The 53,801-nt window shown below is 68.3% G+C and carries 65 protein-coding genes, 1 other RNA gene and 1 pseudogene (2 of these 67 only partly in view); 28 read left to right on the top strand and 39 right to left on the bottom strand.

What is annotated here, in order from left to right:
• On the top strand, positions 1-13 hold the final stretch of the coding sequence (locus AC0685_RS19355) for a DNA gyrase/topoisomerase IV subunit A (protein WP_478226785.1). It extends 2,474 nt beyond the left edge of the window; 13 of the gene's 2,487 nt are visible here — the last part of the coding sequence; its start codon lies beyond the left edge, outside the window; the stop codon is at positions 11-13.
• Between the two features lie 267 nt (positions 14-280).
• Here the strand turns inward: AC0685_RS19355 and AC0685_RS19350 are convergent, their stop codons facing one another.
• From AC0685_RS19350 to AC0685_RS19330, 5 genes are read right to left on the bottom strand one after another with little or no spacing between them, the layout of a single operon-like run.
• Positions 281-1,495, bottom strand: a complete 1,215-nt coding sequence (locus tag AC0685_RS19350) for an acyl-CoA dehydrogenase family protein (protein ID WP_478226784.1) — start codon at positions 1,493-1,495, stop codon at positions 281-283.
• Positions 1,492-2,361, bottom strand: a complete 870-nt coding sequence (locus AC0685_RS19345; protein ID WP_478226783.1) for an SDR family oxidoreductase — start codon at positions 2,359-2,361, stop codon at positions 1,492-1,494. The genes AC0685_RS19350 and AC0685_RS19345 overlap by 4 nt, the downstream gene beginning before the upstream one ends.
• 11 nt (positions 2,362-2,372) lie before the next feature.
• A complete protein-coding gene (locus tag AC0685_RS19340; protein WP_478226782.1) occupies positions 2,373-3,218 on the bottom strand; it encodes a MaoC/PaaZ C-terminal domain-containing protein in 846 nt (281 codons plus the stop codon).
• A complete protein-coding gene (locus AC0685_RS19335; RefSeq protein WP_478226781.1) occupies positions 3,215-3,646 on the bottom strand; it encodes a type II toxin-antitoxin system Rv0910 family toxin in 432 nt (143 codons plus the stop codon). Before AC0685_RS19335 ends, AC0685_RS19340 begins: the two co-directional genes overlap by 4 nt.
• A gap of 19 nt (positions 3,647-3,665) precedes the next feature.
• A complete protein-coding gene (locus AC0685_RS19330) occupies positions 3,666-4,859 on the bottom strand; it encodes a lipid-transfer protein (RefSeq protein WP_478226780.1) in 1,194 nt (397 codons plus the stop codon).
• A gap of 524 nt (positions 4,860-5,383) precedes the next feature.
• On the opposite strand from AC0685_RS19330, the gene AC0685_RS19325 reads away from it, so the two are divergent.
• Entirely contained in the window at positions 5,384-5,569 is a 186-nt protein-coding gene (locus AC0685_RS19325) for a hypothetical protein (protein ID WP_478226779.1), read from the top strand.
• A gap of 354 nt (positions 5,570-5,923) precedes the next feature.
• On the top strand, positions 5,924-6,631 hold the full coding sequence (locus tag AC0685_RS19320; protein ID WP_478226778.1) for an RraA family protein: 708 nt from the start codon (positions 5,924-5,926) through the stop codon (positions 6,629-6,631).
• A 176-nt stretch (positions 6,632-6,807) separates the two neighbouring features.
• On the opposite strand, the gene AC0685_RS19315 is transcribed toward AC0685_RS19320, so the two are convergent.
• Positions 6,808-7,623 (bottom strand): ThuA domain-containing protein, encoded by an 816-nt coding sequence (locus AC0685_RS19315; RefSeq protein WP_478226777.1) that lies wholly within the window; start codon positions 7,621-7,623, stop codon positions 6,808-6,810.
• Positions 7,624-7,748: 125 nt separating this feature from the next.
• On the opposite strand from AC0685_RS19315, the gene AC0685_RS19310 reads away from it, so the two are divergent.
• Entirely contained in the window at positions 7,749-8,633 is an 885-nt protein-coding gene (locus AC0685_RS19310) for a LysR family transcriptional regulator (protein WP_478226776.1), read from the top strand.
• Between the two features lie 278 nt (positions 8,634-8,911).
• On the opposite strand, the gene AC0685_RS19305 is transcribed toward AC0685_RS19310, so the two are convergent.
• Positions 8,912-9,706, bottom strand: a complete 795-nt coding sequence (locus AC0685_RS19305; protein ID WP_478226775.1) for a DsbA family protein — start codon at positions 9,704-9,706, stop codon at positions 8,912-8,914.
• A gap of 2 nt (positions 9,707-9,708) precedes the next feature.
• Positions 9,709-10,197: a MauE/DoxX family redox-associated membrane protein gene (locus tag AC0685_RS19300; protein ID WP_478226909.1), complete on the bottom strand. Its 489-nt coding sequence runs from the start codon at positions 10,195-10,197 to the stop codon at positions 9,709-9,711.
• Between the two features lie 91 nt (positions 10,198-10,288).
• On the opposite strand from AC0685_RS19300, the gene AC0685_RS19295 reads away from it, so the two are divergent.
• Together AC0685_RS19295 and hrpB are read left to right on the top strand one after the other, a co-directional pair.
• A complete protein-coding gene (locus AC0685_RS19295) occupies positions 10,289-11,116 on the top strand; it encodes a glutamate ABC transporter substrate-binding protein (protein ID WP_478226774.1) in 828 nt (275 codons plus the stop codon).
• Entirely contained in the window at positions 11,113-13,506 is a 2,394-nt protein-coding gene (hrpB, locus tag AC0685_RS19290; RefSeq protein WP_478226773.1) for an ATP-dependent helicase HrpB, read from the top strand. Before AC0685_RS19295 ends, hrpB begins: the two co-directional genes overlap by 4 nt.
• Here the strand turns inward: hrpB and AC0685_RS19285 are convergent.
• Positions 13,491-14,279 carry an ion transporter gene (locus AC0685_RS19285; protein WP_478226772.1) on the bottom strand — a complete coding sequence of 263 codons (789 nt, stop codon included), beginning with the start codon at positions 14,277-14,279 and terminating at the stop codon, positions 13,491-13,493. The genes hrpB and AC0685_RS19285 overlap by 16 nt on opposite strands.
• A 135-nt stretch (positions 14,280-14,414) precedes the next feature.
• Between AC0685_RS19285 and AC0685_RS19280 the strand changes: the two genes are divergently transcribed.
• From AC0685_RS19280 to AC0685_RS19270, 3 genes are read left to right on the top strand one after another with little or no spacing between them, the layout of a single operon-like run.
• Complete coding sequence (locus tag AC0685_RS19280) at positions 14,415-15,332, top strand: ABC transporter ATP-binding protein (RefSeq protein ID WP_478226771.1); 918 nt, start codon at positions 14,415-14,417, stop codon at positions 15,330-15,332.
• The gene (locus tag AC0685_RS19275; RefSeq protein ID WP_478226770.1) at positions 15,329-16,363 is read left to right on the top strand and encodes an alpha/beta hydrolase family protein; all 1,035 of its coding nucleotides are present in this window, start codon (positions 15,329-15,331) and stop codon (positions 16,361-16,363) included. The genes AC0685_RS19280 and AC0685_RS19275 overlap by 4 nt, the downstream gene beginning before the upstream one ends.
• Positions 16,360-17,106, top strand: coding sequence for an ABC transporter permease (locus AC0685_RS19270; protein ID WP_478226769.1), 747 nt, complete (start codon positions 16,360-16,362; stop codon positions 17,104-17,106). The genes AC0685_RS19275 and AC0685_RS19270 overlap by 4 nt, the downstream gene beginning before the upstream one ends.
• A gap of 380 nt (positions 17,107-17,486) precedes the next feature.
• On the opposite strand, the gene AC0685_RS19265 is transcribed toward AC0685_RS19270, so the two are convergent.
• Complete coding sequence (locus AC0685_RS19265; RefSeq protein ID WP_478226768.1) at positions 17,487-18,032, bottom strand: TetR/AcrR family transcriptional regulator; 546 nt, start codon at positions 18,030-18,032, stop codon at positions 17,487-17,489.
• Between the two features lie 43 nt (positions 18,033-18,075).
• Between AC0685_RS19265 and AC0685_RS19260 the strand changes: the two genes are divergently transcribed.
• Positions 18,076-19,197: an FAD-dependent monooxygenase gene (locus tag AC0685_RS19260; protein ID WP_478226767.1), complete on the top strand. Its 1,122-nt coding sequence runs from the start codon at positions 18,076-18,078 to the stop codon at positions 19,195-19,197.
• Here the strand turns inward: AC0685_RS19260 and AC0685_RS19255 are convergent.
• Together AC0685_RS19255 and AC0685_RS19250 are read right to left on the bottom strand one after the other, a co-directional pair.
• The gene (locus AC0685_RS19255) at positions 19,142-19,816 is read right to left on the bottom strand and encodes a response regulator transcription factor (RefSeq protein WP_478226766.1); all 675 of its coding nucleotides are present in this window, start codon (positions 19,814-19,816) and stop codon (positions 19,142-19,144) included. The genes AC0685_RS19260 and AC0685_RS19255 overlap by 56 nt on opposite strands.
• Positions 19,791-21,395, bottom strand: a complete 1,605-nt coding sequence (locus AC0685_RS19250; RefSeq protein WP_478226908.1) for a sensor histidine kinase — start codon at positions 21,393-21,395, stop codon at positions 19,791-19,793. Before AC0685_RS19250 ends, AC0685_RS19255 begins: the two co-directional genes overlap by 26 nt.
• 115 nt (positions 21,396-21,510) lie before the next feature.
• Between AC0685_RS19250 and AC0685_RS19245 the strand changes: the two genes are divergently transcribed.
• From AC0685_RS19245 to AC0685_RS19235, 3 genes are read left to right on the top strand one after another with little or no spacing between them, the layout of a single operon-like run.
• Positions 21,511-21,720 carry a hypothetical protein gene (locus AC0685_RS19245; protein WP_007034335.1) on the top strand — a complete coding sequence of 70 codons (210 nt, stop codon included), beginning with the start codon at positions 21,511-21,513 and terminating at the stop codon, positions 21,718-21,720.
• Complete coding sequence (locus AC0685_RS19240) at positions 21,717-22,466, top strand: hypothetical protein (RefSeq protein ID WP_478226765.1); 750 nt, start codon at positions 21,717-21,719, stop codon at positions 22,464-22,466. Before AC0685_RS19245 ends, AC0685_RS19240 begins: the two co-directional genes overlap by 4 nt.
• A 6-nt stretch (positions 22,467-22,472) precedes the next feature.
• Positions 22,473-23,240, top strand: a complete 768-nt coding sequence (locus tag AC0685_RS19235) for a hypothetical protein (protein WP_478226764.1) — start codon at positions 22,473-22,475, stop codon at positions 23,238-23,240.
• On the opposite strand, the gene hutI is transcribed toward AC0685_RS19235, so the two are convergent.
• Genes hutI through hutH form a run of 5 tightly spaced genes read right to left on the bottom strand, consistent with a single transcriptional unit; the run spans position 23,203 to position 30,010 of the window.
• Positions 23,203-24,345, bottom strand: a complete 1,143-nt coding sequence (gene hutI, locus AC0685_RS19230; RefSeq protein ID WP_478226763.1) for an imidazolonepropionase — start codon at positions 24,343-24,345, stop codon at positions 23,203-23,205. The two genes, AC0685_RS19235 and hutI, sit on opposite strands and share 38 nt — an antisense overlap.
• On the bottom strand, positions 24,333-25,637 hold the full coding sequence (locus tag AC0685_RS19225; RefSeq protein WP_478226762.1) for a formimidoylglutamate deiminase: 1,305 nt from the start codon (positions 25,635-25,637) through the stop codon (positions 24,333-24,335). The genes hutI and AC0685_RS19225 overlap by 13 nt, the downstream gene beginning before the upstream one ends.
• Positions 25,634-26,830 carry an allantoate amidohydrolase gene (locus tag AC0685_RS19220; protein WP_478226761.1) on the bottom strand — a complete coding sequence of 399 codons (1,197 nt, stop codon included), beginning with the start codon at positions 26,828-26,830 and terminating at the stop codon, positions 25,634-25,636. Before AC0685_RS19220 ends, AC0685_RS19225 begins: the two co-directional genes overlap by 4 nt.
• Positions 26,827-28,479 carry a urocanate hydratase gene (hutU, locus tag AC0685_RS19215; RefSeq protein WP_478226760.1) on the bottom strand — a complete coding sequence of 551 codons (1,653 nt, stop codon included), beginning with the start codon at positions 28,477-28,479 and terminating at the stop codon, positions 26,827-26,829. Before hutU ends, AC0685_RS19220 begins: the two co-directional genes overlap by 4 nt.
• A 4-nt stretch (positions 28,480-28,483) precedes the next feature.
• A complete protein-coding gene (gene hutH / locus AC0685_RS19210; protein WP_478226759.1) occupies positions 28,484-30,010 on the bottom strand; it encodes a histidine ammonia-lyase in 1,527 nt (508 codons plus the stop codon).
• A gap of 339 nt (positions 30,011-30,349) precedes the next feature.
• Here hutH and AC0685_RS19205 point away from each other — a divergent pair, with 339 nt between their 5' ends.
• Positions 30,350-31,135 (top strand): IclR family transcriptional regulator, encoded by a 786-nt coding sequence (locus tag AC0685_RS19205; RefSeq protein ID WP_478226758.1) that lies wholly within the window; start codon positions 30,350-30,352, stop codon positions 31,133-31,135.
• Here AC0685_RS19205 and AC0685_RS19200 read toward each other — a convergent pair.
• The 3 genes from AC0685_RS19200 to ssrA all read right to left on the bottom strand — a co-directional run bounded on the left by AC0685_RS19200 (position 31,123) and on the right by ssrA (position 32,740).
• Positions 31,123-31,338: a hypothetical protein gene (locus AC0685_RS19200; protein WP_125680489.1), complete on the bottom strand. Its 216-nt coding sequence runs from the start codon at positions 31,336-31,338 to the stop codon at positions 31,123-31,125. The two genes, AC0685_RS19205 and AC0685_RS19200, sit on opposite strands and share 13 nt — an antisense overlap.
• Positions 31,339-31,473: 135 nt before the next feature.
• Positions 31,474-32,211: an alpha/beta fold hydrolase gene (locus tag AC0685_RS19195; RefSeq protein WP_478226757.1), complete on the bottom strand. Its 738-nt coding sequence runs from the start codon at positions 32,209-32,211 to the stop codon at positions 31,474-31,476.
• A gap of 156 nt (positions 32,212-32,367) precedes the next feature.
• Positions 32,368-32,740: a transfer-messenger RNA gene (ssrA, locus tag AC0685_RS19190) on the bottom strand.
• A 155-nt stretch (positions 32,741-32,895) separates the two neighbouring features.
• Between ssrA and AC0685_RS19185 the strand changes: the two genes are divergently transcribed.
• From AC0685_RS19185 to AC0685_RS19155, 7 genes and pseudogenes are all read left to right on the top strand, one after another.
• The gene (locus AC0685_RS19185; protein ID WP_478226756.1) at positions 32,896-33,573 is read left to right on the top strand and encodes a sensor domain-containing protein; all 678 of its coding nucleotides are present in this window, start codon (positions 32,896-32,898) and stop codon (positions 33,571-33,573) included.
• On the top strand, positions 33,570-34,709 hold the full coding sequence (locus AC0685_RS19180; RefSeq protein ID WP_478226755.1) for a sensor histidine kinase: 1,140 nt from the start codon (positions 33,570-33,572) through the stop codon (positions 34,707-34,709). The genes AC0685_RS19185 and AC0685_RS19180 overlap by 4 nt, the downstream gene beginning before the upstream one ends.
• Before the next feature lie 52 nt (positions 34,710-34,761).
• Positions 34,762-35,403, top strand: a complete 642-nt coding sequence (locus AC0685_RS19175; RefSeq protein WP_219145731.1) for a response regulator transcription factor — start codon at positions 34,762-34,764, stop codon at positions 35,401-35,403.
• An 81-nt stretch (positions 35,404-35,484) separates the two neighbouring features.
• Positions 35,485-35,718: a hypothetical protein gene (locus AC0685_RS19170; RefSeq protein WP_340684285.1), complete on the top strand. Its 234-nt coding sequence runs from the start codon at positions 35,485-35,487 to the stop codon at positions 35,716-35,718.
• 93 nt (positions 35,719-35,811) lie between these two features.
• Positions 35,812-36,000, top strand: a pseudogene (locus AC0685_RS19165) (acyltransferase family protein); the annotation flags it as partial.
• A 175-nt stretch (positions 36,001-36,175) separates the two neighbouring features.
• Positions 36,176-36,586, top strand: coding sequence for a hypothetical protein (locus AC0685_RS19160; RefSeq protein ID WP_478226754.1), 411 nt, complete (start codon positions 36,176-36,178; stop codon positions 36,584-36,586).
• 78 nt (positions 36,587-36,664) lie between these two features.
• Positions 36,665-37,336, top strand: a complete 672-nt coding sequence (locus AC0685_RS19155) for a hypothetical protein (protein WP_478226753.1) — start codon at positions 36,665-36,667, stop codon at positions 37,334-37,336.
• 3 nt (positions 37,337-37,339) lie between these two features.
• On the opposite strand, the gene AC0685_RS19150 is transcribed toward AC0685_RS19155, so the two are convergent.
• Positions 37,340-37,903 (bottom strand): HD domain-containing protein, encoded by a 564-nt coding sequence (locus AC0685_RS19150; RefSeq protein ID WP_478226752.1) that lies wholly within the window; start codon positions 37,901-37,903, stop codon positions 37,340-37,342.
• 12 nt (positions 37,904-37,915) lie between these two features.
• The gene (locus tag AC0685_RS19145) at positions 37,916-38,977 is read right to left on the bottom strand and encodes a helix-turn-helix domain-containing protein (RefSeq protein ID WP_478226751.1); all 1,062 of its coding nucleotides are present in this window, start codon (positions 38,975-38,977) and stop codon (positions 37,916-37,918) included.
• A 264-nt stretch (positions 38,978-39,241) separates the two neighbouring features.
• Between AC0685_RS19145 and AC0685_RS19140 the strand changes: the two genes are divergently transcribed.
• The 3 genes from AC0685_RS19140 to AC0685_RS19130 all read left to right on the top strand — a co-directional run bounded on the left by AC0685_RS19140 (position 39,242) and on the right by AC0685_RS19130 (position 40,826).
• The gene (locus AC0685_RS19140; RefSeq protein WP_478226750.1) at positions 39,242-39,544 is read left to right on the top strand and encodes a hypothetical protein; all 303 of its coding nucleotides are present in this window, start codon (positions 39,242-39,244) and stop codon (positions 39,542-39,544) included.
• Complete coding sequence (locus AC0685_RS19135; RefSeq protein ID WP_478226749.1) at positions 39,531-39,779, top strand: hypothetical protein; 249 nt, start codon at positions 39,531-39,533, stop codon at positions 39,777-39,779. Before AC0685_RS19140 ends, AC0685_RS19135 begins: the two co-directional genes overlap by 14 nt.
• Positions 39,780-40,583: 804 nt before the next feature.
• Positions 40,584-40,826 (top strand): hypothetical protein, encoded by a 243-nt coding sequence (locus AC0685_RS19130; RefSeq protein ID WP_478226748.1) that lies wholly within the window; start codon positions 40,584-40,586, stop codon positions 40,824-40,826.
• Positions 40,827-40,891: 65 nt separating this feature from the next.
• Here the strand turns inward: AC0685_RS19130 and AC0685_RS19125 are convergent, their stop codons facing one another.
• Positions 40,892-41,086, bottom strand: coding sequence for a hypothetical protein (locus tag AC0685_RS19125; protein ID WP_478226747.1), 195 nt, complete (start codon positions 41,084-41,086; stop codon positions 40,892-40,894).
• A gap of 101 nt (positions 41,087-41,187) precedes the next feature.
• Between AC0685_RS19125 and AC0685_RS19120 the strand changes: the two genes are divergently transcribed.
• The 4 genes from AC0685_RS19120 to AC0685_RS19105 all read left to right on the top strand — a co-directional run bounded on the left by AC0685_RS19120 (position 41,188) and on the right by AC0685_RS19105 (position 42,679).
• Positions 41,188-41,361, top strand: a complete 174-nt coding sequence (locus tag AC0685_RS19120; RefSeq protein ID WP_478226746.1) for a hypothetical protein — start codon at positions 41,188-41,190, stop codon at positions 41,359-41,361.
• A gap of 90 nt (positions 41,362-41,451) precedes the next feature.
• Positions 41,452-42,006, top strand: a complete 555-nt coding sequence (locus tag AC0685_RS19115; protein ID WP_478226745.1) for a hypothetical protein — start codon at positions 41,452-41,454, stop codon at positions 42,004-42,006.
• The gene (locus tag AC0685_RS19110; protein WP_478226744.1) at positions 42,003-42,248 is read left to right on the top strand and encodes a hypothetical protein; all 246 of its coding nucleotides are present in this window, start codon (positions 42,003-42,005) and stop codon (positions 42,246-42,248) included. Before AC0685_RS19115 ends, AC0685_RS19110 begins: the two co-directional genes overlap by 4 nt.
• 35 nt (positions 42,249-42,283) lie before the next feature.
• On the top strand, positions 42,284-42,679 hold the full coding sequence (locus AC0685_RS19105; RefSeq protein WP_478226743.1) for a hypothetical protein: 396 nt from the start codon (positions 42,284-42,286) through the stop codon (positions 42,677-42,679).
• Positions 42,680-42,710: 31 nt separating this feature from the next.
• Here AC0685_RS19105 and AC0685_RS19100 read toward each other — a convergent pair whose 3' ends face one another.
• From AC0685_RS19100 to AC0685_RS19025, 16 genes are all read right to left on the bottom strand, one after another.
• Positions 42,711-43,016 (bottom strand): hypothetical protein, encoded by a 306-nt coding sequence (locus AC0685_RS19100; protein WP_478226742.1) that lies wholly within the window; start codon positions 43,014-43,016, stop codon positions 42,711-42,713.
• Between the two features lie 138 nt (positions 43,017-43,154).
• Positions 43,155-43,481, bottom strand: a complete 327-nt coding sequence (locus tag AC0685_RS19095) for a hypothetical protein (protein WP_478226741.1) — start codon at positions 43,479-43,481, stop codon at positions 43,155-43,157.
• A 15-nt stretch (positions 43,482-43,496) separates the two neighbouring features.
• Positions 43,497-44,477 (bottom strand): glycoside hydrolase family 25 protein, encoded by a 981-nt coding sequence (locus AC0685_RS19090; protein WP_478226740.1) that lies wholly within the window; start codon positions 44,475-44,477, stop codon positions 43,497-43,499.
• A 69-nt stretch (positions 44,478-44,546) separates the two neighbouring features.
• Complete coding sequence (locus AC0685_RS19085; RefSeq protein WP_478226739.1) at positions 44,547-44,816, bottom strand: hypothetical protein; 270 nt, start codon at positions 44,814-44,816, stop codon at positions 44,547-44,549.
• 36 nt (positions 44,817-44,852) lie between these two features.
• Entirely contained in the window at positions 44,853-45,416 is a 564-nt protein-coding gene (locus AC0685_RS19080) for a hypothetical protein (protein WP_478226738.1), read from the bottom strand.
• 22 nt (positions 45,417-45,438) lie between these two features.
• Positions 45,439-46,140, bottom strand: a complete 702-nt coding sequence (locus AC0685_RS19075) for a hypothetical protein (RefSeq protein ID WP_478226737.1) — start codon at positions 46,138-46,140, stop codon at positions 45,439-45,441.
• Positions 46,140-47,258, bottom strand: a complete 1,119-nt coding sequence (locus AC0685_RS19070) for a DUF5047 domain-containing protein (protein WP_478226736.1) — start codon at positions 47,256-47,258, stop codon at positions 46,140-46,142. Before AC0685_RS19070 ends, AC0685_RS19075 begins: the two co-directional genes overlap by 1 nt.
• A gap of 20 nt (positions 47,259-47,278) precedes the next feature.
• A complete protein-coding gene (locus AC0685_RS19065) occupies positions 47,279-48,691 on the bottom strand; it encodes a hypothetical protein (protein WP_478226735.1) in 1,413 nt (470 codons plus the stop codon).
• Positions 48,688-51,087: a hypothetical protein gene (locus tag AC0685_RS19060; protein ID WP_478226734.1), complete on the bottom strand. Its 2,400-nt coding sequence runs from the start codon at positions 51,085-51,087 to the stop codon at positions 48,688-48,690. Before AC0685_RS19060 ends, AC0685_RS19065 begins: the two co-directional genes overlap by 4 nt.
• Positions 51,087-51,587 carry a hypothetical protein gene (locus tag AC0685_RS19055; RefSeq protein WP_478226733.1) on the bottom strand — a complete coding sequence of 167 codons (501 nt, stop codon included), beginning with the start codon at positions 51,585-51,587 and terminating at the stop codon, positions 51,087-51,089. Before AC0685_RS19055 ends, AC0685_RS19060 begins: the two co-directional genes overlap by 1 nt.
• Before the next feature lie 197 nt (positions 51,588-51,784).
• Complete coding sequence (locus tag AC0685_RS19050; protein WP_478226732.1) at positions 51,785-52,078, bottom strand: hypothetical protein; 294 nt, start codon at positions 52,076-52,078, stop codon at positions 51,785-51,787.
• Positions 52,079-52,432 carry a hypothetical protein gene (locus AC0685_RS19045; protein WP_478226731.1) on the bottom strand — a complete coding sequence of 118 codons (354 nt, stop codon included), beginning with the start codon at positions 52,430-52,432 and terminating at the stop codon, positions 52,079-52,081. It abuts the gene before it with no gap.
• A 1-nt stretch (position 52,433) separates the two neighbouring features.
• The gene (locus tag AC0685_RS19040; protein WP_478226730.1) at positions 52,434-52,841 is read right to left on the bottom strand and encodes a hypothetical protein; all 408 of its coding nucleotides are present in this window, start codon (positions 52,839-52,841) and stop codon (positions 52,434-52,436) included.
• Complete coding sequence (locus tag AC0685_RS19035) at positions 52,838-53,197, bottom strand: hypothetical protein (protein ID WP_478226729.1); 360 nt, start codon at positions 53,195-53,197, stop codon at positions 52,838-52,840. Before AC0685_RS19035 ends, AC0685_RS19040 begins: the two co-directional genes overlap by 4 nt.
• Positions 53,194-53,547, bottom strand: a complete 354-nt coding sequence (locus AC0685_RS19030; protein WP_478226728.1) for a phage head-tail connector protein — start codon at positions 53,545-53,547, stop codon at positions 53,194-53,196. The genes AC0685_RS19035 and AC0685_RS19030 overlap by 4 nt, the downstream gene beginning before the upstream one ends.
• 3 nt (positions 53,548-53,550) lie before the next feature.
• Positions 53,551-53,801, bottom strand: partial view of a hypothetical protein gene (locus AC0685_RS19025; RefSeq protein ID WP_478226727.1) — the final stretch only. It continues 1,087 nt past the right edge of the window; 251 of the gene's 1,338 nt are visible here — the last part of the coding sequence; the start codon falls outside the window, past its right edge; it ends in the stop codon at positions 53,551-53,553.

Genomic DNA, 53,801 nt, shown 5'->3' with positions numbered 1-53,801 from the left:
CGAACGCGACTGACCCGCTCGATACGTGCTCCAACCCGGATCACGCGTGCTGGAACACGAGACTCGCGTGCGTGGAGCCGGAACACACCCGCGGCCGTAACCGCCGCGAGTTCCGGCCCCACGCACGCGAGTTCCGCCTTCAGTCACGCGAGTTCCGGCCCCACGCACACGTGATCCGGCTCCAAGCACGCGTGCCGTCCGGTCGGTCACGTGTGTCGTCCGCGGGGCAACCGCCTCCCGCGTGGTAGCAAAGGTCCCTTGCTCCCTCGCGGGCGGTCTCTCAGCGGCCCAGCAGGCCCTTCGCGATGTGTGTCACCTGGATTTCGTTGCTGCCCGCGTAGATCATCAGCGACTTCGCGTCCCGCGCGAGCTGCTCCACCCGGTACTCCGCCATGTACCCGTTCCCGCCGAACAACTGCACGGCCTCCATCGCCACCTCGGTGGCCGCCTCAGACGAGTACAGCTTCATCGCCGAAGCCTCGGCCAGCGTCGGCATCTTGCCCGCGCGCAGGGTCTCGATCAGCTGGAACACCATGTTCTGCACGTTGATCCGCGCGACCTCCATCTTCGCCAGCTTGAGCTGGATCAACTGGAACCGCCCGATCTCCTGCCCCCACAGCTTCCGGTTCTTCGCGTAGTCCACGCAGAGCCGGTGGCATTCGTTGATGATCCCGAGCGCCAGCGCCGCGACGCCGATCCGCTCGACTGCGAATCCGGACTTCACCTCGGCCTTGCTGTCGCCGTCGCGACCGGTCTCGGATTCGCCGAGCAGCCTGTCCCGCCCGAGCCGGACGTCGCTGAAGAACAGCTCACCGGTCGGCGAGGACATCATGCCCATCTTCTTGAACGGTTTGCCCTGCGTGAGCCCGGGCATGCCCTTGTCCAGCACGAATGTCAGCACCTTGCGGTCGCGGACGTCCGAGCCGTCGTCGAGCTTCGCGTACACGATGATCGTGTCGGCGTACGGACCGTTGGTGATGAACGTCTTCTGTCCATTGAGGACATACTCGTCGCCGTCGCGCCGCACCGACGTCTTCATCCCGCCGAAAGCGTCCGAACCGGAGTCGGGTTCGGTGATCGCCCACGCGCCGACCTTCTCGAACGTCGCCAGTCCGGGCAGCCAGCGCTCCTTCTGCGCTTGCGTGCCCTTGGTGAGGATCGTCTGCGCGGTCAGCCCGATGCTCACGCCGAGCGAGGCGACGATGCCGAGGCTGACCCCGGCCAGTTCGCTCACCGCGATGAGCGCCATCGCCTCCTGCCCGCCGAACGCGAGCCCGCCGCCACCCGAACCGGACCCAGGCGACTTCGACAGCAGTTTCGACACCGATTCCCGCGCGAGCGCGTCGATGCCGAAGGACGCGAACATCTTCCGGATGATGTCGTACGGCGGCAGCTCCCCGCTTTCCAGCGCGTCGAGGTGCGGCCGGATCTCCTTGTCGACGAACTCCCGGATGGCGTCCCTGATCAGCAGTTCGGTCTCGGACCACTCGATCACGGCAGCCTCGCGGCGATGTCGTCGATCTCCCAGGCGGCCTCGGTTTCGATCACCTTGACGTCGTGCCAGCCCGCGAGTTCGGAGATCGCGCCGCCCTGCACCGCGAACACCTTGCCGGTGATCGGGCATTTCTCGGTCGCGAGGTAGGCCACCAGCGGCGAGATGTTGGCCGGGGAGAACGCGTCGAACTCGCCTTCCTCGACCTCCTGGGCGAAGATCGCGCCCATGCCCGGCGTCGCCAGGGTGAGCCGCGTGCGCGCGATCGGCGCGATCGCGTTGACCCGCACGCCGTAGCGTTCCAGTTCCTCGGCGGCGACCAGCGTCAGCGCGGCGATCCCCGCCTTCGCCGCGCCGTAGTTCGCCTGCCCCGCGTTCGGCAACGTGGTCCCGGACGCCGAGGCGGTGTTGATCACCGAACCCGCCACCGGTTCGCCGGCCTTGCTCGCGCTCTTCCAGTACGCGGCAGCGTGCTTCAGCACCGCTGCGTGTCCCTTCAGATGCACCGCGATCACGGAATCCCATTGGGACTCTTCCAGTCCCGCGATGAACGCGTCGCGCAGAATGCCCGCGTTGTTCACGACGACGTCCAGCCTGCCGAACTCGCTCACCGCCTGCGCGACCAGTTCCTCGGCGCCCGCCCAGTCGGCGACGTTGGCCGTGTTCGCCACGGCCTTCCCGCCCGCCGCGCGGATCTCGTCGACGACTTCCTGTGCGGGCCCGGTGTCGCTGCCGCTGCCGTCGTTCGCGCCGCCGAGGTCGTTGACGACGACGCTCGCGCCCTCCCGCGCGAACAGCAGTGCGTGCTCGCGGCCGATCCCGCGTCCGGCACCGGTGATGACGGCGACCCGCCCGTCGAGTGCTCCCATGGCTTTTGCTCCTACTCCGCGAATTCCGCGAGGCCGTCCTTGATCACGACGGTTTCGCCAACGGTGGTTTCGAACGCGTAGGTCCCGGCACCCGCGCTCCAGATGGACGTCGTCAGGTCCTGCCCGGGCAGCACCGGCTTGGCGAACCGCACGGCGAACCGCTTCAGTCTGTCCACATCGGACCCGGCGACCTCGGTCAGCAGCGCCCACGAGGTGAACGCCATGGTGCACAGGCCGTGCGCGATGATCCCCGGCAGTCCCGAATCCTTCGCGACCTCTTCGTCGAGGTGGATGGGCATGGGATCGCCGGCGGCGGGCGCGTATCGGTACGTCTGGTCGTCGTCGACGTGCTGGCTGACCTTCGCCACCGGCGCCCGCGAACGCAGGCCTTCGTCGAACTTGTGCTCCGGCCCGAGTTCGCCCCGTGTCTCGCCGGTGTCGAACCCCCGCACGAACAAGGTCACGTACTGCTCGTTGACCAGGTCGCCGCCCTCGGTCCGGCATTCGAGATGAATGGTGCCGCGCGTGCCGTTCGGCAGCCCTTCGTAGCCGGTCATCCGAGCTCGTGACACGAGCTTGTCGCCGGGGCGGATCGGCCGGTGGAACCGGAATTCCTGTTCTCCGTGCACGATCCGACCGAACAACCCGACCGGGACGACCTCGAGCGCCGGCTCCATCAGCGACTCGAACACCGGCACGATCGCGAACACGGGGCTCGCGACGTCCCCCGCGAGATGCGCCGGGATCGGGTCGTTGGTGGCCTTCGCGTACTCGATCAGCCGCTCGCGGGTCACCTCGAACCGGGACTCGTCGGTCCACTTGCCGAGCCCACCAGGGTCGAAGCGCTCGTCGGTCACGCGACCAGCGCCTTGAAGTTCTCGAGGGAGGCGTCGAGGTTCTTCTTACCGTCCTTCTCGACGGCCTTGCCGAGCGCGCCGACGATCATCTGGCCGGCGAACTCCGCGTCGATACTGGCGAGCGAACCTTCGCCGGACGCCTCCACAGACAGCTCGAACTTGACCCTCACCCCGGCCATCCCGGTCCCGGAGATCGCCAGCTTCGACGGCGCCTCGAACTCGTCCACGGTCCAGGTGATCGTGTTCGGCATCCCGAGCATCGTGACGACCTCGGAAGCCTGCGCCCCCTTGGAGAATTCGGCCGGGACCTCGCCCTTCCACTTGGTGTGGATGGTCAGCCACTTTTCGAAGTTGTTGGGGTTGGAGAACTCCGCCCACACCTTTTCGGGAGCGGCGGGGAGTTCGACGGAGGCACTGATCTTGCCCATGATGGTTCCTTTCGGTGGATCAGCGCTCGGCGCGCTGGTAGGCGGTGACGACGGCGGCGCCGCCGAGTCCGATGTTGTGCTGCAGCGCGGCCTGGACGCCGTCGACCTGGCGTTTGTCCGCGGTTCCGCGCAGCTGCCAGGTGAGTTCGGCGCATTGCGCGAGGCCGGTGGCGCCGAGCGGGTGTCCCTTGGAGATCAGCCCGCCGGACGGGTTGACGACCCACTTGCCGCCGTAGGTGGTGTCCCCGGAGTCGACGAGCTTCCCGGCTTCCCCTTCGGCGCAGAGTCCGAGCGCCTCGTAGAGCAGGAGTTCGTTGGCGGAGAAGCAGTCGTGCAGTTCGATGACCTGGAAGTCCTCCGCGCCGAGCCCGGCCTGGTCGTACACCTGGCGCGCGGCCTGGACGTTCATGTCGTAGCCGATGATGTTCTTCGCGGTGCCGTCGAAGGTGCTGGCGAAGTCGGTGGTCATCGCCTGCCCGACGATCTCCACGGCCTGCTCCGCCAGCCCGTGCGAGTCCACAAAGGACTCGCTGGCGAGGATCGCCGCGCCGGATCCATCCGAGGTCGGCGAGCACTGGAGTTTGGTGAGCGGGTCATAGATCATCCGCGAGTCCAGGATGTCCTGCAGCGAATAGCTTTCCTGGAACTGCGCGTACGGGTTGTTCACCGAATGCCGGTGGTTCTTCTCGCCGATCTTGGCGAAGTGCTCGGCGGTGGTGCCGTAGGTCTTCATATGCTCGCGGCCCGCCGCGCCGAACATCCACGGTGCGGGCGGGAAGAGCACCTCGGAGATCTCCGCGAGCGCCTGGATGTGCCTGCCCATCGGCTGCTCGCGGTCGTCGTAGGTCGAGCCGAGTGATCCAGGCTGCATCTTCTCGAAACCCAGTGCGAGCGCGCAGTCCGCGCGGCCGCCCCGGATCGCCTCCGCGGCCAGGTACAGCGCGGTCGACCCGGTCGAGCAGTTGTTGTTGACGTTGACGACCGGGATCCCGGTCATGCCCAGTTCGTAGACCGCCCGCTGCCCCGAGGTCGACTCGCCGTAGACGTAGCCGACGTAGGCCTGCCGCACCTCGTCGAAGGAGATCCCGGCGTCTTCGAGCGCCTTGGTCCCGGACTCCTTGGCCATCTGCGGGTAATCCCAGTCTTCGCGACGTCCGGGCTTCTCGAACTTCGTCATGCCCACGCCGACGACGTACACCTTGTTGGCCACCACGACGCTCCTTGTCGTTGCCGGGTCGCTGCTGGATCTGAAGATACAGACAGGACTGTATTTATCAACCCCTTACATACAGGTCTGCACGGATGTTACTTACGGCACGTTCCGTGTCAGGTGACGCAGACGGACGAGCCACACCCGCGCTAACCAGGGAGAACACGACACAGGGGGTAACGATGAAACGAACGAGTACGGTCCTGGCGGCCACTGTCGCCGCCGGTCTGCTGTCGGCCGGCAGTTCTTCCGCGGACCCGGACGGGTGGACGACGACCTACCTGCCACAGCCGTTCGGCACCGTTCAGGTGGTGGCCACCGACGGGCCGGAAACTACGCGGGGCACTTCGAAGGCGGCTTGCTCACCTGGGCCGGCGGAACCTTCCAGAACCACGGCCTCCCGGCGGGCTACGACACGATCGAAGCAGTGGACGAGAACACGTCGGGGGCGGTTCTCACGAACGGCTACGCGATCTCGGCGAGGACCGGTCGCTCGTTCCGTCTTCGAGAACGGCGGGTTCCAGCTCTTGGAGAAGGTTCCGGGATACGCCCAGACGGCCGTCACCGGTATGAACAACCGCGGTGACATCGTCGGCAAGGTGTACAACGATCCGCGGTACGGCACGTGGGCGGCGACCGCGCGCACCCGGTGCTCCTGGACTCCCCGCCACTGCTCGGTCCGGTGGACATCGACCACGACGGCACGATCCTGATGCAGAAGCAGTACGGCGGCACCTGGCCATCGCGATCCGGGACGGCAAGGTGCTGGCCGACGTCCAAGGGGGCCAACGGCTTTGGACGGCCTACGACACCTCCAACCCGGTGCCGGAGACCGTGACGGTGACCGCGCTCAACGGGTCGGGCGTCCTCACGGGCTGTTTGCGGACCATGGGTACCGCCACGATTCCCGCGGTGTGGTCGCGGGCGGCCCGGTCGAGACGCTTCCGACGCCCTTCGGAGACGGTTGCGGCGCCATCATGGGCGAGAACGGTGAGGTCATGGGAGGCGTGCGGGACGACTGGAATCAGGTCAAGCCCGTGGTGTGGCGCCGTGGCTAAAGTCGGGATATGGATCTCGAGGAGCTTCGGCAGCGGTTCTCCCTGCTGACCACCGCGCATCTGACCGACGGCTGCGTCCGCGCCGGCGTCCCGGTCCGGTGCGCGCCCGCCGGTACGCACGCGGTCGTGCCCGGCGGCCGCGTGGCCGGGCGGGTCACCCCCGCCCGGCACGTCGGCAGTGTCGACGTCTTCCTGGAGGCGTACGAAACCGCGAACCCCGGCGACGTCCTCGTCGTCGACAACGGCGGCAGGCTCGACGAGAGCTGCGTCGGGGACCTCGCGGTGCTCGAAGCCGAGGCGGCCGGGCTGAGCGGTGTGGTCATCTGGGGACTGCATCGCGACACCGCCGACATCAAGAAGATCGGGCTGCCGGTGTTCAGCCTCGGCTCGATCCCGACCGGTCCGCTCTCGGTCGCCGCCCGCCCGGACGGCGCGCTCGAATCGGCCGTCGTCGGCGAGTGGACGGTGACACGGGACGATCTCGTGTTCGGCGACGAAGACGGCGTCCTGTTCGTCCCGGCAGACCGGGCGGACGAGGTCCTGGACCGCGCCGAGGGAATCCGCGACACCGAGCGGCTCCAGGCCGACCGGATCCGCGCCGGAGAGTCCCTTCGCGAGCAAGTGCGCTTCGCCGACTTCCTCGCGGAGCGCGCGAAGTCGCCTTCGCTGACGTTCCGGCAGCACCTGCGGGCGGTCGGCGGCGCCATCGAGGAGTAGCAAGGGACCTTTGCTACCGCCTGACTCCGGGCGCGCCGCGAAGGCCGTCCGTGAAGGGCCCCTTCACTACCTTCAGGGTGGGCAAGGAGGCCTTCACGACACCCGCGGGAGAGCAAGGGACCTTTGCTACCACCGGAGGGCCTGACCAGGGAAAACACGCCGGCCAGGCCCCTGGCTTACGACGTCTTCGAGCCGCCCAGCCACAGCAGACCGTCGATGACGAAACGGTTCTGCACCTCACTGCCGAAGGTCGACGAAAGCGGCTGGTTCGTCTCGTAGTTCATCTTGTCGTGGCCGAAGTTGGCGTACAGCATCTTGTACTTGGCGTTGGTCCAGAGGATCGGGTAGTACCCGCTGTACCAGGACTGGTTCGGGTCGGTCCCGAGCGGAAAGCTCACCGGATCCACCGACGCGAGGATCCGGATGTCCGGATTCTTGCGCAAGTCCCTGTTCCAGGCGTACCACTCGCTCACCGACGAGGTGAAGGTCGCGGGCAGCCGTGTGGTCGACGGATGCGGCCGGTTCTCCACCTTCAGCGTCGCCGTCGTCGGCCCCCAGGTGTTGGACTTGAACGCGCCCGTGCCGAGGAACCCGTTGTGGTACCAGTCCCAAGTGGACGGATTCGTGGTGAACGCCGCCACGTGGAAGCCGAAGAACGCCCCACCCGCGTTCATGTAACGCTCGAAGCCCGCACGCTGCGCCGAGGTCTGCGGCAGATCGTCGAGGAACAGCACGACCTGGTACTGCGAAGGTTGTAGCGAGTTCAGCCGGTTCCAGTCGTTGGTCGCGGTGTAGCCGAAGTTGTGCTGTGAAGCGGTTTTCGGGAACCACTGGTTGGCTTCCTTGACGAAGCTGATATGCGCCGCGTCGTAGGTGCCGTTGTAGAAGGCCAGCACGTTGAACGCGGGTGCCGCCTGCGCCTTCACCGGCGCCAACGCCAGTGCGAGACACGAAACGAACAGCAGAGCTAGTTGGACCGCGAATTTCCTCATACCTCACCACCCATGCCGAGAGTGTGTAAGTTCACATCTTGAATTAATTCATGACAAAGCGCTAGACCTGCGGAAAAGCCGGTTCCCGCTGACCGACACCGGCCCAGACCGATAACCTGGGGATTATGGAACTGCGGGACATCGAGATCTTCCTGGCGCTGGCCGACGAACTGCATTTCGGCCGCACCGCGGAACGCCTGCACGTCTCGCAGGCACGGGTGAGCCAGACGATCAAGCAGGTGGAGCGCCGGATCGGCGCGTCGCTCTTCGCCCGCACCAGCAGGCGGGTCCGGCTCACGCCGATCGGCGAACGGCTGCGGGACGACCTCGGCCCCGCCTACCGCGCGCTGCACGAAGGCATCGACCGCGCGATCGCGGCCGGACGCGGGATCGGCGGCGTGCTACGGCTGGGTTTCGAAGCGCCCGGCGTCGCCGACCTGATCGAAGATCACCTGGACCGTTTCCGGCAGCGCTACCCGGACACGGAACTCCTCATCCGCGAAGCCGATTTCGCCGATCCGATGGCGATGCTGCGCTCGGGTGAGATCGACGTGCTGGTGACCTTGCTTCCGGCCGACGAACCCGATCTCACGACCGGACCGGTCGTGTACACCGAACCGATGGTGCTCGCGGTGTCGTCGAAACACCCTTTCGCGCGACGGAAGTCCGTGACGCTGGACGACCTCGCCCGCGACACCGTCCTTCGCGCGGCGCATCCGCCAGAGCCGTACTGGGTCGAGGAACCACGCCAGTGGCTGACGCCGGCCGGACACCCTGTGACGCGGGGCAAGCCCCTCGCGACCTTTCAGGAACTACTCGCCGCGATCGCCACCGGCGCCGGCATCTGCCCGCTCGCCGCACACGCTCGGGAGTACTTCAGCCACCCGCGAATCCGCTTCGTTCCCTTCGCAGGCTCTCCCGACGTCGAGTGGGGCCTCGTCTGGCCGTGCTCAGCGGAGACGGCCCGCGTACACGCCTTCGCGACTGTCGCGTCCGCTTCGCGCCCCTGACCAGGGAAAAGGGAGCAAGGGACCTTTGCTACCGCCAGGGGGTGTGTGGAAATAGAGACGTTGAGTGTCCCTGTTTCCACACACCCAGCACTCGGCGTAGCGATGCTGACCGACCGTGTGGATTTCGGGACGTCAGATGTCCCGAAATCCACACGGTCACCTGCGGAAAGAGAGCAAGGGACCTTTGCTACCACCCGGCCGCCCCCCACCGGCCCCGAACAGCGTGAAGGCCCCCTTCCCTCGGCTCAGCCGGGGGAAGGGGGCCTTCACGAGGAAAGCTAGCTGACGACCTTCTGCACCCAGTCCTGCTCCAGCTTCACGACCTGCCCGTTCGCCGTGACGGTCGGCGTGCCGAAACCGGGGCCGTTGCCGAAGTCCTGCTGCAGCGACGGATCCGTGGAGATCTTCTTGTACGCGTCCTGGATCTCCTGGTCGTAAGCGCCGCTGTTGACCTTGAGCATGAAGCTCGGGTCGGTGATGCCGACGTCCTGGCCGAGCTTGATCAGCTGCGCCTTGTCGAACCCGCGCCCGCCTTCCTCCGGCTGGTCCTTGAACAGCGCGTCGTGGAAGGCGACGAACTTGCCGGCGTCTGCCGCGGCGAGCGAGGCGTTGGCGGAGTCCAGCGAGTAGCCCGGCGGGTCGGAGCGCTGGTTGAGCATCGGCAGCATGTGGTACCGGACCTGCAGGGTCCCGTTGTTCACCTGCTCCTCGATCTGCCCCTTGAACGACTCTTCGAACTGCTTGCAGACCGGGCAGAGGAAGTCGGCGTAGATGTCGATGGTCTTCTTCGCCTCGGGCTTGCCGACGACCACGGCCGCCCCCTCGCGCTTCTCGACGACACCGGGCGCCGACGTGGTCGGCTGCGCCCCGATCACCTTGCCCGCGGTGCTGTCCTTGCTGGACGTCGTCCAGATCACGCCACCGATCACCAGCGCGGCGAGCACGACCACCGCGACGGTGATCGCGACGACCTTCTTCTTGTCGCCGCCCGCGACGCCCCTGGCCTGTGCCACCGAGCGCGACGCCGTCTGCTGCTGCTTGCGTTTCCGAGCGTTGCGCTCAGCTCCACCCACGATTATTCGTTCCCTTCAGCGATACCCACATAGTCGTCGTCCGCGGGGGCTTGAGAGTTCCCGAGCCAGCCGTCCACGGACAGCCACGTCCGCGGCCGCACGATCAGCCAGACACCCAGTAGCGCGAACCCGAGGTCCCTGGCGATCTCCTGCGGATACCTCGTCTGATCCGCGGCGATCTGACCGCCACCACCGAAGCAGCCACAGTCGATGCTCAGTCCGCGCGCCCAGGATTGGACGATCGCGGCGATGAGCACCGCGAGCAGCAGCACCGACAGCACCGACACCCACCGGGTCACGAACCCGGCGAGCAGGAACAGGCCGAGCGCCAGTTCGACAAGCGGCATCCCGATCGCGACCGGGCGGACGAGCCCGTCCGGCAGGACGTCGAAAGCCTGGACCGCGATGTAGGTCTGCCCCGGATCGCTGATCTTCAGCGCTCCGGAGACCAACCAGACGGCGGCCAGTCCGAGCCGGGCGAGTGTGCCCACGGCGTCGAGTACGACTTGGGGCGGTCTACGCACGGGCATAGGCTAACCGCCGACCCTGAGAACAACGTGAGGCGGCGGACGGAGGCACCCGATGAGGGGACCTGCCCTGCTGGTGGCCTGCTTGATGCTGGTCACAGCGGCGGCTTGCGGCGAAGAGGCCGGTCCGTCGGATTCTCTCGTCGCGCGCGCCGTCGCGTCCAACAAGCTCACCATCGGCATCCGCTTCGACCAGCCGGGACTCTCCCGACGGACGATGGACGGCCGGTACGTCGGTTTCGACGTCGACGTGGCGAAGTACGTCGCGAGCGAACTGGGTGTCGACGAGGATCACATCACCTGGCACGACAGCAGGCCGTCGTCCCGCGAGACGGACATCACCTCGGGGATTACGGATCTGATGGTGGCGACCTACTCCATCACCGAAAAACGGAAACAGGTGGTCGGCTTCGCCGGGCCCTATTTCGACGCCGGCCAGGATCTGCTCGTCCGCCTCCGGTCGACCGACATCACCGGCCCCGAGAACCTCAACGGCCGCAAGCTGTGCGCCGTGGGCGGCACCACCTCCGCCGAACAGGTGCGCGACAAGTTCGCGCAGGCCGTCCAGCTCGTCGAATACCCGCGCTACCAGGACTGCGTCACGGCACTCCTCGCCGGACAGGTGGACGCGGTGACCACCGACGACGTCATCCTCGCCGGTTACGTGGCGCAGAACCCGGAGCTGCTGCGAGTCGTCGGCAAGCCGTTCTCGAAGGAGAAGTACGGTGTCGGCCTGCGCAAGGAAGACACCGAGGGGCGGGCTGCGGTGGCCAAGGCGATCCAGAAGATGATCTCGTCCGGCGAATGGCTCGAATCGCTGAACCGCAACATCGGCCCGTCCGGCTACCGGATCCCGCCTCCGCCACAGGTCACCGAGAAGTGACCCTTCCCGATCTGCCGGTTCGCGCTGTCCTGCCCGAACTCGAAGCCGCACTCGACGCCCATGGCACCGCCGTACTCGTCGCGCCCCCGGGAACCGGCAAGACCACGTTGGTGCCGCTCGCGCTGGACAATGGCGAAGGCCGGGTGATCGTCGCCGAACCGAGACGGCTGGCGGCGCGGGCCGCGGCGGCGCGCATGGCTTCTCTGCTGGGCGAACGGGTCGGCGAGACGGTCGGCTATTCGGTTCGCGGTGACCGGAAGGTGTCTTCTTCGACGCGGATCGAAGTGGTGACGTCGGGTTTGCTGGTCCGGCGGGTGCAGGGCGATCCCGAACTGAGCGGGGTGTCGACCGTCCTGCTCGACGAATGCCACGAACGCCATCTCGACGCGGACCTGTTGCTCGCGCTACTCCTGGACGTGCGCGCAGGACTGCGGGACGACCTGCGCCTGCTCGCGACGTCCGCCACCGTGGCCTCCGGACGGCTGGCCGCGCTGCTCGGTGACGCGCCGGTGATCACCGCGCACGCGAGGACCTATCCGGTCGACGTCTCGTACTCCCCGCCCACGCGCGGCGAACGGATCGAGGCGACCGTCGCCCGTATGATCCACAAAGCACTGTCCGAAGGGGACGGTGATGTGCTCGCCTTCCTCCCCGGCGCGGGAGAGATCGCCAGGGTGAGCGGCTTGCTCAGCGGCTTGGACGCCGACGTGCTGCCCCTGCACGGGCGGCTGTCGGCGGCGCACCAGGATGACGCGCTGCGCCCCCGCGCCCGCCGCCGGGTGGTGCTCTCGACGTCGGTCGCCGAGTCCAGTTTGACCGTGCCGGGGGTGCGCGCGGTGGTGGACTGCGGACTTTCGCGCGTGCCCCGCGTCGATCACCGGCGCGGCCTGCCAGGGCTGGCGACGGTCCGCGTGTCGGCCGCGGTCGCCGAGCAACGCGCCGGCCGTGCCGGACGCGAGGCGCCGGGTCGCGCGTACCGGTGCTGGGCGGCACATGAACAGGGCTCCCTGCCCGCGTATCCCGAACCGGAGATCAGGACCGCCGAGCTGGCGCGGTTCGCACTGGAGCTCGCGTGCTGGTCCACTCCGGACGGTTCCGGCCTCGCCTGGTGGGATCCGCCCGGTGAGGGTGCGCTGGCCGCCGGGCGCGCGTTGCTGACCACGCTCGGGGCAACAGCGGAAGACGGCACGGTGACCGAACGCGGCCGGAAAATGGCCGGTCTGGGGCTGCATCCACGGCTGGCGAGGGCGTTGCTGGACGGCGCGGCGCGGACCAACGCGCGTTCGGCGGCCGAGGTCGTCGCGCTGCTGGACAGCGGCGGCACACTGACCGACCTCGAAGCCGAACTGCGGCGAGTACGCAGCGACGAGCGCTGGAAGCGTGACGTACGACGGCTTTCCCAGCTGGTTCCCGACGGCGGCAACGCCTCCGATCCGGCGCTGGTCGTGGCGCTGGCGCACCCCGAGCGGCTCGCGCGACGGCGTTCCGCGGGGGCGCCGGTGTATCTGATGGCCGGTGGAACGGCGGCCGAACTGCCGCGGGGTAGCGGACTGGCCGACGTCGAGTGGCTGGCGGTGGCCGAAGCGACCCGCGATCCCGGCCGCACGCAAGGGATCATCCGGCTGGCCGCGCCCGCGGACGAAGATCTCGCCGTGCGCGCCGCGCCGAACCTGGTGTCCACAGTGGACGAAGTGCGGTGGTCTTCGGGTGACGTCGTGTCGCGGTCGGTGCGGCGACTCGGCGCGATCACGCTGTCGGAGAAACCGTTGCGCTCGCCCTCGCCGGACGCGATCCGCACCGCGCTGCTGGACGGGCTGCGCACCGAAGGGCTCGGCCTGCTGCGATGGCCGGAAGACGGGAAGAGACTGCGCGAGCGGCTGGCCTTTCTGCATCGCGTGCGGGGAGCGCCTTGGCCCGCGGTCTCCGACACGGAGCTTCTGTCCACTTTGGATAGCTGGCTCGATCTCGACTCGGCCCGTCGCCGGTCCGATCTGGCCGCGCTGGACGCCGGCGCGGCCCTACGCGGACTGTTGCCCTGGCCAGAGGCGTCGCGTTTGGACGAACTGGCGCCGGACCGGCTGGAGGTACCGTCGGGTTCACGGATCAGGGTCGACTACTCGGGCGAACAGCCTGTGCTCGCCGTCAAACTGCAGGAGACCTTCGGCTGGCTCGCGACGCCGGAACTGGCTGGCGTCCCCGTCGTGCTGCACCTGCTCTCCCCCGCCGGGCGGCCCGCGGCGGTCACCGCGGATCTGGAATCGTTCTGGCGCAACGGTTACGCGGCCGTGCGCACCGATCTCCGCGGGCGCTACCCGAAGCATCCCTGGCCGGAGGACCCCCTGAACGCCGCCCCCACCCGGCGCACCTCACGAGGTCAGTCCATCAGTTGATGTTGAGGTCTGGTCGGCAACTGCGCCGCCAGCTCCTCGTCATCCTCACGCTCGTTCAGCCCCAGCTGTACGGCGCTGCGGATCTGCTCCCGGTTCTCCCGCACCACATGCGCGAAGAACTCGTCGATCCGCGGATCGGTCAGCACTTCGAGGATCACGCGCATCGCGGTGTCGATCACCGAACGCACCACCTCGTCGTGAAACGGCAGCTTCGAAAGCCGTCCGGCCTGCGGATCGTTCTTGAGCTTCTCCGCGATGATCCCCCGCAGCAACGACTGGTTCTCGCCGAGTGAGCGCGCGAGGTTCTGCGGATAGTTGCCGGTTTCCAGCACTTTGACGACCTCGTCGAGCACCGCGATCGTGATCGGTTTCTTGATCGCGAGCACGATCGGCCGGGAAAGCCGTTCGACCAGTCGCTGCGTGAACCGCTCCCCGAACGCGCGGTCGGCGGTGCGGGCGAGCCGGACCAGCACCACGACGATCCGCAGCAGCCGGAACCCGCGCAGCGCCGGATGCGCGATGGGGATCATGCCGAGGATCTCGTACCAGTTGCGCAGCGGGAACCGCTTCTCCCAGCCGGTGCGCCGCCACCGCCAGAGAAATTCCAGCGCGAAGATCCCGCACACCGTCGTGTCGATGACGAAGACACGGTGCGCCGTCTCCTCGGAATGCGGGAAGAACGTCACGTAGGCGAGCAGCCCGACGGAGAACACGGCGAGGACGAGCATCACCAGGTCGAGCGGATTCACGCGCCGTTGTTCGCGGGTGGTCATGGCGCCGATTCTGCCTTTCCGCGGTGACTCGTGCCGAGCGGCACCTGACGAAAGTAAGGGATGGCCGATGACTTCGGGTCGATGCCCGCGGATGTCCCCGCATCGGAGGATTCAGGGACACGAAGGAGGACGCGGATGATCACGCTTCGAGGACTCACGAAGCGCTATGGCGAGAAGACGGTGGTCGACGGGCTGACGTTCGCCGTCGAACCGGGCAAGGTGACCGGTTTCCTCGGTCCCAACGGCGCGGGCAAGTCGACGACCATGCGGATGACGCTCGGCCTCGACGCGCCCAGTGCGGGTGAGGTCCACATCGGCGGCAAGAGGTACGAGGACCTGCGATTCCCGCTGCGTGTGGTCGGCGCACTACTGGAGGCCAAGGCGCTGCATCCCGGCCGGAGCGCGGGCAAGCACCTCCTGGCGATGGCGCGCAGCAACGGGATCCCGGCGAGCCGGGTGGACGAAGTGCTCGCCACGGTGGGCCTCACCGACGTCGCGGGCAAACGCGCCGGGACGTTCTCGCTCGGTATGGGGCAGCGTCTCGGGATCGCCGGTGCCCTGCTGGGCGACCCTGGCGTGCTGATGTTCGACGAGCCGGTGAACGGCCTCGACCCCGACGGCGTCCGCTGGGTGCGGCAGCTGATGCGGTCGCTCGCGGAGGAGGGCCGCACGGTTTTCGTGTCTAGCCATCTGATGAGCGAGATGCAGCTGACCGCGGACCGGCTGGTCGTCATCGGCAAGGGGAAGTTGCTCGCCGACGCGCCGGTCGACGAGTTCATCGCGGGCAATTCGCGGACGTCGGTCGCGGTGCGGGTGCCCGCTCCCGCCGACCTGCGTGTCCTCGAACAGCGCCTTCGCGCACTCGGCGCGACCACAGAATCCGATCAGGACGAACTGCTCGTGCACGACCTGCCCGTCCACCTCGTCGGCGACGCGGTGCACGAACTCGGGATCCGCGTGCACGGGCTGGCCGAACGGACCGCGTCACTGGAACAGGCGTACATGGAACTGACCGCGTCGTCGGTCGAATACGGAACGGGAGTCGCGGCATGAAGTCACTCATGGTCCTGGTGGCGCTGATCGCCGGCCTGCTGGGGGTGCCGGCGGCCGCGTCGGCGGCACCGGAACTGTCGCTGCCCGCGCCGGGCGGCCCGCTCCCGATCGGGCTGCGCACACTGCACCTCACCGATCAGGGGCGCGCCGACCCTTGGGTGCCGGAGAAGCGGCGCGAACTGATGGTCAACGTCTGGTACCCGGCCGTCCCGATCGGACGCGCGCCGCTGTACATGACCAACGCCGAGTCGGCGGCGGCGGTCGCCGGGCGGAACCTCGACCTGCCGCCGGACGCTCTGAGCAAGGTGCGGGTCCACTCGCGGGAGAACGCGCCTTCCCTGCCAGGACGGCGTCCGCTGGTGGTGCTTTCGCCGGGCGCGGGCAACAACCGGATCACCCTGACCTCGGTGGCCGAACACCTTGCCGCGCAAGGCTTCGTGGTCGCCGGGATCGACCACGCCTACGAAGCCTGGGCGACGGAGTTCCCCGACGGGCTGCGCCAGTGTGTCGCTTGTGGACGACCGGACGACCCCTGGCCCGCCGCGATCGCGAACCGCGCTGTGGACACGACTTTCGTCGTCGACACCCTGCTGAAGGATCGTCGGTGGTCGATCGACGCGACGAAGATCGGGATGGCCGGGCACTCCGCCGGGGGTTCGGCGACCGCCGCCGCGATGGTCGCCGACCGGCGGATCAAGGCGGGTGTGAACGTCGACGGTCCGTTCTTCGGCACCGTCGCCCTCGACCGGCCGTTCCTGCTGCTGAGCAGCCCGACCGGCGAGAAGTACTACCGGGCGTCCTGGGACGAGACCTGGCCGCGGCTCACCGGGCCGAAGAAGCAGAACCTGGTCGAGAACAGCGGCCATTCGTCGGTGACCGACGCCGCGATCCTGATCGACCAGCTGGGGTTGCGACCGCAGCTCCCGCCGACCGAGATCGAAAACCAGTACGGCTCGATCGACTCACGGAAGGCGCTGGAGTTCTTCCGTAACGAGCTGACCGGTTTCTTCAAGCAGTGGAGCGCACGATGAACACGATCTCTTCCGAATGGACCAAGTTCTGGTCGGTCCGGTCGACCTGGTGGTGCCTGATCAGCGGGCTCGGCCTGATGCTCGCCTACTCGGCCGCGGTGGGGCTGGCCGCGAACGCCGGCGTCGAACGCTCGATGGCTCCGCACGCCGTGGTGGCCGGGGCGGCGTTCTATCTCACGCAGTTCGCCGTGGTCGCGCTGGCGACGCTGGTCATCACGAGCGAGTACGCCAGTGGCAGCATCCGCTCGACCCTGCAGTGGGTCCCGGTGCGGAACCGGGTCCTCGCGGCGAAATCGGCCGTCCTGCTGCCGGTGCTGTTCGGCTACGGCGTGCTGAACACCCTCGCCGGTGTGGCGGTCTCGGCACCGCTGATCCCCGCGCCCGACTCTTCGGTGGGCGAGGTCCTCGCGACCGCGGCGGGCATGGGCGGCTACTTCGCGCTGCTGGGCCTGCTCTGCCTCGGTCTCGGGACGGCGCTGCGCTCGACGGCGGGAACGATCGTGACGGTGTTCGTGCTGCTGGTGATGATCCCGATGTTCGCCGGTTCGCTGGGCTGGGAAGACCTCGTGAACTACTTCCCCGGCTTCGCGGGTGTCAACGCGATGGTCACGTCAGGGCAGCCGAACCCGATCTTCGGCGGCGTCGCGCCCTACGCGCCCTGGGTCGGCGTCGCGCTCTGTGCGGCTTGGGCCGCTGCTGGTCTGGTCACCGGTTCCACGGTGCTCAGGCGGCGGGACGCCTGACGGGGGAGCAAGGGACCTTTGCTACCGCTTGGGCGCCCGGTCACGTCGCGAAAGCCACTTTCAGGACATCTGATGTCCCACTGTGGCTTTCGGGACATCCCGTTCCGGAGCCCACGGGTCGACGCGCTTGTCTCGACATTGAGAGAAGCGGGAGCAAAGGTCCCTTGCTTCCCTGCACAGCGGAACGCCCGAGGTGACCGTGTGGGTTTTGGGACGTCAGATGTCCCAAAACCCACACAGTCAGCATCGCTACGCCGAGTACAGGGTGTGTGGAAATAGAGACACTCAACGTCCCTATTTCCACACACCCTGGGCGGCAGCAAAGGTCCCCTGCTCTCTTTCCGCAGGTCAGAGCCTCAAGTGGTAGCAAAGGTCCCCTGCTACCCCGCCACCCCGAGCCCCGTCAACACCTCCCGCGCCCCTCGCGTCAACTCCTCCAGCCCGGGCGGCCGCAACGAGCCGGTCCCGGCCAGCGCGTCGAAGACCGTCCCTTCCAGCCACGCCACGAGCACCCGCGCGTGCCGCTCCGGCTCCGCCGATCCGCACGCGGCGAGCACCTCCGCGCACCGCCGCCGGATGACGAGCCCGCCCCGGTCGTAGGCCTCACGCAGCTCCGGTCGCCGCGTCGCCTCCAGCGCGAACTCGTACCGCGCGAGCATCCGCGTCCGCCCGTTCGTGATCGCCGCGTGGGCGAACCCCGCCACGTACTCGGCCAGCCGTCCGGGTGGCGGGTCCAGGGTGACCTCGTCGAGTTCGATCATCCGCGAGATCGCCAGCTCCAGCAGCGCCGCCCGCGTCCGCGCGTAGTACGAGGTCGAACCCGGCGGCAGCCCGGCGAACCGGTCGACGGCGCGATGCGTCAGCCCCCGCATCCCCTCGGCCGCGATGACCTCGATGGCCGCGTCCCCGATCGTCGCCTTTCGCACTCTACAAGTGTAGTAGTACTCTACAGTTGTAGAGGAGGTCGACATGCGCAAAGCGATCGTGATCGGCGGAGGAATCGGCGGGCTGAGCGCCGCCATCGGACTGCACGGCATCGGCTGGGAGGTCACTGTCCTCGAACAGGCGCCGGAGCTCACCGCCGTCGGCGCGGGCATCTCCCTGTGGCCGAACGCCCTGCGGTCACTCGAAACGCTGGGCGTCCGCCTCGCCGGACAACAGGAACAATCCTCCGGCGGTCTCCACGACCGCGACGGCCGCCGCATCACCCGATGGGACGCCGAGGCGTTCCGCCGTCACCACGGGCGCCCGCTCGCCGCCATCCACCGCGCGGATCTCATCGGCGCGCTCCGCGACGCCCTCCCCGACGGCTGCGTCCGCACCGGCGTCGAGGTCACGAACCTCGACGATCTCGACGCCGACGTCATCATCGCCGCGGACGGAATCCACAGCACGGCCCGCGAACAACTCTGGCCACGGCATCCCGAACCGGTCTACAGCGGCAGCACGGCCTACCGCGCGGTGACCACCCTCCCTCACCCGACGGAACTCAGCACGAGCTGGGACGACGGAGCCGAGATCGGGGTCATCCCGCTGCACGACGGCCGCGTCTACTGGTGGGCGAGCTACGTCGCCGAAGCGGGCGTCCGTCACGAGGACCCGAAGTCGTATCTGCGAAACCGCTTCGGCGGCTGGCACGAACCGATTCCCGAGCTCATCGAGGCGACTGCGCCCGAGACGCTGCTCCACCACGATCTCTACCTGCTCGGCACTCCCCTGCCCACCTACGTCAAAGGCCGCGTCGCGCTCCTCGGCGACGCGGCCCACGCGATGCCGCCGTTCCTCGGCCAAGGCGGCTGCCAGGCGATCGAAGACGCCGTCGTTCTCGCCGCGGCGCTCAGTAGCAACGAAGACGTCGACGCGGCACTGAAGAGTTACGACGAACAGCGCCGCCCGCGCAGCCAATCGGTGGTCAAAGCCTCGGTCCAGGCCGGAAGAATCGGCCCGCAGCTGCGCAATCCGCTCGCCGTGGCCGTCCGCAACGGCGTGTTCCGGCTACTCCCCGGCGCGCTCACCGCCCGCATCGGCGCCGGCGTCAGCGGCTGGACCCCTCCGGTCCCCCGCCGACCAGCCCCGCCTCGTACGCGGTGATCGCCGCCTGCACCCGGTTCCGCGCGCCGAGCCGGTTGAGGATGGTGCTGACGTAGGCCTTCACCGTGCCCTCGACCACGAACAGCTTCGCGGCGATGTCCGCATTGGACAGTCCGGAACCGAGCAGCGCCAGCACTTCCTGCTCACGCGGCGTCAGTTTGCCGATCAGCGCCTTCGCCTCTTCGGCGCGGGAGACCTGGTTGCCGGAGAAGCGCGCGATGACCCGCTGCGCGACCTTCGGCGAAAGGAACGCCGCGCCACCCGCGACCGCGTGGATCCCGCCGAGCAGTTCACGAGGATCGCCGGATTTCAGCAGGAAACCGCTCGCGCCGAGACCGAGCGCGCGTTCGATGTAGGCGTCCTCGCCGAACGTGGTCAGCATGATCACGCCCACCTCGGGCAGCAACCGGCGGATCTCTTCGGCCGCCTTGAGCCCGTCCATGACCGGCATCCGGATGTCGAGGAGCACGACGTCCGGCCTGGTCGCGCGGGCCTGCTCGACGGCGGCGCGCCCGTCCTCGGCTTCCGCGACCACCTCGATCCCGGCGTCCGCGGCCAGGATCGCCGACACCCCGGCGCGGATCATCGCCTCGTCATCGGCCAGCACGACCCGGATCATCCGGGTTCCCCCTTTGCTCGTCTTCGCTGATCACGTCCTTCGCCACGAGTTTCCCGTCGGCGAAGCACAGCCGGTAGGCCTCGTAGTTCAAGTTGAACACGGTGCGCTCGGTGCCGTAATACTCGCAGGTCGCCCCCGCCGGTACCGGGGGTTCCACCACGCGCGGCCGGGCGATCCGCTGGCTGCCGGGCAGGACGGACGCGATCTCCGCCCGCGTCTGGCCGATCCGGATCCGGTCGTACTCGCCACCGGCGAGGACCGAGCCGTACCACTGGACGAGGAACACCACCCCGCTGATCCCGACCACCAAGCCGAACAGCCCGATCGGCACGACGATCGCCTGGATCAGGCTGCGCCGGACGTCACGGCGGGCGCGTTCCAGTTCCCTGGCCGACATCGACTGCCCGACCTCGGCGTCCATCGCCGCCTGGCTCTCGGGCGATTCCTCCGACGGTGCGGCGTCGTGCGGCAGGGTCGCGCTGACCTCGAATCCGCCGTCGCGCGGTCCCGCGCGCAGGGTCCCGCCGACCAGCCGGACCCGCTCGCGCAGGCCGATCAGCCCGCGCCTGCCCGACGCCCGGCCCGGCAACGGCCCCGCGGGCGGCGCGGCGTTGGTGACCACGACATCCGTCCGGCCCTCGGACCGCGTGACCCGGACCGTGACCGCGGCACCCGGCGCGTGTTTCACCACGTTCGTGACCGATTCCTGGACCACGCGATACGCGGCGCGGTCGACCATCTGCGGTTCCCCGTCGAGCCGGGCGTCCACAGAGGACTCGATCAGGACACCCGACGCCCTTGTCCGGTCGAGCAGTTCGTCGATGCTCTCGTGCACCGGCTCGGTCGGCGCGTCGTCCTCGCGCAAGACCCCGATGATCTCTCGCAGCCGTTCGGTCGCCGTCGCGGCGCTCAGCCGCAGTTCGCCCGCGGCCTGCCGCTGCTGCTCGTCGAGGCCGCCCGCGACCTCCAGCGCCGCCGCGCGCACCGCGATGAGGCTCAGCTCGTGGCCCAGCGAATCGTGCATGTCGCTGGCGATCCTCGTCCGTTCGCGAAGCCGCGCGCGGTCCGCGATGAGCCGCTGACGGCTCTCCATCTCCTCGGCGCGGCGCCAGCCGTCACGCGCCATGTCCTCGCGCTGCCGGACGTACCTGCCCAGCAGCCAGGGCGTCACCCCCGCGAAGACCAGGACGCCGAGCAGCGCACCCCAGGACGCGAACCCGTCCTTGCTCCACAGCAGCGCGACGGGCACCGCCAGCACCGAAACGACGGCGAAAAGGCGCAGCATCGGCTTCGCGACCGGCTGCCGATAACCGGCGAGGTAACTCACCGCGACGAGGACGAAGCCTTCCCAGATCGGCACCCGGCCACCGAAGCTGCCCAGCACGATGAAGCTCGCGATCATGGCGATGGCGAGGGAGACCAGCGGGTACCGGCGCGACACCGCGATCGCGGCCGTGGTCGCGGAGAGCCCGAAGAGCAGCTCCCAGTGCTTCGTGCTGGATCCGGCGTCGATGACCACCCAGCCGCAGAGCCCGAGCCACAGCGCGACGTCCATGATCAGCCGACGCCCCCGCCGCACGGGCTCCTCCGCTTCCTTCACAGATCAGGACGCTACAAGCCGTGACGAGCGGTCCGCCATGGACGAAAGTAAAGGTCCCCTGCTTCCCGCGTCCGATGAGGCATGATGATCGACCATGGCCGAGCGCACACTCACCGGTCAGCTAGGCGGTCCTGTCCCGGCAGGCATCGAAGCGCTGGCCGACAACGAGAAGCAGGACCTCTCCGACGCGCTGCGCGACGCGCGCCACCGCCAGGCCAAGGCATTGGCCGAAGCGGGCGAAGAGGGTCTGAAGTACGTACCCGCGCTGCTGCGCGGCACAGTTCGCAAGGTGGTGGGCCTGTGACCACCGAAAACTTCGCCGCGCAGGCGGAGATCCTCAAACTCGCCCGCGTCCTGGGCACCACCCCGGAGCGGCTCTCGTACCTGGAGAAAGTGGACCCCGCCGAACTCCAGGCGTTCCGCGAACAGGTGACGGACACGCTGTTCGACGCCAACCTCGCCGCCCTCGAGCGGATGGCGATGGCGAGCAAACTCGTTCCGAGCCCGATCCTCGCGAAGATCGCCGAGAAGGTCTTCGGCCCGCTTCTGTGCGCGCGGATCGCCGGGCTGGTGGACGTCTCCCGGGGCGTCGACGTCGCGAAGCGGCTGAAGCCGCCCTTCCTGGCCGACGTCGCGGCCGAGCTGGACCCGCGCCGTGCGAGCGCGATCATCGCCAGGATCCCGCTCGACACCGTCGTCGCGGTCGCCGTCGAACTGGTGAGCCGCGAGGACTGGATCACCGTCGGCCGGTTCGTCGGCCACCTTCCCGATCCGACGGTGCGCCGGGCGCTGGCCGTCATCGGCGACGACGCGCTGATCCGGATCGCGTTCGTCCTCGACGACAAGAGCCGGATCGATCACGTCCTCGGGCTGCTCCCCGAAGCCCGGTTCCGCGGCCTCCTCCAGGTCGCGGCCGCCGACGAGGACCTGTGGGCTCCGGTGCTCGACCTGCTCACCCATCTGAGCGAGAAGCGGGTGGAGCAATGGTCTCATCTGCTCGGCGAACTCCCGCCGAAGCTGCGCGTCCGCGTCGAAGAGACCATCCGGTAGCGCGAAGTGAACAACGTTTCGGTGATCTCCGCGGTGGTCTCGGTGACCGGCGCGGTGCTGACCGCCGTGCTCGGCGGGATGTTCGAGGCACGCAGGCGGCGGACCGACCGCGAGCAACATCGCCGGGACCTGGTCAGCCGGTACCGGGATCCGCTGCTGCAGTCGGCGGCGTCACTGGCTTCGCGGTTGCGGAACGGAATCGACCTGCTGTCGGGCAGAGAGGTCCACCAAGCAGCGCCGGGGACCGATCGCCAGGACGAGTACAACCGCTACGAGAGCCTCTACCGGCTTTCCGCCTACCTCGGCTGGGTGCAGATCCTGCAGCAGGAGGCCCATTTCCTGGACATGGGCAGCCGGAGCAGGAACCGGCGGCTGATGCGTCATCTCGGCGCGGTCAAGGCGGCACTGTCCGGGCACACCGAGCCGAGCGACGCCCGCGTGTTCCTGCTCCTGGGCGGTGAGCAACAGGCCATCGGCGAACTGATGATCGACCCGGACAGCCCGGAACGCCCCCGGTGTCTCGGCTACGTCCAGTTCCGGCGCAAGTACCGGGACGACGCCGAATTCGCCGAATGGTTCACCCCGTTGCTCGAAGAAACCACCAAAATCCTGAAGTACCCCGAGGAAGGCGCCGCGCGGCTCACCACCGTCCACAATGCCCTGATCGACCTGATCACCTACCTCGATCCCAAGAAGGTCTGGATTCTGGGGCCGAACCGCAAGTTCGAACATGCGCTCACAACCGGATCCCCCGACGCCACACCGACGACGTGAGCGGAACTCCCGGCCGGTAGGCGAGGTGCGTCGTCGAAGGCGCCTCCAGCACGTGAAGATCGGCACGCGCCCCCGGCCGCACGAAACCCACGTCGTCACGCCGCAACGCGCGAGCGCCACCCGCCGTCGCCGACCACACCGCCTCGTCGATCGTCATCCGCATCTGCAGCACCGCGGTCGTGACGCAGAACGCCATCGACGTCGTGTACGAGCTGCCCGGGTTCGCGTTGCTGGCCAGCGCGACCGTCGCCCCCGCGTCCAGGAGCCGCCGCGCCGGCGCCAGCGGCTGCCGGGTCGACAGGTCGCACGCCGGCAGCAAGGTCGCCACGGTGTCCGAAGCAGCGAGAGCCTCGACGTCCGCTTCGCTCAGGTACGTGCAGTGGTCGACGCTCGCTGCCCCCAGCTCGACGGCGAGCCGCACGCCCGGGCCCTCCCCCAGCTGGTTCCCGTGCAGCCGGAGCCCGAGCCCGCGTTCCCGCGCCGCCTTCAGCACCCGCCCGGACTGCGCCTCGTCGAACGCGCCGGTCTCGCAGAACACGTCCGCCCACCGCACGAGCGGCGCGACGGCGTCGAGCATGTCGCCGCATACCAAGTCCACATAGGACTCCGCGTCCACGCCCGGCGGCACCAGATGCACGCCGAGGAACGTGACCTCGTCGGCCACCTCGGCGGCGATCCGCGCGGAACGCGCCTCGTCTTCGACGTTGAGCCCGTATCCGGTCTTCGTTTCCAGACAGGTCGTGCCCTGCCTCGCCGCTTCGTCGACGTGTCGCCGCAGATTCGCCGCCAGCTGCTCGTCGGACGCAGACCGCGTCGCGTCGACGGTGACCGCGATCCCTCCGGCGCTGTACGCCTTCCCGGCCATCCGCGCCTCGAACTCGGCGGTCCGGTCCCCGGCGAAGACCAGGTGCGTGTGACTGTCCACCCAGCCGGGCAGCACCGCGCGACCTTCGACGTCGACCCGCTCGTCCGCGTCGGGCGCGTCCGCGGCCGCGCCGACCCAGGCGATCGTTTCGCCGTCGACGACGACGGCCGCGTCGCGGAGCTTGCCCAGTTCGGCGTCGTTCGTGGTGAGTTCGCCGATTCCCGTGATCAGGACTGCCACAATGCCTCGATCTCCTTGGCCAAGACCGTTTCCGGCCGGTCGATCAGCTGATGCGCGCCGTCGCGGACGATCTCGCGCCCCGCGACGACGACGTCCCGGACGTCCGCGCCGGCGGCGGCGAAGACCACCCCGGACGGCTCGATCCCCGCGGTCCGCACCGAACCGAGGCCGACCGTCACCAGGTCCGCGCCCGCGCCCGGAGCCAGCTCGCCGACCTCGTCCCAGCCGACCGCGCCGTGATCCGTCGCCGCCGCGAGTAGTTCCTCCGCGGTGAACCGGCCGCGTTTCTCGCTGGCGAGCCGCTCGTTCAGTTCCAGCGCCCTGGTCTCCTCGAACGCGTCGACGACCGCGTTGCTGTCGCTGCCGAGGGACAGCCGCACCCCCGCGTCCAGCAGCGTCCGCGCGGGGCCGATGCCGTCACCGAGATCCCGTTCGGTCGTCGGGCAGAAGCAGGCACGGCTACCGGCCTCGCCGAGCCACTGGATATCGCCCGGCGTCAGGTGCGTCGCGTGCACCGCCGTGAGCCGCTCGCTGAGCACGCCGTTGTCCCAGAGCAGCCCCGTCGGAGTCCAGTGATAGGCCGCCATGCACTGCTCGTTCTCGGCTCGCTGCTCCGAAAGATGGATGTGCAGCGGGCGATCCGCCGGTGTTCCATTGTCCACTTCGGACAGTTGATCTTCGGGAACGGCTCGCACGGAATGGATCGCGCCTCCAACCCGGAACGTCTCATCCTCCCGCAATTCGCCGGCTCGTTGCGCCCACTTCGAGGCCGTCCCGTCGGAGAACCGCTGCTGCACCTCGTCGGGTTCCACCCCGATACCGCCCGCGAGGTAGCACGTGTCGAGCAACGTCAGCCGGATTCCGGCGTCCCTGGCGGCCTGCCGCAGCGCCTCACCCATCGCGTTCGGCTCTAAGTAAGGCTTTCCGCCCGGCGCGTGGTGCAGGTAGTGGAACTCGCCGACGCTTGTGTACCCGGCCAGCACCATCTCCGCGTAAACGCCGCGCGCCAGGCGGTAGTACGAATCCGGATCGAGCCGTGACGCGAGCGAGTACATCCGCTCGCGCCACGTCCAGAAGGTTCCGCGATCGTGGTGCGTCCGGCCGCGCAGCGCACGGTGGAACGCGTGCGAATGCCCGTTGGCGAACCCCGGCAAAGCGAGTCCATTGAGGACAGTTCCTTCGCGAGGCGCTTTCGCCGTCACCGAAGTGATCTCGCCGCCGTCGATCTCGATCCGGACGGCATCGGCGATCCCGTCCGGCAGCCAGGCACGTTCACACCAATATGTCGTCATGTCGACAGTTTCTCCAGGACGTCCGCGAGCGCGCGAGCCCCGTGGTCGACGTCCTCCGCCTCGGAGAACTCCTCCGGCGAATGGCTGATGCCGGTGGGGTTGCGCACGTAGAGCATCCCGGACGGGACGAACCCGGCGAGGATCGCGGCGTCATGCCCGGCGCCGGTCGGCAGTTCCGGCGGCCCGCCCAGCCAGGTGCCCAGGTCACGGCGCAACGCGTCGTCGAAGATCACGTCGTCCGAGTACGACTCCCTGCTGACCTCGACGCGGCAGCCTTCCTGCTCTGCCGCGTCTTCGGCCAGCTTCGCGATCTCGGCGACCAGCTCGGGCGTATCCGCACCCGGCACCCGCGCGTCCAGCCACAAGTCCACAGTGGACGCGATGACGTTGGTCCCGCCGGGAGTGGGCACGAGCCTGCCGACGGTCGCCCTCGCGTCGGCGGTGGTCTTCGCCAGTTTCCGCACGGCGAGCACGGTCTCGGCCGCCGGGATCATCGGGTCGCGACGATCGCCGATCAATGTCGCGCCGGCGTGATTTCCCTGCCCCTGGAAGGAGAAGCGCCACCGCCCGTGCGCGATCACCGTGTTGCCGACGGCGACCGGCGAGCCGAGGTCGATCAGCCCGCGCCCCTGCTCCACGTGCAGTTCCAGGAACCGCCCGATCAGCCCGAGCCGCTCGGGGTCCCGGCCGACCCGCTCGGGATCGAGGCCGGATTTCGCCACCGCTTCGGCGAACGTGACACCGTCCGGGTCGCGCAGGCTCCGCGCCTTGTCCGCGTCGATGGTCCCGGTCAGCAGACGCGAGCCGAGGCACGGCACGCCGAAACGACCGCCTTCCTCCTCGGCGAAGACCACGACGGCGAACGGCTTCGCCGGACGAAATCCTTGGGCCTGCAAGATCTCCACCGCGTCGAGCGCACTCGCGACACCGAGCGGGCCGTCGAAGGCGCCGCCGCCGGGCACCGAGTCGAGATGGCTCCCGGTGACGACCGCGTCCGGGCCGGGTGTGCCCCACCAGGCCCAGATGTTGCCGTTGCGGTCGGTCTCGACACCCAGGCCCAGCCGCCCGGCGCGCTCGACGAACCACGCGCGCAGCTCGGTTTCGGCCGCGTCGAAGGCGTGGCGGGAGTAGCCGCCCCGCTTCGGGTCGCGGCCGACGTCCGAAATCTCCTCCAGCAGCGAGGACGCGGTCACTCGGCGTCCCGCATCGGCACGCGCACGCCGCGCTCGTCGGCGACTTCGGCGGCGCGGTCGTACCCGGCGTCGACGTGCCGGATGACGCCCATGCTCGGGTCGTTGGTGAGCACACGTTCGAGTTTCCGCGCGGCCAGCTGGGTTCCGTCGGCCACGCTGACCTGGCCCGCGTGGATGGACCGGCCCATACCGACGCCGCCGCCGTGGTGGATCGACACCCAGCTGGCGCCCGACGAGGTGTTGACCAGTGCGTTCAGCAGCGGCCAGTCGGCGATCGCGTCGGAACCGTCGGCCATGCCCTCGGTCTCGCGGTACGGCGAGGCGACGCTGCCCGAGTCGAGGTGATCGCGGCCGATGACGACCGGCGCCTTCAGCTCACCGCTGGCGACCATCTCGTTGAACCGCAGGCCCGCGAGGTGCCGCTCGCCGTAGCCGAGCCAGCAGATCCGCGACGGAAGGCCCTGGAACGCGACGCGTTCACCGGCCAGCCGGATCCAGCGCGCGAGGGATTCGTTCTCCGGGAACAGTTCCAGCATCGCGCGGTCGGTCGCCGCGATGTCCTCGGGGTCACCGGACAGCGCCGCCCAGCGGAACGGGCCGTTGCCCTCGCAGAAGAGCGGGCGGATGTAGGCGGGCACGAACCCCGGGAAGTCGAAGGCCCGTTCGCAGCCGCCGAGTTTCGCCTCGCCGCGCAGGGAGTTGCCGTAGTCGAAGACCTCGGCGCCCTTGTCGAGGAAGCCGAGCATCGCCTCGACGTGCTCTGCCATCGATTCACGGGCGCGCTCGGTGAACTCGTCGGGCTTCTTGTCCGCGTAGTCCTGCCACTCGTCGACGCCGACGCCCTTGGGCAGATAGGAAAGCGGGTCGTGCGCGGAGGTCTGGTCGGTGACGATGTCGACCTCTACGCCGCGGCGAAGCAGTTCGGGCAGCACCTCGGCGGCGTTGCCGACCACGCCGACGGACAGCGCGCGCTTCTCCTTCTTCGCGGCCTCCACCCGGCGGATCGCGTCGTCGAGGTCGTCGGCGACCTCGTCGAGGTAGCGGGTCTCGACACGGCGGTGGGCGCGCTGCGGGTCGCATTCGATGACGAGCGCGACACCGTCGTTCATCGTGACGGCCAGCGGCTGCGCGCCACCCATGCCGCCGAGACCGGCGGTGACGGTGAGCGTGCCCTTGAGGCTGCCGCCGAAGCGCTTCTTCGCGACGGCGGCGAAAGTCTCGTACGTGCCCTGCAGGATTCCCTGCGTGCCGATGTAGATCCAGGAGCCCGCGGTCATCTGGCCGTACATGGTCAGGCCCTGCGCCTCCAGGCGGCGGAACTCGGGCCACGTCGCCCAGTCGCCGACGAGGTTGGAGTTCGCGATGAGCACGCGCGGCGCCCATTCGTGCGTGCGGAACACGCCGACCGGCTTGCCGGACTGGACGAGCAGCGTCTCGTCCTGCTCCAAACCGGTCAGTTCGCGGGTGATCGCGTCGAAACTGGCCCAGTTGCGGGCGGCCTTGCCGGTGCCGCCGTAGACGACCAGGTCCTCCGGGCGCTCGGCGACCTCGGGGTCGAGGTTGTTGTGGAACATCCGCAGCGCGGCTTCGGTCTGCCAGTTCTTGGCGGTGAGCGTGGTGCCTCGGGCGGCACGGACCGTGCGAGTCATGGGCTCAGACCTCCAGTTGGGCCGCGGCGAGGACGGCACCCGACGCGACGAGTTCTTCGGCGGCGGCGATCTCCGGCGCCAGATGACGGTCGGGGCCGGGGCCCTCGACCTTGGTGCGGACGAGATCCCGGACCCGGCCGGTGACCGGCGACGGGACCAGGGGCGCGCGCATGTCGAGTGCGCGCGCGGCGGTGAGCAATTCGATGGCAAGGACGGTGTTGAGGCCTTCGACCGCCTTGCGCAGCTTGCGCGCGGCGGACCAGCCCATGGAGACGTGGTCCTCCTGCATGGCGCTGCTCGGGATCGAATCGACCGACGCCGGCACCGCGAGCCGCTTGAGCTCGCTGACCACGGCCGCCTGCGTGTACTGGGCGATCATGTGGCCGGAATCGACGCCGGGGTCGAACGCGAGGAACGGCGGCAAGCCGTGCGAGCGGGCCTTGTCGAGCATGCGGTCAGTGCGGCGCTCGGCGATGCTGGCGACGTCCGCGAGCGGAATCGCGAGGAAGTCGAGCACGTACGCGACCGGGGCGCCGTGGAAGTTGCCGTTCGACTCGACGCGGCCGTCGGACAGCACGACCGGGTTGTCGACCGCGGAGTGAAGCTCACGCTCGGCGACGAGTTCGGCGTGCGTGAGGCTGTCGCGGGCTCCGCCGTGCACCTGGGGCGCGCAGCGGAGGGAGTACGCGTCCTGGACGCGGTTGCAATCGGGGCCGCGGTGGCTCTCGACGATCTTCGAGTCCTGAAGCGCCGTCCACATCCGCTGGGCACTCAGCGCCTGGCCCGGATGCGGGCGCAGCGCCTGGAGGTCGGCCGCGAAGGCGCGATCGGTGCCGAGGAGCGCTTCGACGCTCATCGCCGCGGTGATGTCGGCGGTGTCGAGCAGCTTGCGAAGGTCGGCCGCGGCCAGCAGGAGCATGCCGAGCATGCCGTCGGTCCCGTTCGTGAGGGCGAGGCCCTCCTTCTCCGCGAGAACGACGGGCTCGATGCCAGCGTGCTTCAGCGCTACGCCCGCCTGAACGACTTCGCCGTTGTACTCGACTTCGCCCTCTCCCATCAGCGCGAGCGCGACAGCGGCGAGAGGCGCGAGGTCACCGGAGCAGCCGAGGGAGCCGTACTCGTGAACGAGCGGGGTGATCCCGGCGTTGAGCAGGGCCGCAAGCGCTTGCGCAGTCTGCGGCCGGATGCCGGTGTACCCGCTGGCGAGAGTGCGGAGGCGCAGCAGCATCAGCGCGCGCACGACCTCGGTTTCCACGACCGGGCCCGCGCCCGCCGCGTGCGACCGAATCAGCGACCGCTGGAGCGCGGTGCGGCTCTCGAGCGGGATATGCCTAGTGGCGAGCGCCCCGAAGCCCGTCGAAACGCCGTACGTCGGCGTCTCGGCGTGAGCGAGGTTGTCGATGTGCTGACGCGTCGTGGCGAGGTTCTTCTCGGCCGCTTCGCTGACCGCGACGGGCGAGTGGTCACGGGCGACCGCGACGACCTGTTCGGGCCGAAGCGGTTCGGAGCCCAGAAGTACGGTTTCCGGCATAGCCCCATTGGACAACGCCATGCCCGCTGGTGGGCGGCGCCAACCGGTGGTTGTGTCTGGTATCCAAGACACGCACGGTGGGAGCAAGGGACCTTTGCTACCGCGGCAGCGGAGGGTGTGTGGAAATAGAGACGTTGAGTGTCCCTATTTCCACACACCCCGTACTCCGCGTAGCGATGCGTACCGACCGTGTGGGTTTCGGGACGTCAGATGTCCCAAAACCCACACGGTCACCTGCGAAAAGAGAGCAAGGGACCTTTGCTCCCGCTTGTCTCAACATTGAGAGAAGCGGGAGCAAAGGTCCCTTGCTCCCCCGCCGAAGCGAAACAGGAGGTCGGCATGGGTGAGAGCAGCGAGGTCCCGGCTCTGCGACGCGGCCTCGGCATCCTTCGCGCCCTCGCCGCGCGGCCGGGTCCGGTGTCGGCGGCCGCGATCGCGCGCGAACTCGGCCTCCCGCGTTCGACGACGTATCACCTGCTCGCCGAACTGGAGGCCGCCGGTTTCGTGACGCACTTGCCGGCCGAGCGCCGGTACGGCCTCGGCATCGCCGCGTTCGAGCTCGGCTCGGCCTACCTGCGGCACGACCCGCTGGAGCGGCTCGCGCTCCCGCTCCTGCGCAAACTCGCCGACCGCGTCGGCCACACCGCGCATCTGGGCGTGCTTCACGGCAACGAGTCGCTCTACCTGGTCAAAGAGCGCCCCACCCGCCCGGAAACCCTGGTGACCGAAGTCGGCGTCCGGCTGCCTGGCCAGCTCACGGCTTCGGGCAGGGCGATGCTGCGGCATCTGCCGTCACCGCACGTCCGCGCGCTCTTCCCGAACGCGGCGGCGTTCGTGCTGCGCACCGGTCGCGGCCCGCGCACCCTCGCCGAACTGCGCCGGACGCTGAACGCGGAGGGCAGGCTCGGCTGGGCGGTCGAAGACGGGCACGTCACCGAAGGATTCGCCTCGGTGGCCTGCCCGGTCTTCGACCACGGCGGCCGGCCGATGGCCGCGATCAGCGTGACCCTCCGCCACCTCTGCCCGGGAGCCGAGGGGTGCGAGGAGACTTGGCCGGACCTCGCCGAAGAGGTCCGGCTGACCGCGGCCGAACTGACCACCCGGATCGGGGGTCAGATGCGCTGAGCGTGCTTCTTCTGGACTCCCTCGAGCCCGAGCATCGCCAGCAGTTCAGCACAGTCGAGGGCATCCGAAGCGTGCCCTGCGACGGTTCGTGCGGCTCTGCCGTTCTGCAGCGTGAGGCGGACTTCTTCCTCCGCTCGCACACCGGCCATCCGGCTCTGGTCTTCAGCGGGGTCGGGACGACTGGAATGCCTAGCCCAGGTCATCTGCCACCTTCTTCCGGCCCTCCGGCGACACGGGGTCGTTTCGAAAGAGGGCCATGGTCGGACACTCAGCATGACATCCCACTCCGCGACAGTTCCCGGCGCGGGTGAATTGAGACAAAAAAGATCTAGATTTCGCTACTCTGCGTGATTCAGAAAAGACTCGAGCCGGGTATTGAACGGCGCACCCGTGTCCGGCACCAAATGCCCCATCCCCCGCACGATCTCGCGGCGCGCACCGGTCCCGTCCGCGATCGCGTCGGCGATGATCTCGTACTCCGGCCGGTGGTCGCCGGTGATCGCGAGCATCGGGAAATCCGCGGAGGCCAGCGCGTCGAGCGGCAGCTCCGCATCTCCCGGCGGCCGCATCCCGACCAGCGCGCGGGCGCCACGCCGCAGGGTCTCCGGCACCGGATCGGGAATCGGCAACGGCACACCGGCTAGCGGAAAGAAAGCCTTGAACACTTCGCGAGGATCGTCGAGCGGCCCTTCGAGAAATCTCCGCAGTTCGGCGTCCCACGCGTCGACGACCTCGTGACCACGAACGACCCCAGCCGCGGGCGGCTCGACCACGGTGAGGGTCCGGACCATCTCCGGCCGCCGCGCGGCGGCGAGCATCGCGACGACCGCGCCATACGACAGCCCGACCAGATGCGCGGGCTCGTCGAGCACCTGCTCCGCGATCAACTCGGCGTCGACTGCGAAATCCTGTACGCCGTCCGGCGATTCGCCGTGGCCTGGACGGTCCGGCGCGAGCAGCGTCCACCGCTCGGTCAACGGGCGCTGAGCCCGCCACGCCTCCCGACCCCCGAGCAACACGCCGTGCACGAGAACGACTCGCGGACCGGATCCCCACCGATGGACATGAAGCCGCATTTCCCGAGCCTATGGGGTTCTCAGGAGTAGAGCCCGCCCCATCGGGCACACTCCGCGAGGATCACTTGGCGTCGGCGGACGCGACCCGCACTGCCGAGCCGACCGACACGCAAAGAAGCGGCCCCACCCCTCAGGGGCAGGGCCGCTTCGGCGAAACGGTGGAGGTGCCGGGAATTGAACCCGGGTCCTCTGGCGCATCACCAGGGCTTCTCCGTGCGCAGTCCGCTATGTCTCTACTTGGCCCCTTCAGTCACGCGAACAAGCTGAAGTGACGGGCCCAGCCACTGTTTGTTTCCCGACCACACCCCGTAGCCGGGTGTAGCGGTAAGCCTCCTAGCTGATGCCGGTGACCGGGTCGGAGGCGACCCCGGACCGACAGAGTTGCTCTACTGCTTAGGCAGCAAGAGCGAACTCGCGCTGGCTCTTAGGCTCGGCGCTTATTGGTTTGCGATGACGCTTACGGTGGTCTCTCGCCTGCACCGGCACGCTTCTCCTGATTCAACGTCCAAAGTCGAAACCGTTCACCCCCTTGGTGGGACACAACCTGTACATCATAACTCGATCGGCAACCGGGTTATTCCCGCAGGTGGGGCTAGCCCCACCTGGGAGATGCCCGTGAGCACCATGTCGGCGAGCGCGCGCGAGCGCGATGCTGGTCTCCTCGCACCAGAGAGGAGCACGACCATGAGCTCGCTAGCGGCCGAGCGGGAGCTGAGCAGGTCCGATCCGTCGTTCGGCGGCTCGCTGGTCTACCTGCTGATGAACCTGCCGATGGGTGTCCTCGCCTTCGCGCTCCTGATGTCCTTCATCTCGGCGGGCATCGGCACGGCGGTCGTCTGGATCGGGCTGCCTATCCTCGCGCTGGTGATCCTGTCGGTCCGCGGCGCGGCCCGGATGGAACGCGCCAGGGTGTACGCGCTGCTCGACTGCTACATCGACCTGCCGTATCTCCCGCTGCCCATCGCCGGTCAGTCCGTGCGCTGGAAGGCCCGGCTGAAGGACGGCTCGACCTGGCGCGACCTCGCCTACTTCTTCTTGCTCTTCCCGCTCGGGATCGTCGAGTTCGTCCTGGTCACCGTGTTCTGGTCGACCAGCCTCGGCCTGGCAGGCCTGCCGATCCACTACCGCTTCCTTCCCGGCGGCGAGTACCGCTTCCCGACCTGGGAAAACGCGTGGTTCACCGTCGATTCGACGGTCTCGGCACTGCCTTGGGCGGCGCTCGGAGTGCTCTGCATCGCGCTGTCGGTAGCGTTGACGAAGGCGCTGGCCGGGATGCACGCCCGGCTGGCGACGGCGCTGCTCGGGCCGACCCACGCCCAGCGCCGCCGTCTGGAGGATTCATGGGGCGAGGTTCACGGATGACGATCGACCAGCAAGTTCAGCAGGTGGGGATTCCGCGACCTCGGCCGTTGCGGTCGATCGTCTACATGATCGTCAGCTTCGTGTTCCGGCTCCTCCAGTTCGTTCTCATCGTCGTCGGCCTGGCGGTCGGCATCGCGACGGCGGTGGTGTGGATCGGCTTCCCGATCCTCATGGCCACGACCAGCTTCATCCGCTGGTCCGCCGACCGCGAGCGGGGCTGGGCGCGCACGATGCTCGAGACTCCGCTGGAGCCGGTCGAGCGCCTGCCGGTCGAGGGGCTTTCGCTGGTCAAGCGCTGGCTGACCCGCTTGACCGACGCGACGACGTGGCGCGACCTCGCCTACCTGATGGCGGCGTTCCCGCTGGCATGTCTGGAACTGCCGATCGCGATCGCGTCGATCGTGTTGCTGCCGATGGCGATCTGGGTGACCCCGTGGGTCGGGTGGCTGCACGGCAACCTGGCGTACTCGCTGCTCGGACCGAACCGCGCCGCGAAGCTGGAGCAGAAGGCCGAGCGACTGCAGGCGTCGCGGGCTCGCGGTGTCGACGCCGCCGAGGCCGAACGCCGCCGCATCGAGCGGGACCTGCACGACGGTGCCCAGCAGCGCCTGGTCGCCGTCGCGATGAGCCTCGGCCGCGCGAAGTCGAAGTTCGACCAGGACCCGGACGCGGTGCGCGAACTGATCGACGAAGCACACCTCGACGCCAAGCTCGCGGTGTCGGAACTGCGTGATCTCGCCCGCGGGATCTACCCGGCCGTGCTCGGCGACCGCGGTCTCGACGCCGCCTTGTCCGCGCAGGCCGCGAAATCGCCCATCCACGTCGACGTCGAAGTGGACGTCGAACCGCGGCCGCCCGCCGCGGTCGAGACGACGGCCTACTTCATCGTCGGCGAGACGCTGACGAACATCGCGAAGCACTCGGGAGCGACCGAAGCGGGCGTGAAGGTGTGGCGCACCGAGTCGATGGTCATCGTCGAGATCACCGACAACGGGCACGGTGGCGCCGAAGTCCGGCCAGGTGGCGGCCTCGCCGGGCTCGCCGACCGGGCGGCCACGATCGACGGCGTGATCACCGTCGTCAGCCCGCCCGGTGGCCCGACGGTGATTCGCGCGGACCTGCCGTGCCAATGGTGACCCGCTCGTGAGTGAATAGGCTCTGCCATTCACTCACGACGCTGGGGGCAGCATGCGGGTTGTCATCGCCGAAGACGCGGTTCTGTTGCGCGCGGGGGTGATCCGCCTGCTCGCCGACGAGGACATCGAAACCGTCGCCGCCGTGGACAACGGCGACGATCTGCTGGTCGCGGTCAAGGAGCACCGGCCGGACCTCGCGATCGTCGACGTGCGGATGCCGCCCACCTTCACCGACGAGGGCCTGCGCGCCGCCCTGGGGGCCCGCGAGGTCATCCCGGGCCTGCCCGTTCTCGTGCTCTCCCAGTACGTCGAGGAGAGCTACGCCGTCGAGCTCCTGTCCGGCGGCGCGGGCGGAGTCGGCTACCTGCTCAAGGAACGCGTCGCCGACGTCGGGGATTTCCTCGACGCGGTCAAGCGGGTCGCCGGCGGCGGCACGGCCATCGACCCGGATGTCATCGCTCAGCTGATGGCCCGGGGCCGCAAGAACCCACTCGACGCGCTCACCGCCCGCGAGTCCGAGGTGCTGGGGCTGATGGCGCAGGGCCTGTCGAACACCGCGATCGCGAACTCTCTCGTCGTTTCGCACGGCGCGGTCGAGAAGCACATCGGCAACATTTTCGCGAAGCTCGGCCTCGAAGCGAGTTCGGTGGAACACCGCCGGGTCCGCGCGGTGCTCACCTACTTAGGACGCTGAAGTAGCTCTTGGTGGCGAAGCCGTCACTCACCTAACATGGGCAGACTGTAGGTGGGTGACGCGCCGAACCGAGGAGGACCCATGACCGACAGGCCCTCCCACAGCGCCCGTTTCTTCGGCGGCCCTCTCGACGGCCGCGTCCAGGAACTCGGTGACACCGAGCCGGTCGCGGGCACCGTCCTCAAACACGTCCATCTGCACGACGGGCCGAAGATCGAGACCCGCTACGAACTCGGCCTCGCCGAGGACGACTGCTGGGAATTCCGGCTGTGCTCCGCCCCGCTCCCGGAGCCCGAGACCGACGGCGTGGGGTAGGGAAAACTCCACCTCCCGAGGGCGAAAACAAGAAGAGCGATACGGCGGCCCGCACCGCTGTTTTCGCGACCCCGAAGCACCAGGCTCTTTTCCATGCACACGAGCCAGAAGCAGGGCCGGGACAGGTTCCTGGACATCGTCCGAGCGGTCGCGATCCTCGCGGTCGTCGTCCAGCACTGGGGTATGCCGGTGCTCTCGTACGCCGACGGCCACCTCTCCACCGGGAACGCCCTCGCGACGCCCGGCTGGTGGGTCATCACCTGGCTCAGCCAGGTCATGCCCCCTTAGTAGTACTTCTGGCGTGACCTGCTGAAACGTGGCCTTCTCGGACGATACACGAGGGGAAACCACGATGATGGCGGCACGGATCACGATCGTTCTAGCCGGTCTGCTGGCCGGCCTTTTGGGCTGCGCGCACCCGGCACAACCGGCCCTTGCGAACCCTTCTTGCGATGCCGTGAGCATCGTCCGCCAGGCGCTCGACGACCTCGGGGAGCACGCCGCCCGGTTCCGTCTGATCTCGCCGGAACAGATGGCGGTCGAGGTCGGCGACAGCAGTATCTACGCGTTCGCCGAGCCCGAGCGACTGACGATCAACACCGCGGCGCAATGCCGCTTCATCGCGGCGACCGTCGCCCACGAGACGGCGCACATCTGGCAGTACCGCGCCACCAGCGCGCGGGGCGGCGAGCTGTACTCCGTGTTCGTCCACGGCCACGCCGAGATCATCGCCGACTGTGTCGCGCTGTCGACCGGATGGGACGACTACCGGCCATACCTGACCGAGCGAGAGAAACGCAGCGGCGCCAAGGGGTGCACGGCCGCGGAAATGGCCGCGGCTCACGCGCTGCGCTCGTGGGCACGGTGAGCCGACGGCCGGGTGTAACGCCAACCTTGATCAACACGGTTGAGGAATGCACCCGATCTTGTCGCGAGAGGCACCACGATGACGAACCCCTACGGCACCCCGTATCCCCAGCAGCCCATGCCGCCGAAACCGAAGCGCCCGATCTGGCCGTGGTTTCTCGTCGGCGGTGGCGTGTTGTTCCTCGGGGTCGTGGCGATTCTGGTGCTCGCCGTCGCCGTCAGCCCCGCGCCGCGGTCCGGCGTCTCGAACACGGACAACGCCAACGCGGCGGCACCGGCTGAAACCTCGGGCGCGGTCGATGAACAACGCACCGACGCGGGTTTCCGGCCGCTCAAGCTCGGCGAGCACGCGTCGTGGGGACCGAACGGCGGCCGAGACCCGTTCGTCAAGTTCGCCCTGACCAAGATCGCCGTTGATCCGAAGTGCTCGCAGTACATGAAGCGGAACGCCGGAAAGCACACGCTGCTCGTCGACGTCACGGTGGAAACGCTCGCCTTCCCGGACGACTCGGCGAGTCTCGACATCGCGGCCACGATCAACCCTCTCAAGTTCCAGACCCGCGACGCCGCGGGCACGACGCACTCGGGTTCCATCGGCATGTGCGTCGGCTCGCCGAAGCATCTGCCCATGACGTACGCGCCGAACAGCCGCTACACGGGACAGATCGAAATCGAGGTCGAGGACAAGACGGGCGCGTTGCTGCTCGCCCGCGGCTTCTCGAACGGGTCTGGCTGGGAATGGGCGTACTGATTCCTATCGGTCTCGCCACGCCAACGGGGACAAGGTGACGGCGGCCTCTGCGATACGTCGAGCGGTCTCGGTCGCAAGCCCCTTGCGGCCGGACTCGATCCATCCGGCGACGCGCTCGACGCCGGTTTCGCGGTACTCGACGGCCTGAAACAGCATTTCGAGCTTGTCGGCGTCCTTCGCGCATTTCGCTTCGATGGTCTGCCGGGTCTCGTACTCGTCGACCGCGGACCGCACCATGTCCCGGGACGTGGTCGGAAGGGCGTCCGTCTGGTCGGCGGTGATCTCGCGTGGCTCGGGCTTGGTCATGTACTTGGCCGCGGTGTGCGGGATGTCCCCGGTCCGCGTCTCCTGTGTGTCGTGCCAGAGCGCGAGGAACGCGGCACGCTCGGGGTTCGCGCCTTCCTCCGCGGCGAGCAGCGCCGCAATCTGCGCCGTCCGGAAGCTGTGTTCCGCGACCGACTCGGGCACGCGGACACCGACGTGCCACCACCCCGTGCGGCTCATCCGCTTGAGCAAGCCGAGTTCGTAGGTGAACGCGGCAAGTGAGGTGGACTCGTCTTCTGGCATGGGGTTGTTCTCCTATCGGTCGGCGAGACGCAGAGCGTAGTGAAGCCCGGCCACCTGGTCACGGCCGTCACGAGTCAGCACGTCGGAGGAAGCGACCACGTCGAGCGCTCCCGCCAGGACGTCACGAGACGTTGAGTGGTCGGTCAGCAGGGCGGGGCGGCTGGCGACGAGCGCGTGCACGGTGTGCAGGTTGAGCGGCAGATGCGGCGATGCCGGGTCAAGACGGCTCACCAGGTGGCGGAACAGGCGAACCCCGGACCACGCGCGGGTGTCGTCCTCGGCCATAAAAGCGTCGTCGGTCTGGTCGTCGTGAGTTTCGCCGATCCAGTGCGCCCAGTAGTTGAGGTTCGCCAGGTCGGCGCGCGTCCCATCGGTGTGCGAGACGAAGTCGTGCAAGTGAGTACCGTCGCCGATGCTGGCGAGCGCGACGGACGCCGAGCGGGCTTCGAGCAGGCTCGTAACGTCGCCGTCGGCGATGGGGCGGCGACCGGCGCTTGCCCATTCGCCACGCAGCCACTCGGCCACCTGGTCCCGCTGGTCGAAGCCGAGCAGGTACACCGCTTGCCGCCGCAGTAGCGAGTCCTCTTCTCTGACGCCACGTTCCGCCACAGTCATGAGGTGATCAAAGAAGCGGGTCCGGTCGCTCGCGCTTATCGTCGGCCCGGACGCAACCGGCCCGCGACGCGGCACTTTCGACGTGAAGACTTCCAACTCTGGCGGCATCTGCCCGGTCACCGGCCACGTGATCAAGTTCGTCAGCATCTTGCGATGCACGCTGGCCGCCAACGGATGCGCCTCCGGATCGACCCAATCGGCGCCGGCCGAAATCCCGGTCGAGAGGACTAGATCGGCTTCGACCGCCGTCCGGAGGTATCGGCCGGTCGACGACGGCGCGCCGAGCCGGGAGAGCCGGGAGCACAGCCGGACGAATTCCCCGGCGGGCATCGCGGACAGCGGTCGCCGCCCCGATTCCCACGCTTGCACCGTGCTGGCGTCTACCGCGAGTCGTTCGGCGAGCCGTTCTTGCGTGAGCCCCGCGGACTGGCGCGCGAGCTTGAGCACGTAGCCGGTCACGATGCCCGTTGAACGGGAACCCTGACCCCCGGTCAGTGTTGCCGGTGATCCGCTCACGGTCACCCCCAAATCTGGACGTCTTCTGCCGGGTCTCACCCGTACTCGCGGTCCGTTCTACGTAATCACTAGTGATCGTAGCGTCACTTCACGGGGTTTCGGGATGGCTCTAACCAGCCAGAACAAGACGGGAGTGACGCCATGCGGACAGCTGTCCCGCGAAGTCGACAACACCGCGGGCGCTCCGGCGCAACTCACCGGCAGTGCGTGCCACAGCCGCGGCAAGCGTCGGTGTCGGCGGCGGCCGGGTACGAGTGGCGCATCTTCGCCGGTACCGAAGCGCACTTGTACCGCCGCGCGCAGCTTGCCCCGGATCTCTTCTGGCCTCCGATGCTGCTTGCGTGGTGCGAGGAAGTGCGCCAAGACCCGCTCGGGCATGAGCGGACCGCCATCGGTGAAGACCGGATCGCCGCGCCGTCGGCGGCCATTCGATGCACTCGGTGCGGGGGGCTGCTGCTCGACGCGAACGCGGTAGCACGCGACGAAAGGACGCGCAGTGGACAAGCGTGACCGCGACCTCCTCGCCGGTTTGGCGCGGGTCAATACCGATATCGGCGAGGTGACGTTGCAGCTGCTGACGCTGCAACCGTCGGACGAGCACTACGCGGCCGGGCTTCGAAAGCTCGGCCGGGACCTGGTGAAGATCGGCGCCGCGCTCGCTCGGCGCGCTAGCGAGCTGGACGGCCAGGAGGAATCCCCGGAACCGGCCAGCATCGAAGCGGCGACAGCGGATCCGCCACCCTAGTCCGCCCGGCGCCACGCACCCCTCTTCCTTCGCGTGGCGTCGGGCTGGCCTGGTCGGCGTGAGGGGCCTCCCCTGCGCGCCGACCAGGTTCCAAACCCCCGCCGTCCTGGTGCAACGGGACGGCGGGCAACCGGGACCGCTGGCGTGGTGACTCCCGGTTCTACCCGCCGTGTCTGGGAAATGGACCCGCGGCGGGCGCCGGGGGCGGGGTAGTCGAATCCCCCGCCCCCGGCCACCAAACCATCGGCGGCGCAACGCGCCCGCTGATGGAGCCGGGGCCGGGGCGCTCACCGCGACCGGTCCGGCCCCGGCGTCAACCCACTATCAGAAAGGGCAGGGACTGACGCCATGCCGCCAGTTTGGATGGACCTCGGCGCCTACGAAACCGAGTACGCCCCCGACGACGGGCCGGACCCGACGCCGCCCCACCCGGCCAAGAACGATTCTGCCGACGAGGACGAGGGGTAAGCCGATGCCACGCAACCCGGCGGGGCCGAGCCCTTCGCAACCGGGACCGGGCAAGGACCGTCCCACGCAGCCCGCGGACAACCGTCCGCCGAACCGGCCCAAACCGCCGAAGTTCCCGCCTCCGGACTAGGAGAAAGCGTGCCCAAGAAGCGACGGCGCGACCGGCGTAGCTGCCTTGTCGGAGGCCAGATCGGAAACACGGCCTTCGGTAGCGCGGGAAGTCATCCGCCGAAACAGCCGACCGGGCCGACCCGTCCGGGTGCCGGATATCGATCGGCCCGGTTCCGCTGGCCTCCGGACCCGCCAGAACACGACGACGAGGTCTAGAATCGAGTCATGCGGAGTGCCCGAGAAATGCGCAGGCTGACGGCGGTGTTCCTCGCGGGGGAGCCCGAAGCCCGCTTCCACAGTGGGGACCTCCGACGTGCGGCGAACCTCACCGGTCAACGGCTGTCCGTGTTGCTGGAAAAGCTGCATAACCGCGGGTGGGTCGCCGACGGGTTCGACGAGTCCTCTCCTGACCGTTTGCCGTACTACGTGCTCACGGACGTTGGTCGACGCGAGCTGACCAGGCCATAGGCTACGGAGACAGCGCAAGGCCCCGGCGATCTCGACGCCGGGGCTTTTCGCTGTTCAGCTGGCGATCAGGGGGCGGGCCGACGTTCGGCGGGTACGGGCAGCAGGGCGCCGCCCTCGCCGATGTACCAGCGGAGGAAGTCCCGCACGACGGTGCCGCGGTCGGTGCCTTGCGCCGTCGCGACCCGACCGGCGGCTTCCCATAGTTCGCGAGGCATCCGCACTTTGGGTGAGACCTGTCCAGGTGCCGGCTGATTGGGCATGTCCGGGAGCATAGCACGGTGTACCCACACCGCCCAATGTGTTGACAGGTGTACCCACACCAATGTTAGGGTGTACCCACACCAAGAGAACGGGGCAGGGAATGCACGCAGGATTCGAACTCGAACCGCACGAGACGGTCGAGATCCGCAAGCGCGAGGACGACCGAGTGGAAATCGTGATCACCAGCCCGCACAGCGACTTCACCTCGGGACGGATCGTTCTCACCCGGGAGCAGCTGACCGCACTGCGCGAAGCCGAGATCACCGACTACTAGCGCCCCCGCCCCCGGCCCACCGGCCGGGGGCGCCCGGTCCCCCCTTTTTTTACCCCAAGGTGTACCCACACCTTTTGAGATGGAGCAGCCGTGAACGACCTCTACAGCGACCACTACCCCGCCCCCGAATCGCTCAACGACGACGAGTTGCGTCAGCGGGTCGACGACCTCATGTTGGACATGGACGCGCCGGACGACATCCTGACCGACAAGGAGATCGTTTCGGCGCTGCTGGCCGATGCGATGGGCGATACCGAGTACCGCGCGTGGGCGCTGTACATGGCGCACGTGCTGCGGGACGCCGACGACGCCGCGGTGCTTCAGCTGGTGCACAACGCCCCGGCGGCGTTCGGCGATGCGCGCAGGGTGGTGCTCGGGCGCGAGGTTCTTTCGGAGATGCTGACCGGCCGCGCGATGGAGCGCTACGCCGAGTACGTCGACAACCTGAATCACATGCGGCAGGGCATCACGACCGGTCGGCCGCGGCCGTGCTCGACGACGGGCGGGCGAGCGTTCCGTTTGCTCGCCGAGCTGCACGGCTCGGCCGTGGCCGAAGAGATGATGAACCGGAAGGCACCGGCGTACGCGCGGATGGTCGCCGCGTGGCGTGCCACTTGGGACAAGGCCGAAGGTCGCGGCCAGTGAGCGCGCCGGGAGATCTCGCCGCCAAGGTGGCCGCTTTCGGCGAGACGTGGGGAAGCGGCTATCTCGCCGAAGAGATCGCGCCGAAGCTCATGTGCGAGCCGCTGAATCTGTTGCTTGCGCTCCTGCCCGAGGAAGACCGCGTGCGGTGGCTCCGCGAGCACAACGACTGTGACGACCCGGCGTTGCACGGGCTAACCGACGACCAGATGCGCGACTTTACGCGACCGGATGAGGGGCAGTAATGGGGATTCAGAAGGGCAGGACACACGATTACCGCGTGCGCTTTCAGCTCGCTGGCGGCACGCGGCCCGATCAGCGGTCGCGCGTCGACTACAGCGCGGCGCTGCTGATCGCCCGGAAGACCGTCCGGGAAGGACGGTCCCCGTGGTCGGTCCTGGTCTACGTCGACCCGCACACCGGGGCCGAAACGGAGATTGTGCGCTACGACGCCGAGCACGCACCGCCCGCCGGGGACGACGACATCTATCGGGGGAAGCTCGATACCGCGAAGGTGTGGAACGGTGTCCCGGCTGGCGCCTACGCGTGCTCGGACTGCGGCAAGACGGCGTTCACGTACTCCCGAACGCACAGCACCCGAGCGGGCGGGTATTGGCGGCCGAAGGTCGTGTGCCCCGAGTGGGACATCTCGGCGGGCGTGCGCCGCACCGCCTGACCAAACCGGCAACGGGCCGGGTACCTGGTGATCAGGTACCCGGCCCGTCGCCGTTTCCGGGTACGTGTGGGTTGCCGTCGGGGGTGTCGTAGGTCGGCCAGTCGAGCGACCGGCCGTCTGGCCACGGCTGAAAGCTGGAAGGGCCACCCCACGCGATGTTTCGGCATCGCGAGATTTCCCAGTCTCCGAGCCTGTCGTGCTCGGTGAGCCACTGCTCAGCGCCGAAACGGTTCCGCCATGCGCGGATCTCGCGGTCGCCGCGGCCGTCCGGTCCGACGTGGACGGCCCGGACCGGGTAGCCGAAGGTCTCGCGGCTGTCGCGCTTGTCGAAGGGCATGGTCGTACTCCTGGCATGTCGGCGCCGGACGGTCTTCCCCACCGGCACCGACACGCTAGAACACGCGTTCGACGGCCGCAACCAGCGCAGACAGCCCCCGCCCGTGGACCAGGGCGGGGGCTGCTGTGCGTCCGGCGGCTACTCGTACGGATCGACCGGCCAGCGGGGCGCCGGTGCCGGCGGTTCCGGCTCGGCTCGCCGCGGTGCCGAGGACGGTTCGCCGTAGGACGGCGGCGCGGCCGAGCCGAGCCAGACGCGCGTCAGCCAGTCGGGCAAGTGCGGCTCGGCCCACCTGATCGCCGCGTAGACGGCCGCCAGCGCGGCCGGGTACACGACGGCTTCGCCGAGCCCGCCCGCCGCGGTGGTGATGACGTCCGGCAGGCCGAGCGTCACCAGCCACGCGACGAACGCGGACCACAGGCCGGGCACGACGGTGCGCACCCACGACGTGAGTTTCGGGTTCATGTCGAGGTCTCCCGTTCAGCCGACGATGTCGATTTCGAACGGCTCTTTCGAGCTGTATTCGAAGTCCGCCCAGACGGCACCCGGTAACGGGTAGCGGCGGTGCGAGACCGTCTTGGGGTTGAACCCCTTGTCCGCCATCGGGTTGTACCCGATGCCGGTCTTGTCCGATCCCCACGCGTAGATGTTTCCCTGCCAGACCGGCGTATCGGTGACGCCGTCGCCGTCGACTCGCGGGCGGACGACGATCGCCGCGCCGGGGGCGCCGGACAGCAGCAGCCGCACGGACGTGGTCGAGAGGCTGGCGGGAAGGGTCTTGCGTTCCATGATCTCTACTCCGATCTTGTTGTGGTCGGTCGTTGCGCCGTTCCCGCCGGGGCGGGCACCGGCAGTCAGGTGGGCGTCGGTGTAGGACTCGTTCAGGTCGACGCTCGACGCTCGGATGCCGGGGACGTGCCCGGCGTCGGTGTACTGGTGGAGGTCGTAGCGTCCGGCCGCGGCGTCGGGCTTACGGCCGTAGCGGGCAATCCAGATCACCAGGTCCGGAATCCCCCACCCGTCCGGGCGCAACATCTTGGCGAGCGCGTTGTTCATGTAGACGCCGGGCCGGTAGCCGTGCGCGGCCACCCGCTTGCAGAACCTGATGCCGAAGTCCCGCTTACGGCCGTCCGGGATGTTCGGCGCCTTCGAGCCGGGCGGGTTGTCTTCGAGGTCGAGCATGGGCGCGCATCCGGTTGCGCCGAGCCGTCGCAGCTCGGCGACGAAGAGATCGGCTTGCGCCTCCGGCGTCGGGCTCGCCTGTACGAAGTGGTAGCCACCGACAGGGATACCGGCCGCGCGGGCACCGGCCACGAGCGTGTCGCCGGTGTTGCGTCCGCCGTTGGGAAGTCCGGCGCCGTCGGTGAGCTTGACGTAGACGAACGTCACGCCGTGCCGCTTGACGGCCTGCCAGTCGGTGACGCTCTGAAAGCGGCTGTAGACGTCGATGCCGAGAGCCATAGTCGGAAAGTCCCTTCGGGGGTTGTCGATGGAGTGGCGTCCGGGGCGCCGGGGTGGCGGTGCGCACGATCAGCCGCCGAGGACTGCGTGCAATGCCTGCACGACGCCGCCACCACCGGCCGCCGCTACGCCAGCGGCGACCCAGATTTTTCGTTCCAGGCCGCGGATTCTGGATTCATGGTCGGCGACCGAGACCTTTTCCAGTTCGCGGATACGCTGTTCATGGTCGTTGCCGACGTTGACGAGTGTGTCCAATTTGGTCACAAGCGTGGTGACGTTGTTCGTGAGCGCGCGAAGTTCGTCGAAGATCTGTTCGTTGGTGATGGTGATACCTGCCATCGTGAGTTCTCTTCTCTTGCGGTAGGGCAATCGAGTTCAGGCCGCGCCGACGTCGTCGACCCAGACGTAGGCGGGTTGTGCCGCGCCCGCTCGGTAGTCCGCGGTTCCGGTGCCGCCTGTGCGGATCACGCTGTAGCCCGCGGTGATCTGGCCGGCCGGAAGGCCGGTGACTTCCGCCTCTACGATCAACGGTCCTTCCCAGTTGCCCGGGGAACCCGCGCTTGTGTCGCGGTAGTAGAACTGCGTCCCCGATGCGGTGACCGATGGACCGGCGGCCCACCGGCCCCGCATAGTGAAGTAACTCGTGTCGCTCGCGACGTTCTGATAGTCCATCGTGATCCGGTAGCGTCGTCCGGCTTGAGCGGAGAACGTGACGGTCTGAATGAATGTCTCCGTTGTGAACGTCCCGGGACCGACGTTCGCCGTACGGATGTTGCCTGCAATCCGGCGGAGCGCGACACCGGACAGCACGGTCAGTTTGTCGTCGAGCACTCCCAAGGTGGCCTCGACGGATTCCGCGAGGGCACGCAGGTGCGCGGCGGTGTTCGGCGGGTCGCCGATCTCCGGGTAGATCCAGCCGTAGCGGCTTGTGGCGCCCATGAACGGGTCCCCTTTCCTTGTGTCATAGCGGAATGACGGCGATAGCTCGGCCGTCGAACATGGCGGATGCGTTGCTGGTGGCGGCCCGATACTTGAGGGTGAACGTGTTCAGACCGGTATTGAGACCGTTAGCCGCGGTCACCACCCACACTTGCGTGAAACTGCCGACGAAGTCCGGTTCGTAGTCCAGGAACCCCCCGGCATAGAACGGGGTCGCCGAGCCCGACGGACCGATATTGCTCGCGCCGGTGACTGCCAGGGTGAACCAGCCCCCGCCGTACACGGCGGACGCCGCGGCCTGCACGGTGACACCAGAGTTCGCGAGGACCAACGCCCGTCGAGTCGATCCAATGTAGACGGTCTGACTCGGCCCAGGTGTCGCGAGATCAACGAAGTTCAGGCTTGAGGTCGACTGTGGTGCGTTGACCACCGCGGCCCCCAGCTGATTCGCGGCACTCGAACCCGCGGCGGCGACCTTGCCGAGGATGTACCACTGACTCATCCTCTTTTCGACCATCACCACGTCGCCCGGCCTGTATGTGATGCCGATGCCGGACTGAATGACCCGGAGGTTTGAGACCGGCGTGTTATTGATCCGCACCGAGTTCACGCCGGTCGATTCGTCCCACGAAAGGATTTCCCCTTGGTAGTGCGCGAGGTCGGCGCCGCCGGTTGGCTTGCTGTTGGCCGCGGCGAGCAGGGCGGCGAGTTGCAAGGGGTCCATTAGCCTGCCTTCCCTGTGAGGTACTGCTTTCGGGTGTCGATGCCCATCGAGTCGCCGGGGGCCAGGCCGTAGCTGATGCGGTCGATGATGTGAACCTCTCCACCGCCGGGGTAGGAAACTGTCACCACGTCCCAGCCCTCCAAAGCAGGGTTGGGCACGGTGCCGAGAGAAACCCCGTACGGCAGGCCGATGACCTTCGAGAGCTTCGCGCGAGCGGCGGCGCTGCATTGCTCGACGGTGGTCATGAACGCACTGGCGTAGAACGTCGGCACCATGCCGAAGTCGCCGCCAACGTAGGTAGGGGAGGCGGGGTCGTCGTCTACGGCGATCGCCTGCACTGGCGGAAAGTCGCCCGCGGGCTCACCACGCGCGACGACGACGTTGTAGACCGCTTCGCGGGAGATGGTCCGCTTCATCTCGACCAGCACGCCACGCGCGCCGGAGTTGATTTCCCAGACCGATTCGGTAGCGGACAGATCCGGGACGGATCGCACCTGAAAGCGCCCGGCGTAGTCGAAGTACCCGAACTTTCCGTGCGCGGCGAGAAGATCTTGCACGAACGCGAGCCGGTCGTCATCCAACACGTGGTCGGTGCCGAGCATGATCGAGTACGCGTCGAAGTCGTACACGGTGACCAAGTTCGCCACCGCTTCGCCCACAACGAAGTCGATCACCGAGCCAACCGACGCCGTGGCCGAGAACTGAACGGGTGCGATCGGGCGCGCGTCGCGGACCGTCGCCATACGGTCGGACGCGGTGATCCGGATAGCGCCGTCCGGGACGCGCAGTTGCTCGACCCGGTCGATGCGGAAGTATCCGAGCCCGACGAGTTCCCTTGTGCCAATGCCGTACTCCACGCCGCGCTCGACGTAGATTTCCTGCCCGTACGGGGTTCCCGGGTCGCTCGGGTTGCCAGGCCACGGGTAGCGCGTTGTCAAGTCCAATGTGGACTGTACGTCGGCGGTCATGTCGGTGGTCACGTTCCCGGTCACCACCGGCAGTCGACCGGCGAGATCCACTTCAGAAATCGGAATCCCGGTCGGCGCCGTTCCGGTCTGGCCGGGAGCGACGAGCGTGCAGCGCGACGCCATCGTGTGCGATCCACGCAGCGACGCCAAGAACGTGTCGGTAACCGGCCTCACGGGACGATCACCACCGCGTCGGACACCTTGTCCACCAGGGCCGAGTACGACGCGTTGGCGGCGACCACAGCGCCGATGGTGGCGTAGGTCGCCAGGACATCCGCGTAGGTGAACGTGTCGCTATACACCGTGCTTGCCGGTGCGGCGACTTCGGTCAGTGGCAGGTCGAAGTACCTGCGCTTCGAGCGGACCGAGCCGCGGGGACGCGCCCGTGTGGTGTCGCCGATCGAGGCGTAGAGCGTCGGCACGACGCACAACGCCGACGGCGCCTGAATGAACACGGTGTGACCGACGCTCAAGGCGTTGTCGAAGTCGTCCGCCGCAGAGAGGTCCGTTGTGGACACTTGCAGCGTGAGCCGCCTTGACCCGCGCACGTCGCTGATCTCGATTGGATAGGTGCGGCCTACCACGTCCACAAGCTCTGACCGTGACGGGCGCTCGATGTCCGACACGTCGGTGACCGTGATCTTGCGGTTCAGGCTCGGGCGGCGAACGTTCTTGATCCACGTCGAATCGAGCACCGGCGTAATGGTCGACGTCTCCACGCCGACATCCGGGCGCCGGCCGAACGCGAGCAGCGCGGCCTTGCTGATCGCCGCGGCGCCGCCGGTGACGGTCCACCACCCGGCGGGTTTCTGACTGGTGTCGGTGCGGGCTTGTACCCACCAGACGTGTCCGGCGTCGTCGCCAGCGGTCGCGGACACCTGCCCAAGTTCGGCCGTCCACGCACCGGTCGTTGGCGCGCTGGACCATCCGGCCTGTTTCCAGCCGAGAGCGACGAGCACCGACGGCGCCGCGCCGGGCGTGTACGCGGGCCACGGGAGGTTCTGTTGCGCGGCGTTGACCAGAGTCGCGGGTGACCCGGTCGGGGATGTCGACGTGTTGCGGAACGTCGCCAGCTGCGCCGTGCAGTCGGAACCGGCAACCCCACCGGAGAACGTCACGGTGTGGCCGGTCGAGCCGCCCGCGGCGGCGTAGCGGGCGAACACCTTGACGTTCCCGAGGTCTACGACGGTTGTCCATCCGGCGGGCTGCACGGGTGCACCGGCGCCGCTGTTGCGGATGGTCGCCAGCATGAGCAGAAGGTCACCGGCCACAGTGGAGCCGTTGGTGAACGGGGTGAGTGAGGCGTTCACCGCGGAGACCGGTCCGCCGGAACCGATCCACGCGGGTGTCGCGGCGTTGACCGCGGTCACGCGGTACGTGTTCGGCACACCGGCGGCGAATTCGTAGTCATCGACCTTTCCTGTGCCGCCGCTCAGGCCGACCTTGTCGCCGCCCCGGACGGTGGTCCAGGTGATGCCGTCGGTGGAGCGCTCGACCACCGCGTAGTCGGCGTCCGGGTGCAGCGCGGTGAAGCTCACGCGCACGCGGGACAGGTCGTCGAGATACGTCGTCGTGGTGGTCATCGCATCCCCCCTGTGCCCGCCCCTGCTGCGCGCGCGGTAGCGCGTCCCGCCTCGTCGATCTCGATTTGCACGCGCTGCGTGATTCCCTTGCCCAGGTCCAAAGTCAGCTCGATGACCCGCGGTTCACCGGCGCCGGTCGTGGTCGACGAGCCGCCGGTGCGCGCGGTGCGGACACCGGCGACGAGCGGGCCGGACGCGGCCGCCGAGGACACCGGCGACAGCAGCTCGGGCGGGACCGCGGCCGCCATGCGGCCGGACATCGCGCGCACGGCGGCGACGGCCGCGCCGGTACGTGCCAATACACCTTCGCCGAGCGATTCGGCGATGGACATGCCGGAGTAGAGAACCCAGCCGCGGCCGGAGAACGGGCCTTCTTTGGCCGGGGAGAACGGGAACAGCCCCCGAATCCGGCCGACGAAACCTCGGACCTTGTCGATGACCCGGCCGGCCATCTGCTCGATGCCGCGCCCGAACCCGGCCAGGAGTTCCATGCCGCTGTGCAGCAACATCGAGCCGATGTTGCCCAGACCGCGCAGCACCATTCCAGGTAGCTGAACGACTTTGGCCACCACGCCGCCAATGCCTGTCTGCGCCCCGGCGTTCATCTGGTCCATGCCGATCCCGAACCGGCTCGCCGCGGTGAGCCCGCCTTGCCCGGCCAGCTCGGAAATGTGAGGCATCGAGCCGCCGAATTGGCCGATGATGCCGTTGAGCGCGGAGGACGTGTTGTCGCCCATCATCTGCATTCCGGTGCCCCAGTCGCCGGACATGCCGTCACTTCCGGTCGACACCGCCGATCCGGCGGACGACATCGCGGTCATCACATCGGTGGCCATGCCGGACCAGTTCGTTTGCGTGATCGTGCGCATGGCGTCGCTGGATGCCTTGAGCCCGTTGGACATCGTCTGTCCGGCGCCGACGACGTCGCCTTGCATGAGCTGCGCCAGCGCGGTGAAAAGCGTGACCGCGCCCAGGAGCGGAATGTTCAGCAGCATGACTACCGGCGCGAGCATGATCAGCACAGCAGCGAGCGGGGCCAGTGAGCGGATCAAGACCGGCAGGATGGGCGCCAGTCCCTTCACTAGCTGTTCGACCACAGGCGACAGCGCACGGACCAGCGGCCCAAGAATCCGGCCGAGAGTTTCGAGCGCAGGGGCCAGCGCTTGCGCGGCAGAGTCGGCGATCGTGACGAGCAGATCGCCAAGCGGTTCGATCAGCGGTTGCACGGCTTCGAGCGCGGGGCCGAGGATTCGCGACACGGCATCGCCCACTTTGGACAGCACTTCGCCCAAGGTGCGGAAGGTCTCTTGGCCTTCCGGGCTCTGCACAAACCGTTTCACCGCGTCGATGGCCGGGGACAACATCGGCGCGACACCGGCGCCACCTTCTTGCAGTGACCCGAACACCGACCGGACGATCCCGGCAAGATCGTTCAGCAGTCCCCACAGATCCTTGAACGCGCCGAGCCCGCCCTGAATCCACCCTTCGATCTTGCCGGATTCCTTGGCCTGGCGGATGAAGTCGGCGAACCGCTGCGCGGCGCCCTCTGCCCCGCCGGTCAGCTTCTCCAGGACTTTCGAGCCGACCTGTGCGAGGTCGAGGAACGCCCGGCCGAGCGGCGCCAGCGCGCGCCCGATGTTGCGGATGATCCCGGCCGAAGAGTCCAAAGTGGAATTCAGGGCAACGGTGTTCTCCCGTTGCCGGGCCATCGCGGTGAAGCGGGTGATGGTCGTCGAGATCGCGGACGCGATGCCCTGAAAGTGCGTGGTGGTCTGCGGTAGAAGCGCGTTGATATCGCGCACTGCCGGGGCGAGTTCCCGTTGGAACGTCGCCGACACCGCGGCCTTGAGCCGGTCGAGAGTTGGGGTGGTGCCCTCGAACGCCTTTTTCATGCCGTCGGCGCCGAGCTTGAGCGTGATCATTGCGGCGGCACCGGCGGCGAGCGCGCCGGGGATGAGCCCGAGCGCGCCGGATGCGGCACCGGCCCACGCGACCAGACCGGCCATCACTCCAAGCCCGGAGTTCAGCGCGGCGACACTCGCCATCGAGCGCGCAGCAAACGCGGTGACGTTGCGCGCCATCGACGCCAGCTGTGTGCGCCAGGTGGCGAACCGCTTACGGCGCTTCTCCGCGAACTGCTCGGCCTGCTCGTCGGCCTTGCGGGCGGCGTCGGCGAGCGCCTTTTGGTGGTCAGCCGCGGCCTTCTGCGCGGCCTGCATGGCGGCTTTCTCCTGCGCGGCCGCCTCGCGCTGCGCCGCGGTGATCCGGCGCTGTTCGTCCGCGGCCGCCTTCGCCGCGGCGCGTAGCTCCTGGCGGGCGGCGGCCACGGCGGTGGCCAGTCCCTTGGTGGAGCCGTCGAACTTGATCCGTACGGTGCGCTGCCCGGTCTCGGCCATCACACACCGCCTTCGGAGAAGCGGCGCACGACGTCGTCGGCCGCGGCGTTCCAGCGGCGCGAGATCTCGGCGGTGTTCTGCTCGATCACGGGGAAGAACCAGTACGCGGACTGCCCGCCGTGCGGCCGGTACTGGCGGCCGGTCGCGGTGCCGTAGCGCGGGGAGGCGTACCAGCCGGAGCGGCGGGTCATACCGAAGACGGAGCCGAACAGCAGACCATAGGCGGGGGTGCGGTGGCGGCCGAGTCGGCGGGTTCCGCCGGCCTCGACCACCGGCACCCGGTCGCGCTTAGCCTTCACGGTCTGCGCGACCAACCGCCCTTGCGGTCCGCCGTTGGCCATGCCGTCGGCACGTGCGGCCGCGGCAAGTTCTTGCGCCAGCGCCAAACTCGCGTCGCGTAGCGCGTCGCTGGCGTCCTTCGGCATCTGCGAGAACGCGCGCAGCGTCTCGCGTACACCTTCGATGGAGAGGTTGACCGTAAGACTGGTCTTGCTCGCCACGGTCACCGCCTCCTCTCGGGGATCCCGCTATCCGGAGATCGGGCCTCGGGCCGCGAGCCCCCTGGCGCCGGGGGTGGCGTTACTGCTGTTGCGCTGCTTGAGGATGTCCAACACGGTCAGAATCGTGCGGCTATCCCGGTTTTCCCAGTACGTAGGGGAAGTGCCGGTTTCCACCGCGAGTTCGAGCACCGTTCGCGTCAGCGATCCTCGCTCGTAGGGCCCGGCTCGGCGTCCTCGTCCGGCTCGTACTCGTCGGCGTCCTCGATCGGCTGCACCTCGCACGTCTCTTCGAACAGCGCGCGGTTGCCGTCGAACAGCCGTTGCCGCTTCGACGCGAAGAACGCCAGGCCGTAGATGTCCTCATAGGACGGTGACGCGAAGTTGGAGAACTTCGCGCCTCTCACCTGCCGTTCCCACAGCAGGACGTCCCGCGGCGTGGCGGTGACGTCGTAGGCGGTTCCGTTGTCCGGCTTGACCTCGAACGTGATCATTTACGCGATGCTCCCTACGGCTCGGGTGACAGAAGTGATGGCGGAGTAGTCGACCAGGGCACGCCCGGCGTTGGCGTCGCCTACGGGCTGCTTGTACTTGGCCGAGGTCAGCGGAATCACTTTCGGCGTGGTGCCCACGGGCACCGTGACCGTGCGATCGGCGATCGCCAAGTCGCCGTCGACCAGGCCGGGGGTCTGCACGGTGACCGTGATCGGACCGGCCCCGCCGTTGATCACCGACAGGAACCCGCCGCGGACCACATCGACGATGTCGCCGTCGACGTTCGGCGCGGTGTGCGCCAGCGCGAGCCCGGACAGCGGAACCGGTTGCGTGGTAACGGATTGACGCGCCACGTCAGACCTCCTCGAATTCGACGTTGAACGCCTGCAAGGTGACCTCGGTCATCTCGGTTTCCCGGGCGTCGCCGCCCACGGGCGCGGGCTGAATGAGCACCTTCCCGGAGAACCGGACATGGCTGTCCGGGTCGTCCGGGTGGTGGTCGAGAGTGAAGGTGGCTTCGGTGTTGGGGTTGTTCCACAGAAACGTCGAGAACCCGGCCGAGCGCCAGTCGCTGAAAAGCTTGAGTTCCAAGCTCGCTTCGGCGTCGGTCTCCTCCACGAATTCCCCGTCAGGGCAGAAGGTGTACTTCCGGTCCCCGTCCTTGACGCCGGGGTCCAGTTTCCAGCTGTTCACCTGACACTCCAGCGAGTTGCTGCCGATGGACAGCGTGATCAGCTTTAGGCGCTTCTTGTGCACGCTCATGAAAGGCTCATTTCTACGGTGAAGGTGTACGACGGCAACTCGGTTTGCCCGGCCTGATACAGCCCCGGGTCACAGCCGCCGATGGTCCCGTCCACAATGGACTCGATCGCGTCGGCGACCGGCTCGGCCAGCTCCCACAACCGGAGTTGCGCGCGTTCGTCCATAGCCACGACCAAGAACACCGGGAACGTGGCACCGGTGATTTGGCCGGGACAGTAGGCATCGAAGACGAGCCGCGGCATTCCGAGCACGAGCGCGGGCGGGTCGATGTTCCCGCCGAGGTCGTACAGCCGCACACCCTCGACGGTTCGCAGCGCCGCGGCGAGACGCTGCGCGGCGTCGTTGACGATGCTCATGCGTACACCGGTCCTCGGTATTTCCCGATGCCCAACAGGCGGTCGATGTCCGGGTCGAACGACGGGACGCGGGCCGACCCGGCGTCCGCCATCGAGATGAGCGCATCCGGTGACCGGCGGCGGGTGAACCACCGACCGGCCAGCCGGACCACGCCCAAGCACAGGTCGGGGGTGGGCTCGTCCAACGGCGACATCGGATCGGCGTCGAAGTTGAACGAGCCCGCCCGTACACGCCGGATGAAGTACACGGCGGCGTCGAGCTGGTCTTGCAACTCGGCGTCGTCGCGTTCGTCGTCGAGAGGGATTTTCAGGTCCCCCTTGAGCTTGTCCAGCGTGATCGGCCACAGCATGGGTCAGCTCGCCGCCGTGACCTGTCCGGCGCGGATGGACTTCGACTGCGTGCCCGCGCCCTTCTGCCGCGCCACGACCGCGGTGTAGGCCCAGATGCCGAGCACGATGGACTCGGGTCCGGCCTGTTCCTCGAACCGGAATCGGGCGATGTTGCCTTCGAACAGCAGCACATCGGCCGGGCGCATGACCAAGAACTTCTCGGGGTAGGTCGCGCCGTCGCCGATGCCGTCGGTGGCGACCACACCCAAACCCT

The sequence above is a fragment of the Amycolatopsis sp. NPDC043889 genome (assembly GCF_056435645.1).
Note: the sequence above shows the minus strand (reverse complement) of the source record. Positions and strands in the feature narration are given on the sequence as shown.

Excerpts from the sequence above, each read along its gene's own strand:
- AC0685_RS19345 (WP_478226783.1), bottom strand. The coding sequence starts at position 2,361 with ATGGGAGCACTCGACGGGCGGGTCGCCGTCATCACCGGTGCCGGACGC.
- AC0685_RS19335 (WP_478226781.1), bottom strand. The coding sequence starts at position 3,646 with ATGGGCAAGATCAGTGCCTCCGTCGAACTCCCCGCCGCTCCCGAAAAG.
- AC0685_RS19320 (WP_478226778.1), top strand. The coding sequence starts at position 5,924 with ATGGATCTCGAGGAGCTTCGGCAGCGGTTCTCCCTGCTGACCACCGCG.
- AC0685_RS19315 (WP_478226777.1), bottom strand. The coding sequence starts at position 7,623 with ATGAGGAAATTCGCGGTCCAACTAGCTCTGCTGTTCGTTTCGTGTCTC.
- AC0685_RS19310 (WP_478226776.1), top strand. The coding sequence starts at position 7,749 with ATGGAACTGCGGGACATCGAGATCTTCCTGGCGCTGGCCGACGAACTG.
- AC0685_RS19295 (WP_478226774.1), top strand. The coding sequence starts at position 10,289 with ATGAGGGGACCTGCCCTGCTGGTGGCCTGCTTGATGCTGGTCACAGCG.
- AC0685_RS19285 (WP_478226772.1), bottom strand. The coding sequence starts at position 14,279 with ATGACCACCCGCGAACAACGGCGCGTGAATCCGCTCGACCTGGTGATG.
- AC0685_RS19280 (WP_478226771.1), top strand. The coding sequence starts at position 14,415 with ATGATCACGCTTCGAGGACTCACGAAGCGCTATGGCGAGAAGACGGTG.
- AC0685_RS19275 (WP_478226770.1), top strand. The coding sequence starts at position 15,329 with ATGAAGTCACTCATGGTCCTGGTGGCGCTGATCGCCGGCCTGCTGGGG.
- AC0685_RS19270 (WP_478226769.1), top strand. The coding sequence starts at position 16,360 with ATGAACACGATCTCTTCCGAATGGACCAAGTTCTGGTCGGTCCGGTCG.
- AC0685_RS19260 (WP_478226767.1), top strand. The coding sequence starts at position 18,076 with ATGCGCAAAGCGATCGTGATCGGCGGAGGAATCGGCGGGCTGAGCGCC.
- AC0685_RS19255 (WP_478226766.1), bottom strand. The coding sequence starts at position 19,816 with ATGATCCGGGTCGTGCTGGCCGATGACGAGGCGATGATCCGCGCCGGG.
- AC0685_RS19245 (WP_007034335.1), top strand. The coding sequence starts at position 21,511 with ATGGCCGAGCGCACACTCACCGGTCAGCTAGGCGGTCCTGTCCCGGCA.
- AC0685_RS19225 (WP_478226762.1), bottom strand. The coding sequence starts at position 25,637 with ATGACGACATATTGGTGTGAACGTGCCTGGCTGCCGGACGGGATCGCC.
- hutU (WP_478226760.1), bottom strand. The coding sequence starts at position 28,479 with ATGACTCGCACGGTCCGTGCCGCCCGAGGCACCACGCTCACCGCCAAG.
- hutH (WP_478226759.1), bottom strand. The coding sequence starts at position 30,010 with ATGCCGGAAACCGTACTTCTGGGCTCCGAACCGCTTCGGCCCGAACAG.
- AC0685_RS19205 (WP_478226758.1), top strand. The coding sequence starts at position 30,350 with ATGGGTGAGAGCAGCGAGGTCCCGGCTCTGCGACGCGGCCTCGGCATC.
- AC0685_RS19200 (WP_125680489.1), bottom strand. The coding sequence starts at position 31,338 with ATGACCTGGGCTAGGCATTCCAGTCGTCCCGACCCCGCTGAAGACCAG.
- AC0685_RS19195 (WP_478226757.1), bottom strand. The coding sequence starts at position 32,211 with ATGCGGCTTCATGTCCATCGGTGGGGATCCGGTCCGCGAGTCGTTCTC.
- AC0685_RS19185 (WP_478226756.1), top strand. The coding sequence starts at position 32,896 with ATGAGCTCGCTAGCGGCCGAGCGGGAGCTGAGCAGGTCCGATCCGTCG.
- AC0685_RS19180 (WP_478226755.1), top strand. The coding sequence starts at position 33,570 with ATGACGATCGACCAGCAAGTTCAGCAGGTGGGGATTCCGCGACCTCGG.
- AC0685_RS19175 (WP_219145731.1), top strand. The coding sequence starts at position 34,762 with ATGCGGGTTGTCATCGCCGAAGACGCGGTTCTGTTGCGCGCGGGGGTG.
- AC0685_RS19170 (WP_340684285.1), top strand. The coding sequence starts at position 35,485 with ATGACCGACAGGCCCTCCCACAGCGCCCGTTTCTTCGGCGGCCCTCTC.
- AC0685_RS19155 (WP_478226753.1), top strand. The coding sequence starts at position 36,665 with ATGACGAACCCCTACGGCACCCCGTATCCCCAGCAGCCCATGCCGCCG.
- AC0685_RS19150 (WP_478226752.1), bottom strand. The coding sequence starts at position 37,903 with ATGCCAGAAGACGAGTCCACCTCACTTGCCGCGTTCACCTACGAACTC.
- AC0685_RS19130 (WP_478226748.1), top strand. The coding sequence starts at position 40,584 with ATGCGGAGTGCCCGAGAAATGCGCAGGCTGACGGCGGTGTTCCTCGCG.
- AC0685_RS19125 (WP_478226747.1), bottom strand. The coding sequence starts at position 41,086 with ATGCCCAATCAGCCGGCACCTGGACAGGTCTCACCCAAAGTGCGGATG.
- AC0685_RS19120 (WP_478226746.1), top strand. The coding sequence starts at position 41,188 with ATGCACGCAGGATTCGAACTCGAACCGCACGAGACGGTCGAGATCCGC.
- AC0685_RS19100 (WP_478226742.1), bottom strand. The coding sequence starts at position 43,016 with ATGCCCTTCGACAAGCGCGACAGCCGCGAGACCTTCGGCTACCCGGTC.
- AC0685_RS19095 (WP_478226741.1), bottom strand. The coding sequence starts at position 43,481 with ATGAACCCGAAACTCACGTCGTGGGTGCGCACCGTCGTGCCCGGCCTG.
- AC0685_RS19090 (WP_478226740.1), bottom strand. The coding sequence starts at position 44,477 with ATGGCTCTCGGCATCGACGTCTACAGCCGCTTTCAGAGCGTCACCGAC.
- AC0685_RS19085 (WP_478226739.1), bottom strand. The coding sequence starts at position 44,816 with ATGGCAGGTATCACCATCACCAACGAACAGATCTTCGACGAACTTCGC.
- AC0685_RS19080 (WP_478226738.1), bottom strand. The coding sequence starts at position 45,416 with ATGGGCGCCACAAGCCGCTACGGCTGGATCTACCCGGAGATCGGCGAC.
- AC0685_RS19075 (WP_478226737.1), bottom strand. The coding sequence starts at position 46,140 with ATGGACCCCTTGCAACTCGCCGCCCTGCTCGCCGCGGCCAACAGCAAG.
- AC0685_RS19065 (WP_478226735.1), bottom strand. The coding sequence starts at position 48,691 with ATGACCACCACGACGACGTATCTCGACGACCTGTCCCGCGTGCGCGTG.
- AC0685_RS19060 (WP_478226734.1), bottom strand. The coding sequence starts at position 51,087 with ATGGCCGAGACCGGGCAGCGCACCGTACGGATCAAGTTCGACGGCTCC.
- AC0685_RS19050 (WP_478226732.1), bottom strand. The coding sequence starts at position 52,078 with ATGATCACGTTCGAGGTCAAGCCGGACAACGGAACCGCCTACGACGTC.
- AC0685_RS19040 (WP_478226730.1), bottom strand. The coding sequence starts at position 52,841 with ATGAGCGTGCACAAGAAGCGCCTAAAGCTGATCACGCTGTCCATCGGC.
- AC0685_RS19035 (WP_478226729.1), bottom strand. The coding sequence starts at position 53,197 with ATGAGCATCGTCAACGACGCCGCGCAGCGTCTCGCCGCGGCGCTGCGA.
- AC0685_RS19030 (WP_478226728.1), bottom strand. The coding sequence starts at position 53,547 with ATGCTGTGGCCGATCACGCTGGACAAGCTCAAGGGGGACCTGAAAATC.